This is a genomic window from Streptomyces sp. CNS606, assembly GCF_000426325.1.
On sequence record NZ_AUFD01000010.1, the window covers coordinates 1 to 56,976 of the forward strand.

Consider the following 56,976-nt stretch of genomic DNA (forward strand, 5'->3'; position numbering starts at 1 on the left):
TCACCTGGATCCTGGAGCGCTACGGCTCCCCACAGGCTCTGCGCAAAGCCGGCCGGAGCAAGCTCATCGAGCTCATCCGCCCCAAGGCCCCACGCATGGCCACCCGGCTCATCGACGACGTCTTCCACGCCCTGGACGAGCAGACCGTCGTCGTCCCCGGCACCGGCACCGGCACCGGCACCCTGGACGTGATCGTGCCGTCCCTGGCGAAGTCCCTCGCCGCAGTTCACGAACAACGCCGGGCGCTGGAGACGCAGATCGAGGCCCTCCTGGAGGCCCACCCTCTTCACCAGGTCCTGACCTCGATGCCCGGCGTCGGCGTCAGGACCGCCGCAGTCCTCCTGGTCACCGTCGGCGACGGCAGCAGCTTCCCCACCGCCGCCCACCTGGCCTCCTACGCCGGCCTCGCACCGGCGACCAGGTCCTCCGGGACCTCCATCCACGGCGAACACGCCCCCAGAACAGGAAACCGGCAGCTCAAACGCGCCATGTTCCTCTCCGCCTTCGCAGCCCTCCACGACCCGGCCTCCCGCACCTACTACGACCGCTGCCGAGCCCGAGGCAAAACCCACACCCAAGCCCTCCTCCGCCTCGCACGCCACCGCATCAGCGTCCTGTTCGCCATGCTCCGAGACGGCACCTTCCACCAACCCCGCACCCCCGCCAACACTTGACGAAAGACATAGAGACACCCCCCGGCGTGTTGGACCGCGGAACATGTCGACGTTCATCATCTGTTTATCGCCCTGTGTGATCGTGATTGTCGAACGCCAGGGAAGCGACCTTCCACGAAGCGATCACAGGAGATTGAATGAGAGTCCCGAGACGCGCAGTTGCGGCCACCGCCAAGATGGCCGCGACACTCAGTGCAGCCTTCGGCCTCGCAGTGAGCCTATCCAGCCCAGCTGCGGCGCACTACGTGTACTTTGAGGAGTACGTGTGGGCGAATGCCGACTCTTCGCGTTGCCTGATGAACTACTCTGAGACCTCACACGGTTCGACGGGTGGCGGCTACTTCAAGGGGGAAGCTCGATCGCAGTATGACCCCGACATCAGCCCGCTCGACTGCAACTTCGAGTAGGAGCGCAACACCGGACTGCTCGGCGAGGGCATGGTCGTCCACACCTGGGTCGTCGACGAATGGGTCGTCTGCTTCCGAACAGACAAGTGGTACTACAACAGCGAGCCCGCAGCCACCTTCCGGTTGACTGGGACGGCACCTGAAGGGGGGCTCTGCGGTCCGGGGTACTACGGCCTCACGAACTTCTCCGCCATGCGGGACAGCGGTGTATGGCATGGCTCCAACGCTCCCATCTGGTCAGGCTCCCACTACCTACCCGCGGAGTCCCTGACCACGCAGCCCCAGGGGGCTGCGCCTCCGATGCCTGACTGGGCAAAGCCTGGAGGTGAGAAGCCAGACACGGTCAAAGTCGCTGACCGGAACGGTGACCTGGTCCGCACGGAGGATGGCAAGCCCTTCGAGATTGACTTCGACATGCCTGCCCCCACAGGAGGGAACGGAGCGAAGACAGGTACGACACGCGCCACGACGACAGACGACGATGGCAGCGTGACGGAAACAGTGGTCGTCGAGTTCGTACGGCCCGTACCGTAGCTCCACCGTCTGTCGATCAGGAGGGGCAAAACGATGCGTGCAGTGCAATGGATCTGCGCTATAATTGCGGGCACTATTTTGGGCTACGTGGTGGCGATATCTCTCATAATCGACCCACAGGTCCTAGTGTCAGTGCTCAAGTCGCACGGATTGACGCCGTTCATGGTGGCAATCGTCGCTTTCGGGCTCGCCGCGTTGGTTGTCGGGATCCGGCGCCGGAAGCCGGACCGTCACTGAGTTCAAAACTAGCCACTGCGGCGATTAGTTGATCCATCATTGCAGCGCGTCGCCGAATCCCCCCTCCACCAGTCAGCCGCACCTCGATCTCTGGCGACAGGGATCTTAGGATGCACTTTCGGACTGGCCTTGGTCGACTCGTACCCGTACCTGAATCTGCTGTGGGGGCATCAACTCGGTGCCCCCACAGCAGCGTTTTTTGGGTGGAGCGGGACCTCAGCGTCACGGAGTCTTTGCCAACTTGTCCTGTGGGTCGGGTGGTTGGGCTGACAGATGGGTGAGGCCCCTGGTAGACGGGTTCACGACCAAGATTCCCTCGCCCACCAGAGGCTTCGTGTGCTCGTCTACCCGTGCGGGCTGGACGTGTCCAGCCGATCCCTGCGTTTCCTCGCCGCTCGCCTGCGTGAACACCGCCGCCGGATCGGCAACCGCTGGCGCCGGCTCTCGGCTTGTCGTCACGCCCTCCTGGCCTTTGGCGCACCTGCGGAACGGGACGACGTACGCCCAGCTCGCGGCAGGTTTCCAGATCGGAACGAGTACCGCCTGCCGCTACATCCGCGAAGCCGTCGATCTGCTGGCCAAGCTGGCACCGACTCTCACAGAGGCGACGAAAACCGCCTCCACCAAGGCGTTCGTGATCCTGGACGGCACGCTGCTGCCGATCGACAGGATCGCCGCCGACCGGCCCTTCTACTCCGGGAAACACAAGAAGCACGGCATGAACGTGCAGGTCATCATCGATCCCGCGGGGCGGCTGCTATGGGCCTCGCCCGCTGCCCGGAGCCGTGCACGACATCAAGGCCGCGCGAACCCATGGCATCATCGATGCCCTGGACGAAGCCGGCGTGGAGTTCTGGGCAGACAGGGCATACCGGGGCTCGGGCAGCACCATCCGGGTGCCCTACTGGGGGCGCCGGGAGGCGCTGTCCGCAGGTCAGAAGGCCATCAACCACTCGCACGCGAAGATCCGCGCCCTCGTCGAGCAGGCCATAGCCACCCTCAAGACCTGGCGCCTCCTGCGCAAGCTCCGATGCTCAACCACCCGCATCACCAGCCTCGTTCAGGCCGTCCTCACCCTGCACTTGACCCGCTCAACTGAGGTTGGCAAACGCTTAGTCTGCCCCCGGCACCCGCGGGGATGGCCTCATCACCGAGAAGATGCGCGACTCCTTAGAAGACTGCTCCCCGCACGCGTGGGGTTGGTCCCGGCGGAGGCGGCGCCAAGGCCGCGCAGACGATCTGCTCTGCGCTCCCGCGGGTATGGGACCATTCTGGTCCGGGCCCAGGTTGGCGGCGAAAGCGTGCGGCTTGCGGAGAGCAGGATGGGGATGCAACCCCACCGGAACAGGTGCGCTACGGGGTGTCCCAAGCGAAGCGACCTAAGACTAATCCCTGCACGTCAGCGGCGCCCTGTTTGCGCAACTGCGAGGCGACGTAGTTGAGCTGAAACCCGGTGGTGCACACGTCATCGACGAGGAGAATCCGCTGGTCTCTGACGTCGTGGCGGCGGCTGACGCCAATGGCCTGTGCATGCTCCCAGGCTGCCTGTTCCTTCCCCGCCGCGTTTTGATCCTTCGAAGCTGTGGTGGACGTCGTCTTCACCAGTCGAAGCTGACGTTCTGCCTGATCAATGGCCCGAACCGAGTCAGGGGACGTGCCTGGCGCACGCATCGGGGTTCGCTTGGACTCCTCGCGCTGTCTCCCCCGCGCTCACGGGCCGGTGGGGAGGCGGGGGGTGGGGGCGGTGGTGGTGATGGTGGTGAGGAACGTGTGGGCGCGGGGGGAGGCGCCGGGGGTGAGCCAGGCGGGGTCGATGTCGCAGGTGGTGACGCGAACGTCGGTGCCGGCGAGGGCGAGGGGGAGAGTGTGGACGACGGTGGAGGGGAAACTGAGGACGGTACGGCCGACGGGGCCGCGGCGGGCGACGAGTTCGAGGGGGAGGTCGGGGCGGACGATCTCCAGACCGGTCTCGGCGGTGACGCGGTGCAGCTTGTCGGCGCTCTCGCGGCGGTGGGCGAAGTAGCGGGTGGCGCCGTGGGCGCGGGCGAGGTAGCGGACGGCGGCGAGGTAGCGGTCGAGGTCGACGACGCCGGTCTCGACGAGTGAGGTGCCGATCAGGTCGGTGCCCCGGGTGAGGCGGGGCGGACCGAAGCGGGCGCGGGTCCAGGCGAAGTCGTGCGGCAGGACCGTGATGCCGAGGGTGGCCGCGGCGTCGGAGACGGGCATGGCGGTGAAGAGGTCCACGCGGCGGGCGGCGGACGGCACCAGGCGGGTGCGGGCGCGCCGGGAGACCGGGGCGAAGAGGGTGGCCGCGGGGCTACCGCGTCCGGTGCGGTGCCAGCGGGTGAGGCGGTCGCCGCGGGCGAGCTGGGCGACGAACTCCATGGTGGCGGTGCCGTCGTCGACCACGACGATGCGCGGCGCGGTGGTGAGCGCGAGCAGGAGCTGCACGTAGCGGGAGAAGGGGTCGCCGAGCACGACGCGGGAGGCGCGGCGCAGCGGGCGGGAGAGGGCGGCGACGGTCTTGAGCGGGCCGGTGCCGCCGCGGGCCTCGGTCCAGTCCACCCGGTGGCCCTCGTCGCGGGCGAGTTCGGCCATGCGGCGGAGCTGGCCGCGGGTCATGGGGTCGTGGGGCGGGAGGACGACGATGCGGAGCGGTTCGGGGCCTGCGGCAGCCGTACGGGAGGAGGCGTGGGGAGGGGAGGCGTGGGGGCCGTGCGTTCGGGAGGCGTGGGCGTGGGCCCATTCGAGGACGTTGAGGAGCTGGACCGGGCTCTCGACGAAGGCGAGGGTGCCGTCGGTCCGGGGGGCGGGCCCCCCGGCCGGCCCGACGGCGTGCGCCGGGTCCGGCTCGGGGGGTTCGGTGCGTTCTCTCACGGCGGGAGGGGCCGTTCAGACGGAGGCGGGCTCGCGGTCCGCGTTCTGCTCCTCGGTCTCGGCGACGACGCCCTTGACGCGGCGGAGCTTCTTCATCGGGGCGAGTTCGCTGTCGTAGACCTTCTTGACGCCGTCGCCGAGGGAGTCCTCGATGGTGCGGATGTCGCGCACCAGGCGCTGGAGGCCGCCGGGTTCGACGGAGGCGGCCTGGTCGCTGCCCCACATGGCGCGGTCGAGGGTGATGTGCCGTTCGACGAAGTCGGCGCCGAGGGCGACGGCGGCGAGGGTGGTCTGGAGGCCGGTCTCGTGGCCGCTGTAGCCGATGGGGACGTTGGGGAACTCGGCCTGCAGGGTGTGGATCATCCGCAGGTTGAGCTCGTCGGCCTTGGCCGGGTAGGTGGAGGTGGCGTGGCAGAGCACGATGTTGTCGCTGCCGAGCACCTCGACGGCGTGCCGGATCTGCTTCGGGGTGGACATGCCGGTGGAGAGGATGACGGTGCGGCCGGTGGCGCGCAGGGCGCGCAGCAACTCGTCGTCGGTGAGGGAGGCGGACGCCACCTTGTGGGCGGGGACGTCGAACTTCTCGAGGAAGGCGACGGCCTCGGTGTCCCACGGGGAGGCGAACCAGTGGATGCCGCGCTGGGTGCAGTACGCGTCGATGGCGCGGTAGCCGTCCTCGTCGAACTCGACGCGGTGCCGGTAGTCGATGTACGTCATCCGGCCCCACGGGGTGTCGCGCTCGATGTCCCACTGGTCGCGCGGGGTGCAGATCTCCGGGGTGCGCTTCTGGAACTTCACCGCGTCGCAGCCGGCTTCGACGGCGGCGTCGATGAGGGCGAAGGCGTTCTCGAGGTCGCCGTTGTGGTTGATCCCGATCTCGCCGGTGACGTAGACGGGGCGGCCCGGGCCGACGGTCTTGTCGCCGAGGGTCCGGAGGCGGTTCTGCGAAGTCATGGCAGAGGTCTTTCTGTTGAGGAGGGGATCAGGTGTTCAGGGAGGGGCCGAGGATCCACGAGGCGATCTCGCGGATCGCGCCCGCGCCTCCCGGCGCGGTGGTGACCGCCCGGGCGGCACCGCGTACGACGTCGTGGGCGCTGCCGACCGCGACGGGCCAGCCGACGAGGCCGAAGCAGCCCAGGTCGTTGACGTCGTTTCCGACGTAGAGCACGCGCTCCGGCGCGACGCCCTGTTCCTCGCACCACTGCTTGAGGGCGAGGTCCTTCCGGTCGATGCCGTGCAGCACGGGGACCCGCAGCTTGCGGGCGCGTGCGGCGACGACCGGGTTCTCCTCCGTGGACAGGATGAGGAGCTTCAGCGCGTCGCGGCGGAGCGCGGCGATGCCGAGGCCGTCGCCGCGGTGCACGGCGACGAACTCCCGTCCGTCGGAGTCGACGAGCACCCTGTCGTCGGTCTGGGTGCCGTCGAAGTCCAGTACGACCGCGTCGACGTCGTCGCGACGCGGTACGGCTTGCGCGGTGGGGGCCGACGTGCCCGTCGCGGCCGACGTCTCGCCGTCGAGGAGCGGGGCGAGGGCGCGGGCGCGGGCGAGGTCGTGCGGGTCGTCGATCTCCAGCACGCGGGCCGGGTCGGTGTGCACGAGTGCGGTGCGGCCGAAGAAACGGTGGCCGGCCTTGCGGAAGCCGGCCACGTCCATGGCGTAGGCGGCGCCGGTCTCCAGGTGGTCCTGGGGGCGGTCCTGGCGCCGGGGGCGGTGCGCCGTGTCGTGGTTGACGCCGTGGCCGCCGGCCGCCGCCGCGTCGTCGGCAGTGGTCTCGCGCCAGACGAAGCCGTGGAAGGCGGCGACGGTGAGGGCGCTGTCGGCGCCGTGCTCGGTGACGGCGGCGGCGACGCCGTGGACGTCGTCGGCGGTGACGAAGGGGCTGGTGCACTGGACGAGGAGCACGACGTCGACGGCGCGGCCGTGGCGGGCTTCGTGGGTGTCCAGGGCGTGCAGGACGGCGGCTTCGCTGGTGGCGAGGTCGCCGGCGAGGTCGGCGGGGCGCTCGACGATCTCGGCGCCGGCGGCGGACGCGGCGGCGGCGATGCCGGGGTCGTCGGTGGAGACGGCCACGTCGGTGACCAGCGGGGCGCCGAGGCAGGCGCGGACGGCGCGGGCGACGAGCGGCAGGCCGCCGACCTCGGCGAGGTTCTTCGCGGGCACGCCCTTGGAGCCGCCGCGGGCGGGGATGACGGCGAGCACGCGCGGTGCGGTGGCGGCGTCGCCGTGCGGCTGCGGTACGGCCATGGTGGTGGTTCCCTTCGCGGCCGGTGCGGCCTGGTCGTGCGGGGCGGTGGCGTGGGTGCCGGTCACAGGTCCCCCATGCGGCGGATGACGGGGGCGACGCGCTGCACGCCGTGCCGGTACGCGCCGCGGGCGGCCTCGCGGACGGCGGTGCGCAGCACGGCGCGGAGGCCGTTCGCGGCGCCGGAGGCGCCGAGGTCGGCGCCGGGGCGCGGGGAGCCGTCGGGTCGGAAGCCGTAGCGGGCGAGGATGCGCGGCAGGTAGCCGGGCGCGGTGACGGGCGTGTAGTACGGCGCGGGCAGCGGGAGTTCGGGCGCGGCGGCGAGTTCGGCCACGCGGGCGCGGGCGGCGTCGAACGCGGCGTCGTAGCCGCCGTCGGGGCGGACGCCCTGGCGGGCGGTCCACTCCGGGTCGGGCTCGGGCAGGTGGCCGGCGTCGAGTTCGTCCCAGGAGGCGAGGCAGCCGGAGCCGAGGAAGTGGTGGTTGCCGAGGGCTTCGCGGACGCCCAGGTCGGTGAGGACCGCGGTGGGGACGCGGCGGTGCAGGGACTCCAGCGCGGCCGTGGAGCTGACGGTGACGAGCAGGTCCGTACGGTCCAGCACCTCGCCCATGTGGCCGTAGACGAGGCGGCAGTTGGCGGGCAGGCCGCCGGGCACGCGGGCGGCGAGCTTCTGGTACGGCTGCTCCTCGATGTGCGTGGTGTGCTCGCCGGGCCTGCTGCGGAGCTTGATCAGGACCTCGCGTGCGGGGTGGGCGCGGGCGTGTTCGGCGGCCCGGCGCAGCAGATACGCGCGGTCGGCCCGGTTGTCGGGCACGGACGGCTGCACGGCGAAGGTGACGGTGAACGGTCGGCCTCCGGCGGGCGGGGCGGAGGCGCCCGCCGTGCCGGAGGTGGCGCCGTCGCCGCCGGGTGTGCCCGCGAGGAAGGGGAGGGCGCACTCGACGACGCCGCTCGCGTCGGCGCCGACGCCCCGGTAGACGTCGCGGAACCGTTCCGCGTCGTGGCGGGAGTTGGCCAGCACCAGGTCGGCGCCGTGGCGGAGCAGCAGGCCGTCGGCGAGCTTCTCGTAGACGATGCCGACGTATCCCGTGACCAGCACGGGCCGGCGCGCGGCCGGAGACCCGACCGGTTCGGCGGCGGCGCGCGCCAGCCCGTGCAGCATCGCCTGCACGGCTCCACCCACGCAGGCGAGGACCACCACGTCGTACGGCGCGTCCCCGCGCAGCGCGGCGCGCACGAACTGCGCGCCGGTCACCTCGCGGAGCGTGTCGGTCGCGACGCCGACCTCCGCGAGCTGGCGCGGGGTCGGGGTCGCGCGGCCGCGCAGCAGCAGTCCGTCGATCCGGGCGTCCGGGGCGAGGCGGCGCGCGGTCAGCGCGCCCCATTTCCAGCGGGTGTCCGAATCGGCGAGTACGGCGACGCGCTCGGCCGACAGCGGTCGGGAAGGAATTCGGGATGGCACGTGGACGACGCTAGGAAGCCGTTTCGATTCACGGCCCAACGCATGGCCAACACCCGGTGAACAGCGGGCCGCCGAATGGCCAACCGGCAAGCGCGGCGCCGTGGTTCACCATTCCGCCGCCCGGAGTTCACCTTCACGTACGGCGCAGGTCACGACGAATGCCGGGCGGCCGCATAGCGTCTCGAGGGTGGTTGAGCTTTCCGTCATCGTGCCGTTCTACAACGTGCAGTCGTACGCCCCGGACACTCTGAGAAGTCTGCGCGACAACGCGCGGCCGGATTACGAGTTCCTTCTGGTCGACGACTGTTCCACCGACGCTACTCCGGAGATTCTGGAACGCGCGGAAAGAGAAATTCCCGGCACGGTCCTGATCCGGCACGAGAAGAACGGCGGCCTGGCGACCGCGCGCAACACCGGCCTGGACGCGGCCACGGGCCGCTACGTCACGTTCCTGGACGGCGACGACTGGCTGGCGCCCGGCTACTACCGCGAGCTGGTCGACGCGATCAGCACGCTGGGCTGCGACTTCGTGCGGACCGACCACGTGCAGTGCACGGCGCGCGCCCGTACGCTCGCGCGCGTGCCGCACGGCCGTCGCGGCGTGGTGACCGACCCGCGCGCGGCGATACTGCCGGCCGAACGTTCCACGTCCGTCGACTACGCGTACGCCTGGGCGGGGATCTACCACCGCCGGCTGCTGGACGACGGGCTGCTGCACTTCACCGACGGGCTGCGCACGGCCGAGGACCGGCCGTGGATCTGGCGGCTGCACCGGGAGGCGGCCTCGTTCGCGGTGGTGGGGCTGCTGGGCGTCTTCTACCGGCGCGGTGTCGCCTCGTCGCTGACGCAGATCGGCGATGTGCGGCAGCTGGACTTCCTGCGCGCCTTCGACCAGGTCGTCGAGGAGACCGCGCGGGACCGGGACGCGGACGTGCTGCTGCCCAAGGCGGTGCGCACGTACTGCGCGATCATCTCCCACCACCTGACCAGCGGACGGTTCGAGCCGCACGTCGCCCGCACGCTGCGGCGGAAGAGCGCGGCCGCGCTGCGCCGGATGCCCGCCGACGTGCTGGACGCGGCGCTGGACTCGATGGACGTGCAGCGCGCGACGCGCCTGCGCAGGCTCCGGCGCAGGCCGGTCGACTCCCGGGAGGTGGCGGCCCGATGACCGCGCCGACGCGTACGCAGATCTTCTTCGTCTCGACGCTGTACGGCGCGGCGACGCTGGCCGCCGCGCTGGACGCGGGGTGCTTCGGGCCGGCGGACCGACGGCTGCTGCTGGTCAGCAACAACGCGCCGAATCCGGAGACGGCGCCGTCACCGGACCGGATGCCGGGCTTCGCGCGGTTGCGCGGCCGGTTCGACCGCGTGGTGTCGTGGAACGACGCGATCCGCCCGTTCCACCCCGGCGGCTGGACGCCCCGCCCGGACGACGCGCCGCTGTGGGAGCGGCACCTGCGCATGCTGTGGGGGCTGGGCGAGGACCAGCGGCAGGACGCCGTGGAACTCGTGCTGGAGTCGATCCAGGTGCATCCGGCGCTGGCCGTGGCGCAGCTCTTCCCGGACGCGCCGATCGACGTCTACGCCGACGGCCTGATGAGCTACGGCCCCACGCGCAACAAGCTCGACCCGCTGGTCGGTTCGCGGGTGCGGCGGCTGCTGCATCTGGATCTGGTGCCGGGGCTGCGGCCGCTGCTGCTCACGGAGTTCGGGGTGGAGCCGGAGGTCGTGCCGACGGACGCGTTCCGGTCGGTGCTGCGGGAGCTGCCGGACGACGACCCGGCCCCCGGGGAGCCGCGGGAGGGCGCCCCGGCGCTGCTGCTCGGCCAGTACCTGGCGGCGCTGGGCATCCTCACCGACGAGGAGGAGGAGCGCCTGCACGTGCGGATGCTGCGCGGCGCGGCGGGCCTCGGTCACCGCAGCGTGGTGTTCAAGCCGCACCCGGTCGCGCCGGCCCGCTACTCGCGCACGCTGGAGAAGGAGGCCGGGGAGCTGGGCGTGCAGCTGCGCGTACGGGACGAGCCGGTGCTCGCGGAGGTGCTGTACGAGCGGCTGCGTCCGGCGCTCGTCGTCGGCTGCTTCTCCACGGCGCTGCTGACGGCGGCCACCGTGTACGGACTGCCGGTGGCCCGGACGGGTACCGACGTGCTGCTCGACCGGCTGGCGCCGTACCAGAACAGCAACCGGGTGCCGGTGACGCTGGTGGACGCGCTGCTGCCGGACCTGGCCGACGCGGAGGCGGTGCGCGCCTGGCGTGCGCCGGGCCCCGGTGACGGCGAGGCGGTCGCGGCGCTGGTCCGGGCGGTGGGGTTCTGCATGCAGGCGCAGATCTACCCTGCGCTGCGGCCGGAGGCGGAGCGGTATCTGGCGACGCGGCTGGACGCGGGGACGTGGCGGTACTTCAAGCGGCGGCGGCTGACGTCGCTCGCCCTGCCGGGGGCGGTGCCGGCGCCGCTGGCGTTCCTCCCGCGGAACGCCGCGGTGCGGCGGATCGCCCGGCGCGTGCGGCGGCACCTCGGCTGACGCGCGTCGCCGGAGCGATGCACGGCGGGCGGGGCAGGGGTCCGGGGCAGGGCGGGCCCGTGCCGTGGGACGCGCCACGGCATGGGCGCGGGGCGGGAAGCGTGGCGCGGACGCCCGGCAGGATGGTGTGCCCTCGGACGGTCGCTCAGCCGGCCCCGGCCTCGGCGGCGCGCAGCGCCCGCACGGTCGCGGCGACGAGTTCCTCCGGCGTGGCCGTGACGTCGAGGCGGATGCCGTCCTCGGCCGGTTCCAGTGGTTCCAGGGCGGCGTACTGGGAGTCCAGCAGGGCGCCGGGCATGAAGTGGCCGCGACGGCCGGAGAGACGACCGGCGATCAGTGCGCGGTCGCCGTCGAGGTGGAGGAAGTAGAGGCCGTCGGCGGCGGCGCGCAGCCGGTCGCGGTAGGCGCGTTTGAGGGCCGAGCAGCTGACGACGCCCTGCAGGCCGGGGCCGTGATCGGTGCGGGTGCGCGCCCAGGCGCCGATGGCGTCGAGCCAGGGCGCGCGGTCGGCGTCGTCGAGGGGGGTTCCGGCCGACATCTTCTCGATGTTCGCCGGCGGGTGGAAGTCGTCGGCCTCGGCATACGGGACGCCGATCTCCTGGGCGAGCAGGGCGCCGACGGTGGACTTGCCGGTGCCGGACACGCCCATGACGACCACGACCCGGGGTGCGGACATCAGTACAACCTCGCTCTTCTCGGTACCGCGTACAGCCAAGCCCAAAAGTGCTACGTATTCAAGGGCATGCGGCTTAAAAGTCATACATATTTCGGAGGGGAGCACCGTAACCTGAGGGGCATGGAGAATCAGCGGCAGGGTCTGCATGCAAAGGTGTTGGCCAGCTTGGGGCCGGCCATCACCGGAGGTGACTACCCGCCCGGCAGCGTGCTGCGCACCGACGAGCTGGAGCAGCGGTTCGAGGTCTCCCGGACGGTGATGCGCGAGGCGATACGGGTCCTGGAGTCCATGCACCTGGTGCAGTCGCGCCGCAGGGTCGGCGTCACCGTACTCCCCACCGAGTCCTGGGACGTGTTCGACCCGCAGGTGATCACCTGGCGCCTCCAGGGCGCGGACCGGGGGCGGCAGCTGCGTTCGCTGACCATGCTGCGCTGTGCCGTGGAACCGGCCGCCGCGCGGCTCGCGGCGCAGTACGCGACGCCGGAGGAGTGCGCGGAGCTGACCGAGCAGGCGATGGGAATGGTCGCCACCTCCCGAGGCCAGCAGCTCGACGGGTACCTGGTGCACGACATCGCGTTCCACCGCGTGGTGCTGCGGGCGTCGCGGAACGAGATGTTCGCCCGGCTGGGCGACGTGGTGGCGGCGGTGCTGACCGGCCGGACCGAGCACGACGTGATGTTCACCGATCCGGACCCGGCGGCCGTCACGCTGCACGTGCAGGTCGCGGAGGCGGTGCGGACGCGGGATCCGGAGCGGGCGGAGCAGCTCACCACGGAGATCACCGTCGGCGCGATGGCCGAGCTGGACGTGCTGGCGCCGTAGGCGCCGCTGCGGGGTACTGCGGGGTCCCGCCGCCGAGACGGCGGGACCCGGGCCGTCCCGGGAGGGGTCGGGTCGGCCCGGGCGCCTGGCGGGCGGTGCCGTCAGAACACGGCCCACAGGCCGAGCGCGATGACGAACGCCGACAGACCGAGCGTCGTCTCCATGACCGTCCACGTCTTCAGGGTGGTCTTCTCGTCCATCCCGAAGAAGCGGCTGACCAGCCAGAAGCCGGAGTCGTTGACGTGCGAGAGCACGGTCGCGCCGGCGGCGATCGCGACGACGAGCAGGGCGATGTGGAAGTCGCCCAGGTTGGCTTCGTTCACCGCGCTCGCGATGAGGCCGCCGGTGGTGGTGAGGGCGACGGTGGCCGAGCCCTGCGCGACGCGCAGCAGCGTGGCGATGATGAACGCCTGGAGGATCAGGGAGATGCCCAGGTCCGACAGCGAGTTGCTGAGTGCGTCGCCGATGCCGCTGAGTTCCAGGACGCCGCCGAACATGCCGCCCGCGCCGGTGATCAGGATGATCGCGCAGATCGGGCCGAGCGCCTCGTCCACGATGCCGCGCACGCCGGCCATCGAGGTGCGGGGGCGCCCGAGCATGAGGATCGCGGCGAGCACGGTGATCAGCAGCGCGACCGTGGTGTTGCCGAGGAGGCCGAGGAACGCCGGGAAGCCGGTCTCCGCGTCCAGCACGTCCGCCGCGCCGAGCGTGTCGAGCACGGTGTCGAAGGAGATCAGCACGAGCGGGATGAGCAGCAGGAGCAGCACGGTGCCGAAGGCCGGCGGCCGGTGGCCGAGCGCCGGGGCGTCGGCGGTCTCGTCCTTCTCCCGGCCCTTGCCCGGGGTGGTGTCCTTGCCCTTGCCCGCGCTCTCGCCGGCTTCCGCGCGCTGTTCGGCTGTACGGCCGTGCTCGTCGCGGACCTGTCCGAAGACCACGTCGGAGACGGAGACGTAGACGCGCTTGCCGAGCCAGCGGGAGACCAGGTAGACGCCCACGTACCAGGCGACGACGGCGACCGGGATGCCGACGAGCAGGGTGACGCCGATGTCGCCGCGCAGCTGCTCGGTCGCGGCGACCGGGCCGGGGTGCGGCGGCACGATGGCGTGCATCGCGGCGAAGGCGCCGGCGGCGGGGAGCGCGTAGAACAGCAGCGAGCCGCCGAAGCGGCGCGCGACGGTGAGGATGATCGGCAGGAAGACGACCAGTCCGGCGTCGAAGAAGATCGGGAAGCCGAACAGCAGCGCGGCGACGCCCAGTGCGAGCGGCGCGCGCTTCTCCCCGAAGCGGTTGATGAGGGTGTCGGCGAGCACCTGGGCGCCGCCGGTGACCTCTAGCAGCCGTCCGAGCATCACGCCGAAGGCGACGAGGATGGCCACCGAGCCGATGGTGTCGGCGAAGCCGAACATCAGCACGTCGGGGATGTCGGCCATCGGGAAGCCGACGGCGAGGGCGGTGACGACGCTGACGCCGACGAGGGCGACGAAGGCGTGCAGCTTCACCTTCATGATGAGGAACAGCAGCAGGGCGACCGCGCCCGCCGCGATGAGCAGCAGCGTCGCCGTGCCGTAGACCGGCTCGATTGCTTCCATGACGAAACTCCGTACTTCGAACTCCCTGGCGAAGACCGGAACGGGAAGTTACGCGCTAGGTACTACTTATTCAAGGGGTCGCGAAGAAAAGTCATACGAAAGAGCTCCGGGGGCGCACCGGCCACGGCACGGGCCCGGTGTCAGTCCCACTCCCAGCGCAGCGAGTGGAAGCCGGGCGCCGCGTCCTGGACGACCATGTGCGCCCGGCCGCGGGGACTGATCCAGACCGGGCCGACGACCGGGAGCGAACCGGTGGCGGCGGTCCCTGCGCAGCGGTAGCAGCGGACCGGCACCCGGTCCGGGTGGAAGGTGACCTCCAGGGTGTAGAGGGCCGCGGGGGTGCGGAAGCCGCGCCCGCACTCGTCGGTGGCGCGCCCGCTGGTCGGGTACGCCGTGGTGTACTCGACGACCGCGGTCTCCCCCTTGGACAGCACGCGGTCGAGGAGCAGCTCGGTGACGGTGATCGGCACGTCCGGGTCGCTGCGCACCCGGCCGGGGCGGGCGTTGCGCACGTCCACCAGGTCGGGGAGCGGGCGGCCCGGCTCGTCTCCGCGGCTGATCACCACGCAGCGGTCCACGTCGTCCCGTTCCGCACGCAGCACCAGGCAGGCCGTCCAGCGGGACTCGGCGCCCCGAGCGTCGATCTCGAAGCGCTCGTGCACGGCGACGCGGGAGAGCCCGTCGTCGGTGTTGCCCACGTCGTCCAGCAGGCCGGACAGCGACTGGTACCCCTGCCACAGCCGGGTGGGGGCGAGGCTGGTGTCCGCGCGGCCCGTCCAGCGGCCCCGGGGGCGCTGCGGGCCGAGCAGGGCGACCAGGGAGTCGGTCGGGAGCGCGAGGAGTTCCTCCAGGAGCCGGACGGCCCGCCGGGACTGCGGACGCTCGGGGCGGCTGCGGCCGCGCCGCCAGTAGCTGAGGGCGGTGATGCTGACCTCGACGCCGCGGTCGGCGAGACGGCGCTGGATGCGTTCCATGCTCAGGCCGCTGGCGCGGATGGCGGTGTCCAGAGCGCTCTCGAAGGGCCCGTCACGCAGCGCGGCGTGCAGGGCGCCGTTCGGGCGGCCGGGCTGCCCCGGCCCACCCTGCTGTCCGGGGGGCTCCGTCCGGCCCGGTCGCCCCGGGTCGGGGGCACCGGGTGCCCCGGGTTGCGCGGTCTCGTCGGCGGGGAGCACTGCGTTGCCTCCATCGGACGTGAGGCGTGAGGGGGTGGCCCGCATGTTACCGCCGGGTGCGCCCGGGACCTGCGGCCCGCCTCGTCCCGTGAACAGTTTAGGGGCGGACCTCCTCGCCCACCGCGCCTCTCGCGGTGTCATGCGCCCTTCACACAGGTTCTTATTTAACAGAGTGTCCACGTCGTTGACCGAATGATCGCGCACACGTCAGGCTCCCCGGCATGGGACGCGAGCACAACCGCGCGACCGCCGGGGACGAACGGGACGGGCCGGTCGCGGATTGATGCCCGGCCGGTCAGGTGGTGAGCCGCGGCGCACGGCGGCCATCCCCACCATCACCTGACCGACCGTCACGACGGCGGCCCGAGCGGGATGTCCTGCGAGCTCCCGCTCGGGCCGCCACAGCGCCGGGGACGGCCGGAACGGATCAGGAGGGGACCGCTCCGGCCGCCCCCGCAACAGCCTCCCCCTCCCCCGCGAAGAGCCTCGCCCCTCCGGCGAGAGCATCCCGTGCTCAGAAGACGTCGCTGGGCACGTAGGCGCCCCACACCTCGCGCAGCAGGTTGCAGACCTCACCGACGGTGGCCCGCGCGCGCAACGCGTCCTTCATCGGGTACAGCACGTTGTCGCCGCCCTCGGCCGCCTTCCGCAGCCCGTCGAGCGCCGCGTCGACGGTGCCCTGGTCGCGTTCGGCGCGCAGCCTGGACAGCCGGTCCGCCTGCTGCCGCTCGATCGCCGGGTCCACGCGCAGCGGCTCGTACGGCTCCTCCTGAGCGCCGGCGAAGCGGTTGACGCCGACGACGACGCGCGCGCCGGACTCCTGCTCCTGCGCCACGGCGTACGCGCTGCGCTCGATCTGATCCTTCTGGAAGCCCTGCTCGATGGCCTCGACCGCACCGCCGCGCTGCTCGACCTGCTCCATCAGCTCCAGCGCCGCGGCCTCCACGTCGTCGGTCATCGACTCCACGACGTAGGAGCCCGCGAACGGGTCGACGGTGGCGGTCACGTCCGTCTCGTAGGCGAGCACCTGCTGGGTGCGCAGCGCCAGCCGGGCGGACTTGTCGGTGGGCAGCGCGATGGCCTCGTCGAAGGCATTGGTGTGCAGCGACTGGGTGCCGCCGAGCACCGCCGCCAGGCCCTGCACGGTGACCCGCGCGAGGTTCACCTCCGGCTGCTGCGCGGTGAGCTGCACGCCCGCGGTCTGGGTGTGGAAGCGGAGCATCAGCGACTTCGGGTTCTCCGCGCCGAACTCCTCCTTCATCACCCGCGCCCAGATCCGGCGCGCGGCGCGGAACTTGGCGACCTCCTCGAGAATCGTCGTCCGCGCGACGAAGAAGAACGACAGCCGCGGCGCGAAGTCGTCCACGTCCATCCCGGCGGCGACGGCGGTGCGCACGTACTGGACGCCGTCGGCGAGCGTGAACGCGATCTCCTGCGCGGGCGTCGCTCCGGCCTCCGCCATGTGGTAGCCGGAGATCGAGATGGTGTTCCACCGCGGGAGCTCGGCCCTGCAGTAGCGGAAGATGTCCGCGATCAGCCGGAGGCTCGGCTTCGGCGGGAAGATGTACGTGCCGCGGGCGATGTACTCCTTGAGCACGTCGTTCTGGATGGTGCCGGTCAGCCGGGCGGGATCGACGCCCTGCTCCTCCGCCACCAGCTGGTAGAGCAGCAGCAGGAGGGCGGCCGGGGCGTTGATGGTCATCGACGTGGACACCTCGCCCAGCGGGATGCCGTCGAAGAGGACGCGCATGTCGTCGACCGAGTCGATGGCCACGCCGACCTTGCCGACCTCGCCGTGGGCGATCGGCGCGTCGGAGTCGTGGCCCATCTGCGTCGGCAGGTCGAAGGCCACGGACAGACCCGTCGTGCCGTGCTCGATGAGCTGCTTGTAGCGCGCGTTCGACTCGGTCGCGGTGCCGAACCCGGCGTACTGCCGCATCGTCCACGGACGCCCCGTGTACATCGACGGGTAGACGCCTCGGGTGAAGGGGTACGCGCCGGGCTCCCCCAGCTTCTCGGCGGCGTCCCAGTCCCGCAGCGCATCCGGGCCGTACACCGTCTCGATGGGCCGGCCGGACTCTGAGTGGCGTGCCATGGACTGCCTCCGGAGGACGTCGCGCCAGAAAAGAGCGAGGACACGGACTGTAGTGGTGGCCGCGCTGACGGTGAGAAACCCAGGAGCCGGGATCTTCCTCACAGCATGCCCGCCGGACGCCGTTCGCGGCGAGCGGGCGGATGGGGGGCCGGGGCAAACAGCAGGGCGGTCGCCCGGGAGGAGATCCCGGGCGACCGCCCGAAGAGAGAGGGCGCGGGTGGGGCCGGGGGAACGTGCCCCACCCGCGCCGATGCGCGATCCCGGAGGTACGGGGGGAACCTCGGGGTGACGCGCCGCCGATGACCAGTCGGCTCACTCCATACTGCGCCGCGCCCCGGAAAAGTGTCACACCCCCTCGCCGGGGGCGCGAAAGCGCACGTCGATGCATGTCCGAGGAGTCCCGCACCGGCGCACGAGCGGGCGCGTGGACGGCGCGCACGCGGGGGTGTCGGGGGGCCGACCGCGACGGTCGTGGAGTCGTGAGGCCGAGGGGCGAGTGGCCGCTACGAAGCCGCCGAGGGCGTGGGGACGGCCGGAGGCGTGGGGTCGAGCGAAGGGCCGGGCGTGGGCGAGCCGGCGCCACCGGTGACCTCACCACCGCCGTCGCCGCCGCCGTCACCGCCGTCGCCGCCGCCGTCACCGCCGTCGCCGCCGCCGTCACCGCCGTCGCCGCCTTCGCCGCCGTCACCGCCTTCGCCGCCGGTGCCCCCGATGTCTCCGGGGCCTCCCGTGCCGGGCGTGCCACCGCTGCCGGGCTCACCCTCGCCGCCATCGGTGCCGTCGCCCCCCTCGCCGCCGTCGGTGCCGCCGTCGCCGACACCTCCCACGACCCCGTCGCCGCCTTCGCCGACGACGCCGTCGTCCGTCGCTCCCCCGCCGAGGCTGTCGCACAGGGCGCGCACCTGGTGGGCGCCGCCCGCCGCCTCCTCCAGCGTCCGCCGGTCGTCGGCGTCGAGGGCTCCCCGCTCGTAGAGGTCGCACAGGGCCAGCGCGATCGTCTTCCTCTCCGCGCCGGTGAGTTCACCGTCCCCGAACATCCCGTCCAGGTCGGTGGGGCCTCCGGTGGCGGACGGGCCGCCGTCGCCGCCCCGGCCGCCGGTTCCGGCCGGACTACTCGGCGAGGCGTCGCCGGACGGCCCGGGGCCGGGGCTCCGCGAACCGTGGCCGCCGGTGGCACCGCCGTGGCCCTCTCCGGCGGTCCCGCTGGGCGAGGTGCTCACCGAAGGTGACGGCGAGCCGCCGCCCCCCGCGCCGAACGGCGTGGGCAGGACGCCCGTACCCGCCGCGACGGCAACTCCGCCGAGCGCGCAGGCGGCGAGCGCGGCGGCGAGTCCGGCACTGACCGGGCGCCCGGTCAAAGCGGACAGGAAGGTACGCACCCTGCCGCCGCGTCCAGCGGCGCTTCCGCCGACCGAGCCGCTGCGCAGCACACCGGTCTGGGCGGCGCGGAACGCCGCCACGGCGGCGTCCTCGCCGCTCAGCGACTCACCGAGCGCCGTGCGGGCGGCTGCTCCGGCCGACTCTGCACGCAGTGCCCGGAGGGCGTCGGCGAGTTCGGCCGCGGTGGTCTCACCGGTCTCAGCGCGCGCTTCGCCCGCCGCCGAACCGGGCGTGCCGTCGCGCCCGTCGGCCGGCAGACCGCGCAGCAGTCGCTCCGCAGCCTCCTCGTCCAGCCACTGGTACCGGTCGTCGGGCATCACGTTTCCCTCAGCGTTCGCGCGGCCTCGGGCGTCACACCGCGTGCCGTCTCGCGCTCCGGCGGACGGCGGGGAGCAGGTGGTACGCCTCGCCCGTTCGGCTCATCCCCGGCACCGCCCGGGCCGCCCTCGTCTCCGGGCCCGCCGCCGGGCGACGCGCCGTTCATACCGTCGGCCTCCAGGAGTTCGGCGAGCCGGCGCAGCCCGCGGTGGGCGGCGGTGCGCACGGCTCCCGGACGCTTGCCGAGCACCTCCGCGGCGCTCTTGGCGTCCAGACCCATCACCACGCGTAGAACCACCGCCTCGGCCTGGTCACGCGGCAGGCGGGAGATGATCCGCATGGTGTGTCCGGTGCCCAGCGACTCCATCGCCTCGTCGGCGGTGTCGGCGCCCCCGGCCATCGCGACGAGTTCGCTCTCGTCGCCGCCGACGGCCGGGCGCCGGCCGCGCATCCGGATGTGGTCGAGTGCCCGGTTGCGGGCGATCCGTGCCGTCCAGCCCCGGAATCGGTCGGCATCGCCGGAGAAGTTACCGATGTCACGGGCGATTTGCAGCCACGCCTCCGAAGCGATGTCCTCGGCGTCGGCGTCCGGAACCAGCGTGCGCACGTACCCGAGCAGGCGTGGCTGGACTGCCCGGTACACCGTGCGGAAGGCGCATTCGTCGCCCTCCTGCGCCGCGCGCACCGCAGCCGTCAGCTCTGCGTCGTCCCCCTGCACGCCCTAAGTCCTCGTCCACTCCGCGACGTCGCGATGCATCTGCTCGACACCCCTGGCCGGGCGCCGTCGTACCGGTTCTCACGCACTCCGCACCGACCTGGGCCGACGCGATGGATGCACGCTACGGCCAAGTCAGTGCCCGCGTCCATGCCGGACCCGGGAGTAGTCCGCAGGAGTGAGCGGACGAGTCGGGCGTAACACATTCCGGCGGGGCGGCGCTGAGTGGAGTGCGGGCCGCTGCTGGTAGGTGCGTCCGTGAACACGACGACGGCCGGGGTCTCTCCTGTGGGGGGTGGCGACCCCGGCCGTCTTCACGTTTCTCACCCACTGAACAGGCGTCATGGCAGGCGGCGGTCGTCTGCGTGACCCACCACATGACCGATGGGCTGCGCGGGCCGTCGGTGACCTTGCTGTGCCGACCGGCGCCACCACCCTGCACCACGTCAGGGGCGCTGCCGCAAGCGGTCGACGAACGCCCACTCCACCGTGTGCGACAGCTGGATGTACCTCCTGCCGGCGGCCGTGGACCCTTCATCGCGGAAGCCCAGGAATTCATAGGTCTCCGCATCGAAGATGAGGTAGCTGCCCTTCTGAGCCCCCTCCCCGGTGTAGGCGATCCCCACTCCGGCGCGCCCGGCAGAGTCCTTCACGTCCGGAATCGCCTTGACCCCGGGCACCAGTGCCAGTGCCTCATACGCGGCGGGACGCATCCCGGGGGGCAGCACCGGACTCTTCAGGAGCGCGCCGAGCATGAAGTAGGCACGGAACCAGTCGAAGCCGGAGAGGTCGTCCATGGACCGAGAGTGCGTGAGGACGGGAATGAGCTTCTCCGGATCGGTCGGGAGCTTCTTGAGCTTGCTCCACTCCTGGGGAGGCCACACGGACTCGCCCTTCCGCAGGGGCTCCTCCCAGATCACGTTGCCGCGCTCCATGGTCAGGGAGCGCTTGGAGCCGTCCACGGAGGACCAGTTCACGTCCACGAAGGTCGTGACCTTACCGGTCCTCCGGTCCGTCTCCTTGATGATCCGCTTCGAGTAGATGAACTGGTCGTCGCGCGGCGCCACGGGCGTCTCCTGATCGCCCGCGTACGCCGCCGCCTCGTTCAGTACCGTCACGGCGGCTGCGTTCCGCATCTTCGGAGCGCTCGTGCCCGCGCGGCCCGGGCCTTCGCTTTCGGTCATCATCAGCACCGCCGCCCCGGTGATCGTCATGGCGACCACCCCGGCCGTCGCGACGCGCAGCGCGCGGCGGCGGCTGGGACCGGTGTCGGTGTCGGGGTGCCGCTCCGCGCGCGCGATCGTGTTGAGCAGTCGGTGCCGGGCCCGGGCCCGGGCCGGTTCGGTGAGCGGGGGCGCGTCGGCGTCCCACTCCCGCAGGAGTTCGAGTTCGTCAGTCATGGCCGGATTCCTCTCGCAGTGTCGTCGGATCGGATCCGCCCAACGCTTCGCGTAGCTTGCTGCGAGCCCGGTGCAGCCGTGATCTGACCGTGCCGATGGGGACGCCGAGGGCCTGGGCCACCTCCTCGTAACCGAGACCGCCCCACGCCACCAGCAAGAGCACGTCCCGGTGCCGCGCGGGCAGTCCGGACAGTGCCGCCGCCAGCTCGCGGCGTACGGCATGTGCGCCCGCCCGGGCCGCAGCCCGGTCGGCCAGCGGCTCCTCGTGGTCGGCAGGAGCCGGAATGCGGGCCAGGGCCTTGAACCGGCGGGCCTCGGCCCGCCGGTGCCGTGCGACCAGATTGGTCGCGATGCCGAACAGCCACGGCCGGGCGCCGTCGCCCTGGGCCCGCGCGGGGTCGTACCGGTGTCGCTGCTGGAAAGCAGTGGTGAAGGTCTCCGCCATGAGGTCGTCGGCCGGCTCACCGCCGAGCCTACGGGCCAGATAACGGTGCACCGCATCCGCATGCCGGTCGAAGAGCACGGCGAACGCCTCGGACTCGTCCCGGGACCGCGCAATCACCGAGGCATCGCTCTCCGCCCCCGTGCGGACGCCTGGCTCGACGGTCATCGGGGCTCCTCTCGTTCTGGGGAACGCTTCGAAGGGCTTGGGCTTTCCTCTGTCCTTCGCCCGTCGCGCCCGGCGAGTTCCCTCGGGCCCCGGCCTGAGGCACCTCGTGCCGCGACCCCGGCCGTCCTCACGTCTGCGGGTCGGGTTCCGTCAGGGGGAAGAAACGGCCGGCTCCCGTCCGCCCCGGTGAGTGCGGAGGGGCATGGGATGCTGCCGGGATGAGTGAGGCGTTGCACGAGGAGGGACGGGCGGGCGTCCGCGCCGGTGGCGGTGCCGGGTACGAGATCTCGACCGACCCGGACCGGCTGGACCTGGACAGGATGCACCGCTGGCTGTCCACCGACGCGTACTGGGCCCTGGGCCGACCGCGCGACACGCTCGAACGCGCCGTCGCGGGGTCCGTCAACTTCGGCGCCTACGCCACCGGTTCCGCTTCCGGCGACGCCCCGGGGCAGATCGGCTACGCCCGCCTGATCACCGACGGCGCGACGTTCGCCTGGCTCTGCGACGTCTACGTGGACCGCGCCGCGCGCGGGCGGGGCGTCGGTTCGGCGCTGGTGGCCGCCGTCCGGGCGCACCTGGAACCGTACGGGCTGCGCCGCATCGCGCTGGTGACGGCCGACGCCCACGAGGTGTACGCCCGGCACGGGTTCCGGCAGCTGGCCGACCCGGGCATGTGGATGGCGTGGGAGGCTCCGGCCTGAGCGCGGGGCGGCGACCCGCGATCGCCCCCGCCGCGCACGGAGTCGCGTCCGGCCGGAGCGCCCCACCCCCGTGAGGGCGCTCCCGCCGGTCCCCGTACCGCACGACGGCGGGCAGCGGCCACGCGGTGGCCGCGACGGAGGGAGACCGCGCCGTTCGTCGGCACGTCGGCTCCTCCTCCGACACCGCTCAGTGAACAGCACGGCACTGACATCGGCTCACCTCGGCCGGTTCGGAGGCGGGCGCGCCGCGCCCGGACGGGCGTCAGCGGATCCGGCGGCGGAAGAGGGCCGCGGAGGCGGCCATGCCGAGGACGGTGAGCACAGCGCACCAGGCGAGGGCGCGCCACGGGCTGTCGCCGGCCGACTGGTCGAGGAGCAGCGCGCGCAGCGACTCGATGACCGGGGTGAGCGGCTGGTGTTCGGCGAAACCGTGCAGCCAGCCGGGCATGCTGTCGATGCGCACGAAGGCGCTGGAGGGGTAGGGCAGGAAGGCCACGAAAAAGGTGAACGCCCCTGCCGCCTCGGGCGTCCTGGCGAGCAGGCCCACGGTCGCCGCCAGCCAGGTCATGGCCACCACGAAGGCGAGGAGCACGCCGACGGCGGCGAGCAGCCGCGCGGGGCCGGCCTGCGGGCGGAAGCCGATGGCCGCGGCGACCGCGAAGACCAGTGCGGACGCGGCGGTGTTCCGGACCACGGAGGCGGCGACGTGCCCACCGAGCACCGCCGTGCCACCCACGTCCAGGGAGCGGAAGCGGTCGATGATGCCGCCGGCCATGTCGTCGCACACGCTGATCGCCGTGTTGCCGACGCCGAAGCCGGCGCAGAGCACCAGCACACCGGGGACGACGTACTGCACGTAGGCGCCTCCGGTGTCGATGGCGCCGCCGAAGAAGTAGACGAAGACCAGCATGAGCATCACCGGCAGTGCGAGCGCGGTGATCAGGGCGTCGGTGTTGCGTGTGGTCAGGCGGACCGAGCGGCCGACCATCGTCAGGGCGTCAGACACGGCTGCTCTCCTCGGAGGTCGCGGCGGTCACAGGGGAGCCAGGGGCGGGGGTGGCGGGGGTGGCGGGGGTGCCGCCGGTGAGGGTGAGGAAGACGTCGTCGAGGGTGGCGGTGTGCAGCGCGAAGCGCTGCACGAGGCGGTGTTCGGGGTCGACGGCGTCCAGCAGGCGCCGCACGTCGGCCGCGCGGCCGTCCGTGGTGACGCCGAGCAGCAGGCGCTCGGGGTCGCGCCGTACGACCAGGGTGTCGAGGAGGTTCGTGGCGTACCGGTAGGCGGCCGGGTCGGTCAGCGTGAGGTCGAGGCGCGTGCCGGCGACGCGCCGCTTCAGTTCGGCGGCGGTGCCCTCGGCGGCGATCCGTCCGCCGTCGATGACGGCGATGCGGTCGGCGAGCCGGTCGGCCTCCTCCAGGTACTGGGTGGTGAGGAAGACGGTCACGCCGCCGCGCGCCAGTTCCCCCACGACCTCCCACACGGCGAGCCGGCTGCGCGGGTCGAGTCCGGTCGTGGGCTCGTCGAGGAAGAGCACGGACGGCTCGCCCACCAGCGAGGCGGCGAGGTCGAGGCGGCGGCGCATGCCGCCGGAGTAGGTGGCGACGCGGCGGCGGGCGGCGCCGGCGAGGTCGAAGCGTTCGAGGAGTTCCGTCGCGCGCCGTGCCGCCGCCGGGCGGGACCGCCCGGAGAGGCGGGCCATCATCCGCAGGTTCTCGGCGCCGGTCTGCTGTGCGTCGAGGGCGGCGTACTGGCCGGTGAGGCTGATGGCGCGCCGCACCCGCGCCCGTTCGGCGGTCACGTCGTGCCCGGCCACCCGGGCGGTGCCGTCGTCCGCGGCCAGCAGGGTGGCGAGGATGCGCACGGTGGTGGTCTTCCCGGCGCCGTTCGGGCCGAGCAGGGCGAAGACGTCGCCGCTGCGGACGCGGAGGTCGACGCCGTCCAGGACGCGCACCGCCCCGTACGCCTTGCGGAGCCCGCGCGCCTCGACGGCGAGTCCGGTGCCGGGCGCGGCTGATGGTTCCGGCCCGTGGTGCGGGTGCGTCGGCTGTCGTGTCATGGTGGGCGTCCCCGTTCTTCTGTGTACGGCATACACGTTTCTGTGTAGACCGTACACGGTATTGCGTATGCCGTAAACTCACTCGGCATGGAGCAGCAGGCGCACGAGGAGCGGGACGGAGCCGGGGACGGCGCGTTCCCGGCGGCGATCGAGGCGGCGTGGGGCCTGCGCCCGCGCCCGCACAAGGGGCCCAAGCGGGGCCTGACGCTGGAGGGGATCGTCGAGGCGGCGGTACACGTCGCCGACGGCCACGGCATCGACGCCGTGTCGATGAGCCGCGTGGCGAAGGAACTCGGGGTCTCCACGATGGCGCTCTACCGCTACGTGGACACCAAGGACGAGCTGGTCACGCTGGCCGTCGACGCCGCACTCGGCCCACCGCCGCCGCTGGCGGAGGGCCTCGGCTGGCGGCGAGGGCTGGAGCAGTGGGCGGCGCACGTGCGGGACGCGCTGCTGGCGCACCCCTGGACGCTGCGGGTGGTGACCGCCTTCGGGCCACCCGCCACTCCGCACCAACTCGCCTGGCTCGACCAGTCGTTGGCCGTTCTCGACGGGACCGGGCTCACGGAGGGCGAGAAGGTCGGCACCTCACTGATGATCAGCGGCCTGGTACGCAGCCAGGCGACCGTGGAGGTATCCCTCCGCGACGACCCCGCCAGCGGACGACGGTGGGCCGCGTACGAGTCCTTCCTGCGCCGCGTCACCGGCGACGGCCGCCTCCCCGCCCTCCGGGCGGCCATCGAGGCCGGGGTGTTCTCCGCCTCCGCCGACTTCGAACCGGCCGCCGAGGAGGACGACTTCGCCTACGGCCTCCAGCGCGCCCTGGACGGCATCGAGGCCCGGCTCGGCCGCCCGGGCTGACGTCCGCCGCGGCTCGCGGCACGCCTCAGCGCACGCCTCAGCGCGCGGCAGCCGCCGCGATCTCGGCGAGGCCGTCGAGCAGCCGGTCCACGTCGTCGGCGTTCGTGTACGGCGCCAGCCCGGCACGGACGGCGCCCTCGTCCCCGAGGCCGAGGTGGCGGGACGCCTCCAGGGCGTAGAAGTGGCTCGCGGGAGCGTTCACCCCTCGGCGGGCGAGCTGTTCGTGCACCGCGCGCCCCGGCACCCCGCCGACGGTGAAGTACGCCGTCGGAGTGCGCCGCTCGGGGGCTCCGTGCAGGCGCAGGCCCTCGATGCGGGCGAGGCCGTCCAGCAGCCGGGCGAAGAGTGCGGCCTCGTGCCGCTCCAGCGCCCGCATCGACTCCAGGACCCGCGTGCGGCGGTCCGGCGCGGTGGAGGCCAGGGACGCCAGGTAGTCCACGGCGGCCGTGGTGCCGGCCAGCAACTCGTACGGCAGCGTGCCCAGTTCGAACCGCTCGGGCACCTCGTCGGCGGACGGCAGCAGCTTGTCCGGGCGCAGCGGTTCCAGCAGCGCGGGCGAGGCGGCGAGCACGCCGTGGTGCGGACCGAGGAACTTGTACGGCGAGCACATGAAGAAGTCGGCGCCCAGCGCGGCGAGATCGACGGGCGTGTGCGGGGTGAGGTGCACGCCGTCCACGTACAGCAGTGCGCCGGCCTCGTGCACGGCTTCGGCGAGCGCGGGCAGGTCGGGGCGGGTGAGGACGTTCGAGGCGCCGGTCACGGCGACCAGCCGGGTACGGGCCCCCAGCACGGCGCGGACGTGGTCGACGGTCAGCTCGCCGCGCTCCGGGTCGAAGCCGGCCCACCGCACGGCGGCCCCTGCGGCCTCCGCGGCCTGGACCCACGGGCGGATGTTGGAGTCGTGGTCGAGCCGCGTCACGACCACCTCGTCCCCCGGCGCCCACTCCTTGGCCAGCGCACGCGACACGTCGTAGGTGGCCTGGGTCGCGGACCGGGCGAAGACCACACCGCGCGGGTCGCAGCCCAGCAGGTCCGCCACGGCCTGCCGCCCCTCCCGCACCGCCGCCTCCGCGCGGTGCTCGGCGGCGGTGACGGCGCCCCGGTTGGAGATGCCGGAGCACATCGCGTCGGCGACGGCCCCGGCGACCTGCCGCGGCGTCTGCGTACCGCCCGGCCCGTCGAAGAACGCCGTCCCGTCCGCCAGCGCGGGAAAGTCCTCCCGGACCGCTGCCACGTCGATGCCCATCGCACTCCCTCACTCGGCAACCCCTCACCCGCACGCCGAGGGCAGGGACCTCCGCGACCGGATCACGACGAGGCGCCGGTTGTCCACCCCGGGCGGGCCTCCTCCTTGGGCTGGACCGGAGCGAAGAACGAAGCCTGAAGGCGGCGGTCGTGGACCACGAACGGATGCGCGCCTACGCCGCTCCCGACGGCCGGCCCGGCCCGGTGGCGGGGCCGGCTGCAGGGCCGTCGGGAGCGGGGCCGTCGGCGGCGGGCGGACGGATCGCGCACGCGGGGGTGCCGCCGGGGAGCCGGTGGCGGTTGGCGGCGACGAGGCGGTAGAGGCCGCCGAGGGGCCGGCGCAGCGGCGGGAGCATCAGCACGCCGCCGACCACGGGCCACGCGCCGCGCGCGTTGAGCAGGATCTTGCCCACGGCCTCCGCGCCACCCCACACCGTGCCGACGGGGGTCACCCACAGCACCTCGTGCTGGACGCGTTCCTCCGTGACGCCGAGCGCGTCGAGGTCGGCGAACTGCCAGGGGACGGCCGTGCAGCGGGGCCGCAACCGCCGCTGCACGAAGCCGACCGCCGTGGTGCAGAAGCCGCAGTCGCCGTCGTACACGAGCAGCGCGCCCTCGGGGCGCTCCCACGCGATCGCGCCCGTCATGTCCGGGGCTCCCACTTGAAGACGCGGTGCGCGGCGACGAGCATCAGCGCGTTACGGTACACCCGGTTAGCCCTGCTTCGCGGCGAACTCCACGAAAGAAGCCCAGGATCCCGGGCCGAACCCTAGCTCCGGTCCGCCTGTGATCTTCGAGTCCCGCACGTGGACAGCGCCTGGTGCACCGGCAACCTCCACGCAGCTGTCACCCGAGCCGCCGCTGTAACTGCTCTTGAACCAGTGCAGTTCGTCGCTGGTCATGCTGTAGCTCCTCGCATCTGCCGCAACAGACTCACGGAGTCGTCCATCGTCAGAGCCTGTGACCGCATCCTCGCATAGCGCATATGGAGCGTGCTGACCACTTTTCGGTCGGTGACGAACTGGCCGCTCTCCTGCCCCTCACAGTAGGCGAGCCAACGGTGGTCCTGCGTTTCCAGCGCCTGAATCGGCCCGTCCAACCCGGCATGCGCCTCCCGCACCAGGGGCATGATCTGGAGCTCGACGTTCCGTCGGTCGGCCACCTCCAGGACGTGGTCGATGAGGGCGCGCGTGATCTCCACTCCCCCGGTCCGCCGCAGGAACAGATGCTCCTCCAGGATGAAGCTGTACGCCGTGTTGGGCCGTTCGTACAGCAGCCGTTGCCGGTCCAGGCGGGCGGCGAGCTGGGCCTCGATCTGCTCGTCGCCGAGCGGCGGCAGCTGGTTGGTGAACAGCGTCCGCGCGTACGCCTCGGTCTGGAGCAGCCCGGGAATCAAGCGGCACTCGTACGTGTAGAGCGTCACGGCCTCCGCCTCCAGGCGGGCCCACTGCCGGAACCAACTCGCCAGCCCCGGCTGCCGCGACAGGTGCCGCGCCGCGCCCCGCAGCGCGCCGAAGGCGTCCAGCGTCTCCTCAGCCCCGGTCGACGAGGTCGGCCGGCGGGAAGCGGCGCCCCTGTTCGACGGAGGCGACCGTCGGCACCGAGTAGTGCACGTGCGGGGCGAACTCCTCCCGGCTCAGCCCCGCCCGCTTGCGGAACGCCTTCAACACCTCGCCGAACGCCCGCAGGCTGTCCGACCCCGCAGGCTCCGCCGCTTCCCACGGGCTCAGCGGCGCCGCCTCCCGTCCCACCCGTCATCCCCGGTCACCTTTCGCAGGTCCACGTACGCTTTCTCCGCGTATCGTCCCGTCTGCTCACCCGGATGCGCCACCGACAGCACGCGTACGCTGACGGTGCGTACGCGTTCCGCCGCACCCCAAGACATCGCCGCCTTCCCCGTGTTCGGATGGGGGCGGGCCGGGCTGAAAACAACGGGTTTACGTCCGGCAAGGCTGGGCAGAAGCGTCCTTCTGATCCCAGGACCCCCACACGGCAGGAGAGGCCATGACGCGCAGCAGAGTGCTCTGGTTCTTCCTTGTCCTCCCCCTCGTCACCCCGCTGCTCCTCGCCGCGTTCGCCGAAGGCGACGGTCTCACCCGTCAGGTCTGGGCCGACAGCATCACCGTCGCCGCCGCCATCGCCGTCGGCAACGCGCTCGTCTGGGGCAAGCGCGAGTCCGAGCAGTGACCGTCCGCCGCCCCGGCCGCCCGGAGCGCGGCCGCGGAGTCACCGCTTCAAAGGCTGGGTGAAGCGCAGCAGGTTGCCGGCCGGGTCCCGGAACCCGCAGTCGCGGACGCCGTACGGCTGGTCCATCGGCTCCTGGAGTACGTCCGCGCCCGCGGCGCTGACGCGCTCGAAGGTGGCGTCCACATCGTCGGTCGAGAAGATGACGCCGTGCAGCAGACCCTTGGCCATCAGCTCCGCCATGGCCAGCTTGTCGGTCTCGGACGCGTTCGGGTGGGCGACGGGTGGCTCCAGGACGATGTTCACGTCCGGCTGCGAGGGCGAGCCGACGGTCACCCAGCGCATCCCCTCGAAGCCCACGTCGTTGCGCACTTCGAGTCCCAGCACGTCGCGGTAGAAGGCGATCGCCGCGTCGTGGTCGTCGACGGCGATGAAGCACTGCGAAAGCTTGATGTCCATGCCGTTCACGCTACGGCTGGGCGGGGCGGCGCGCTTCTCCGTTCCTGACCGGTCGCGTGTGGATCTTCGCCATGCACGCCGGGATCACGGAGCCGTCGTCGTGGCTCCGGGCCCGGTAGGCGCTCGGGCTCTCCCCCACCAGCTCGGTGAAGCGCGTGCTGAACGATCCCAGCGACGTACAGCCGACCTCGAAGCAGACCTCCGTCACCGAGAGGTCGCCGCGCCGCAGGAGCGCCTTGGCACGCTCGATGCGGCGGGTCATCAGGTAGCTGTACGGCGTCTCGCCGAAGGCCGCGCGGAAACAGCGCGAGAAGTGGCCGGGAGACATCAGGGCGTCCCGCGCCAGCGACGGGACGTCGAGCGGCTCCGCGTAGTCGCGGTCCATCCGGTCGCGGACCCGGCGCAACCGGACGAGGTCGTCGAGTCCCAGCCGTTTCACCTGCTCAGTGTCCCACAGCGCCCGTGTCCCGCGCCGGGGCCGCGGGAGCCGCCCCGAGGCGGCCGGCGGAACCGCTTGCGGCCCGGCGAAGACCGGTCAGGAATCGAGAAGCGGCGGCGGAACGGCCGCCCCTAGCCTGACCGGGCACGGCGAAAGCCCTCTGCATGCCGGGCTGCCGCAGGCGGCTCGACCCGGACATACTGCTCGAAGCAGGCTGGATCGAGGGAGACACGATGAGCAAGGCCACCACGCAACGGTCGCAGTCGTCCGAGCCGCACGTCGCCGACAGCCACGGCATGATCCGCGTGCACGGAGCGCGCGGGAACAACCTCAAGGACGTCAGCATCGAGATCCCGAAGCGGCGCCTCACGGTGTTCACCGGCGTCTCCGGCTCGGGCAAGAGCTCCCTGGTCTTCGACACCATCGCCGCCGAGTCGCAGCGGTTGATCAACGAGACCTACAGCGCGTTCGTGCAGGGCTTCATGCCGACGCTGGCGCGGCCCGAGGTCGACGTGCTCGACGGGCTGACCACCGCGATCACCGTCGACCAGCAGCGGATGGGCTCCGACCCCCGCTCCACGGTCGGCACCGCCACCGACGCGAACGCCATGCTGCGCATCCTCTTCAGCCGGCTCGGCACGCCCCACATCGGCTCGCCGCAGGCGTTCTCCTTCAACGTCGCCTCGATCAGCGGCGCGGGCGCCGTCACCTTCGAGCGCGGCGGGAAGAAGGTGAAGGAGCGGCGCGACTTCAGCATCACCGGCGGCATGTGCCCGCGCTGCGAGGGCCGGGGCTCGGTCTCCGACATCGATCTCGACCAGCTCTACGACGACTCCAAGTCGATCGCGGAGGGCGCGTTCACCATCCCCGGCTGGAAGTCGGACAGCTGGTGGACGGTCCGGATCTACGCCGAATCCGGCTTCCTCGACCCGAACAAGCCCATCCGCCGCTTCACCAAGAAGGAGATGCAGGACTTCCTCCACCACGAGCCGACCAAGGTCAAGGTCGAAGGCGTCAACCTCACCTACGAGGGCCTGATCCCCAAGATCCAGAAGTCGTTCCTGTCCAAGGACCGCGAGTCGATGCAGCCGCACATCCGGGCGTTCGTGGACCGGGCGGTGACCTTCACCGACTGCCCCGAGTGCGGCGGCACCCGGCTCAGCGAGGCGGCCCGGTCGTCGAAGATCGGCAAGGTGAGCATCGCCGACGCCTGCGCGATGCAGATCAACGACCTCGCCGCATGGGTGCGCGGGCTGAAAGAACCCTCCGTGGCGCCGCTGCTCACCGCGCTGCAGCACACCCTCGACTCGTTCGTGGAGATCGGGCTGGGCTACCTCTCGCTGGAACGCCCCTCCGGCACGCTCTCCGGCGGCGAGGCGCAGCGCGTCAAAATGATCCGGCACCTCGGCTCCTCGCTCACCGACGTCACCTACGTGTTCGACGAACCCACCATCGGCCTCCACCCGCACGACATCCAGCGGATGAACGACCTGCTGCTGCGACTGCGGGACAAGGGCAACACCGTCCTCGTCGTCGAGCACAAGCCCAGCACCATCGCGATCGCCGACCACGTCGTCGACCTCGGCCCGGGCGCCGGTACGGCAGGCGGCACGGTCTGCTTCGAGGGCACGGTCGACGGGCTGCGCGCCGGGGACACCGTCACCGGCCGCCACCTCGCCGACCGCACCTCGCTCAAGGAGACGGTGCGGGAGCCCTCCGGTGTGCTGGAGATCCGCGGCGCCGACGCGCACAACCTGCGCAAGGTCGACGTGGACGTCCCGCTCGGCGTGCTCACCGTCGTCACCGGCGTCGCCGGCTCCGGCAAGAGCTCCCTCGTCCACGGCTCGATCCCCGCGGGCGAAGGCGTCGTCTCCGTCGACCAGAGCCCCATCAAGGGCTCCCGCCGCAGCAACCCGGCGACGTACACCGGGCTCCTCGACCCGATCCGCAAGGCGTTCGCCAAGGCCAACGGGGTCAAGCCGGGCCTGTTCAGCGCCAACTCCGAAGGCGCCTGCCCGAACTGCAACGGCGCGGGCGTCATCTTCACCGACCTGGCGATGATGGCCGGCGTCGCCACCACCTGCGAGGAGTGCGACGGCCGGCGGTTCGCCTCGTCGGTGCTGGACCACCACCTGGGCGGCCGCGACATCAGCGAGGTGCTGGAGATGTCGGTGGCCCAGGCCGAGGAGTTCTTCGGCGACGGCGAGGCCCGTACTCCCGCCGCGCACCGCGTCCTGACCCGGCTCTCCGACGTCGGGCTCGGCTACCTCACGCTCGGTCAGCCGCTCACCACCCTCTCCGGCGGCGAACGGCAGCGCCTGAAGCTGGCGACCCACATGGGCGACAAGGGCGGCGTGTACGTCCTCGACGAGCCGACGGCCGGCCTGCACCTCGCGGACGTCGAACAGCTCCTCGGGCTCCTGGACCGGCTGGTCGACTCCGGCAAGTCGGTGATCGTGGTCGAGCACCACCAGGCGGTCATGGCGCACGCCGACTGGATCATCGACCTCGGGCCCGGCGCCGGGCACGACGGCGGCCGGGTCGTCTTCGAGGGCACCCCCGCCGACCTCGTCGCCGCCCGCTCCACCCTCACCGGCGAACACCTGGCCGACTACGTCGGAGCCTGAGGTCGCGGGCCCTGCGGGGTCAGCCCACCAGGCGGGTGGCCTGACGGGTGGTCACCCGCCGGACGAGGAGCAGGAGGAGGACGGCGGCGGCCGCGGCGAAGGGGGCGCTGAGCAGGGAGTTGCCGGGGAACACGTTCACCGAGTGCGACTCGAAGGTGTTGCCGCCGAACTCCTTGACCGTGTGGGTGAGACGGAAGCCGGTGAACCAGGAGAGCAGCCAGCAGGTCCACCAGGCGACGATCAGCGCCGGCGTACGCCCGCGCCCCTCACGGCGCGGCTCGGCCGTGCCCCACCACACGTCCAGGACGACCTGGAGCGGCAGCCACAGGAAGCCGACGGGGACGAACCACGACCCGATCGCCCACCCCTTCGCCAGCCGCCGGGGGCCGGCCCACCGGTACGGGTCAAGGTGCTCGACGTTGGCGCGTACCCGGTGCAGCCACACGATGACCAGCACGGCGCAGGGCACCTGCCACATCGACGTGAGACCGAGCACGACGGCCGCGGCCCCTCCGGCGTCCAGCAGCATCAGCAGACCGCCGACCACGTGCAGGCCGGCGGCTCCGGCCAGCAGCCCGGCGGTCCAGTTTCCCAGCCCCGTGACCGGCTGGAGCGGCGCCGGCGGAGCGGCGGGCGGAACCGCCCACGGCCCGTGCTGTGCCGTCGGCCCGCCCGGATACCCGGGGAGCCGCTGTGCCGGATACGGCTGCGACTGCCCCGGCTGCACCTGCCCGCCGTCCCCCTGTACCGCCATCGCCCGCTCCTCCCGCGCCCGGCCCCACGCGACCACCTGGGCGCTTCACGTTTTCTTCACGTCGGCGCCGCATGATGATCACCACTCACCCCGCGAAGTCAAGCGACCCGACCCCGCCCCCGCCCGCCGTTGCGGGATCGCAACCGGGCGACACCCCGCCAGAAGCGGTCCCGGGCCAGGAGGGACCTGCGGCGAGCGCGACCTGACGTCGTGTCACGACGGCGGGCGCGTCGAGGCCGGGCGGGCGGCCCGGCGGTCCCAGCAGGTCAGGAGCGGGTGTCGACGCGGTCGACGAGGGAGGTGAACTGCTGCCAGGTGAGGTCGGGGCGGGTGGGGTTCCAGAGCTTCTGGGCGGTGGCGGCGAGGGGGAGGCGGATGCCGTCCGCGACCTGGGCGGTGGTCTGGGCGTCGGCGATGTCGCCCCAGACCGCGAAGCGGCCGCCGAGGATGCGGTCCGGCCCGGAGAGGGCGTCCGGCAGCGGCTCCGTGCCGCGCACCACGGCCGGCGTCCACTCCTCGTAGATGCGCTCCCCGGTCGGGTAGGTGAACTCGTTGGGCTCGCCGAGCACGTAGTAGAGGTACTCGTCGTTCATGTTGACGACCTCCCAGTCCTCGCGGAGGTAGTCCGCCGGCGGACGGGCGCCGATCTCCTTACCCGTCCAGTACGTGACCTCGCGCGGGCGGGACGGCTGGACTGCGCCGCCCTCGTGCATGCCGTCGTTCCACACCTGCGGCGTCTTGTCGTGGGCGCGGACGGTCTTGGCGCGCGCGTTGAGCCAGGCGGTGGCCAGGTCCTCCACGTCGGCGCCGGAGCCGAAGCGGGAGCGGGCCGCGGCGGCGAGTTCGGGGAAGGCCGCTTCCGGGTTCTCCTCGAAGAGCGCCGCGTACTCGTCGCCGCCCAGGTGGAACCAGGGCCCGGGGAAGAGGTCGGCGTACTCGTCGAGGAGGTCGTCGACGTACCGGCCGGCGGCACGGTCGGAGATGTCGATCGCGCCCGGGACGGGCTCACCGGCGGCGTCACGGAGCTGGAACCTCGGCTCCGCCTTCAGCACCGCGCCCAGGTGGCCGGGCGAGTCGATCTCCGGGATGACGGTGATGTGGCGGGACGCGGCCAGGTCGATGATCTCGCGCACCTGGGCCTTGGTCAGATGCGGGTCGGAGACGATCTCCGGGTGCCGGTCGGACTCGATGCGGAACGCCTGGTCGTCGGAGAGGTGCAGCTGGAGCTGGTTGAGCTTGAGATCGCCCATCTCCCGGACGCGGTCCTTGATCCATTCGGCGCTGTAGTGCTTGCGGGCGATGTCGAGCATGAAGCCCCGCTGGGCGCGGGCGGGCTCGTCGCGGATCGTGCCGTCGGCCATGCGGCCCTCGCCGCGGACCGTCTGGAGCAGGGTGCGGGTGCCGTAGAAGACACCGGCGTCCGTGGAGCCCGTGATGCGCACGAGGCCGTCGCGGCTGCGCAACTCGTAGCCCTCGCGGGGGATGCCGCCGTCCGGGTCGAGGGCGAGGAGGACGTCGGAGGGGCCGGCGGTGCCGGAGGCGTAGGACAGGTCCAGTTCGCGGGCGAGCAGCCGGGCCTCGTCGGTCAGCGGGGAGCCCTCGGGGGCGACGACGCGGCTGTCGTCGGTCGGCTGCCATCCGGGGCCGCGCACGGGGTCCCACTCCCGGACGGAGGGGACGGAGACGGGCGCGGGCCCCAGCCGGTCCGGCGGCGCGGTGGTCGGCTGCCGCGTGGCGGGGCGGGTCTCCTCGGAGCCGTCACCCCCGTCGTCGACGTCGTCGCCGGTCACGGCCAGGATGATGAGGGCTGCGACGGCGCACGCGCCGAGCGCCACGGCGCAGATCAGCAGAATTTTCGGCCACGTACGTCCCATACGCCTACGGTATTGACCCTTTCCCGTCGAATCGCGTCAGCTGTACGAACGCGACCTCTCCCGTACGGGTGAAATTCGCGCACGCGTCGGAGGACAGTGCTCACCCACCGTTACGGTGAGAACGTCCTGCACCGGGCTGCACCCGGTGCCCGGTCTGCACCGCACGACTGCGCGCCACCGCACCGTCCCCGCTGTCGCACGTCTGCCGTCCCTGCCCTTGTCCCCCGTCCACCGAGGAGTCATGCGCCTCCCCTTCCCCCGCAGCGGCGCCGACCACGGCCGCCCCGCCACGCCACACGCCGGCCCGGCGCGCGGCGCCTCGTCACCGCTGCACCGCTTCAACGCGACCGCCCCGGCGGCCGCGCGGAGCATGCTGCTCGCCTGCTGCGGCAGCCGCCGGTGGGCGCACCGGCTGGCCGTCCACCGGCCGTACCCGGACACCGAGGCGCTGCTGGCCGCCGCCGACGAGGCGGGCTATGACATGACTCACGCCGACCTGACCGAAGCACTGGCGGCCGAGTCCGCCTACCACCCGCCGACCGACGGCCCCGGCGCGCTGGCGGCGACCACCGCCCTGCGCGCCGGGCACGCCGCCTACGCGGACCGTTTCGGCCACGCGTTCATCGTCCACCTCGACGACTTCCGGCCGGAAGAGCGTCTTGACCAGGCACTCACCGGCATCCGGGCCCGTCTGGCGAACGACGCCGACGAGGAGCGGGCGGTCGCCGCGGAGGAGCTGCGGCGGCTCGCGCGGGCCCGGCTGGCCCGCCTCCTGACCGCCCCACGGGCCGGCGCCGCCCGCCCCTGACCGGCCCGCCCGGGCGCGTTGCGGCAGGTGAGCCACGTCTCACCGAGTGTCGGATACCGCACACCCGGCAGCCCCCGTACCGGTGTAGAAACCAACCGTCGCTACGATGGCCGATGGCCGGTGGACCGTATCCGGCCGGGCCCGACCGACACACAAGGCCGGCAGGCCCCGATCCCGCTCCCGGAGGGTAAATTTCCGTGCCGGCTGGAACGCTGTACCGCGGCCGGGAAGGAATGTGGTCGTGGGTGGCTCACCGAGTCACCGGTGTCCTCATCTTCTTCTTCCTGTTCGTGCACGTCCTGGACACCGCGCTCGTGCGCGTCTCCCCCGAGGCGTACGACTCGACGATCGAGCTGTACAAGAACCCGATCGTCAACGTGATGGAGTACGGCCTCGTCGCCGCCGTCCTCTTCCACGCGCTGAACGGCCTGCGGGTCATCGCCGTGGACTTCTGGTCCAAGGGCGCGAAGTACCAGAAGCAGATGCTGTGGACCGTGATGGTGGTCTGGGCCGTGGTGATGGCCGGGGCCTTCTACCCGGTACTGGAGCACACGCTGCGCGAGCTGTTCGGGAGCTGATCGTCCATGGCCACTGACATCGAGATGACCGGCAGCAGCGCCGCCGGCTCCGGCGAGCCCTACGGCCCGGACAACCCCGCACCCGTGATCGAGGCGCCGCGCGCCCGCACCGCGCGCACCCCGAAGTCGACCCGCACGAACTTCGAGCTGTACGGCTGGATCTTCATGCGACTGTCCGGCATCCTCCTCACCGTCCTGGTACTCGGCCACCTGGTCATCCAGCTGGTGGTGGACGGCGGCGTGTCGCGCATCAGCTTCGCCTTCGTCGCCGGCCGCTGGGCCTCCCCGTTCTGGCAGGCATGGGACCTGATCATGCTGTGGCTGGCGATGCTGCACGGCGGCAACGGCCTGCGCACGGTGATCAACGACTACGCCGAGCGGGAGAACACCCGGTTCTGGCTGAAGATGCTGCTGTACACCGCGACGGTGTTCACCGTCCTGCTGGGCACGCTGGTGATCTTCACCTTCGACCCGAACATCCGCTGAAGACCGGGCTGAGGCTGAGGTAACAGGTATCGCCATGAAGATCCACAAGTACGACACCGTCATCGTCGGCGCCGGCGGCGCGGGCATGCGCGCCGCCATCGAGTCGACGAAGCGCAGCCGCACCGCGGTGCTCACCAAGCTGTACCCGACCCGCTCCCACACCGGCGCCGCCCAGGGCGGCATGGCCGCCGCCCTCGCGAACGTCGAGGAGGACAACTGGGAGTGGCACACCTTCGACACGATCAAGGGCGGCGACTACCTGGTCGACCAGGACGCCGCCGAGATCCTGGCGAAGGAGGCCATCGACTCCGTCCTCGACCTGGAGAAGATGGGCCTGCCGTTCAACCGCACCCCGAACGGCACCATCGACCAGCGCCGCTTCGGCGGCCACAGCCGCAACCACGGCGAGGCGCCGGTCCGCCGGTCCTGCTACGCCGCGGACCGCACGGGTCACATGATCCTCCAGACGCTGTACCAGAACTGCGTCAAGGAGGGCGTGGAGTTCTTCAACGAGTTCTACGTCCTGGACCTGCTGCTGCGCGAGACCGACGGCGTGAAGCGGACCGCCGGCGTCGTGGCGTACGAGCTGGCCACCGGCGAGATCCACGTCTTCCAGGCGAAGGCCGTCGTCTTCGCCTCCGGCGGCAACGGCAAGTTCTTCAAGGTCTCCTCCAACGCCCACACGCTCACCGGCGACGGCCAGGCGGCCGCGTACCGGCGCGGGCTGCCGCTGGAGGACATGGAGTTCTTCCAGTTCCACCCGACCGGCATCTGGAAGATGGGCATCCTGCTGACGGAGGGCGCCCGCGGTGAGGGCGGCATCCTCCGCAACTCCGGCGGCGAGCGCTTCATGGAGAAGTACGCGCCCGTCATGAAGGACCTCGCCTCCCGCGACGTCGTCTCCCGCGCGATCTACACCGAGATCCGCGAGGGCCGCGGCTGCGGCGCGGACAAGGACCACGTCTTCCTGGACCTCACCCACCTGCCGCCGGAGCAGCTGGACGCCAAGCTGCCGGACATCACCGAGTTCGCGCGGACCTACCTGGGCATCGAGCCGTACACCGACCCGATCCCGATCCAGCCGACCGCGCACTACGCGATGGGCGGCATCCCGACGAACGTCCGCGGCCAGGTGCTCGCCGACAACGACACCCCGGTCCCGGGCCTGTACGCGGCCGGCGAGGTCGCCTGCGTGTCCGTGCACGGTGCGAACCGGCTGGGCACCAACTCGCTGCTGGACATCAACGTGTTCGGCCGCCGGGCCGGCATCGCCGCTGCGGAGTACGCGTCCACCGCCGACTTCGTCGAGCTGCCGGAGGCGCCGGAGGCCAAGGTCGTCGGCATGGTCGAGGAGCTGCGCGACTCGACCGGCACCGAGCGGGTCACCGAGATCCGCAAGGCGCTCCAGGACACCATGGACCGGAACGTCATGGTGTTCCGCACCGAGCAGACGCTCAAGGAGGCCGTCGAGACGATCGGCGCGCTGCGCGAGCGCTACCGGCACGTCAGCGTCCAGGACAAGGGCAAGCGGTTCAACACCGACCTGCTGGAGGCCGTCGAGCTGGGCAACCTGCTCGACCTGGCCGAGGTCACGGCGGTCTCCGCGCTGGCCCGCAAGGAGTCCCGCGGCGGCCACTACCGCGAGGACTACCCGAACCGCGACGACGTCAACTTCATGCGCCACACGATGGCGTACCGCGAGGTGGGCGACGACGGCACCGAGTCGATCCGGCTGGACTACAAGCCGGTCGTCCAGACCCGCTACCAGCCGATGGAGCGTAAGTACTGATGAGCACTCCCGTGATGGAGAAGACGGAGGGCGAGGAGGCGACCGCCTCACACCTGATCACGGCGACCTTCCGCATCCGACGGTTCAACCCCGAGGTGTCGGCCGAGGCGGTGTGGGAGGACTTCACCGTCGAGATCGACCCCAAGGAGCGCGTCCTGGACGCCCTCCACAAGATCAAGTGGGAGATGGACGGGACCCTGACGTTCCGCCGTTCCTGCGCGCACGGCATCTGCGGCTCGGACGCGATGCGGATCAACGGCCGCAACCGGCTGGCGTGCAAGACCCTGATCAAGGACCTCAACCCGGCCAAGCCGATCACCGTCGAGGCGATAAAGGGCCTCACCGTCCTCAAGGACCTGGTGGTCGACATGGAGCCGTTCTTCCAGGCCTACCGTGACGTCATGCCGTTCCTGGTGACCGAGGGGAACGAGCCGACGCGCGAGCGCCTGCAGACGGCGGAGGACCGCGAGCGGTTCGACGACACCACCAAGTGCATCCTGTGCGCCGCGTGCACGTCCTCGTGCCCGGTGTTCTGGAACGACGGCCAGTACTTCGGCCCGGCGGCGATCGTCAACGCGCACCGGTTCATCTTCGACAGCCGTGACGACGCGGGCGAGCAGCGCCTGGAGATCCTCAACGACAAGGACGGCGTGTGGCGTTGCCGCACCACGTTCAACTGCACGGACGCCTGTCCGCGTGGCATCCAGGTCACCAAGGCGATCCAGGAGGTGAAGCGGGCGCTCATCACGCGCCGCTTCTGAGCCTCGTCCCGGCTCCGCCGAGCCGACCGTGCTGCGCCCGCTGCCCGCCCCTCGTGAGGGGCGGGCAGCGGGCGTTTTCCGGCCAACTTCGGTTTAGGTCGTTGTCGCGCTCATGACGTTTGTCATGATCAGTGGCACGCTACTTCTCACTACGTGGACGTCCAGCCGCACCACTCGTCTGCCCGGAGGCCCGACCGCCTCCGAAGTCCCCCCATCGCAGAAGGAGTACGCGTGAGACGCACCCGAACCAGCCTGCGCGGCACGGCCGGAGCCCTGCTCGCCGCGGCCGCCCTCCTCACCACCGCCTTCACCGCCACGGCCGCGCCCGCGGACGGGCCGTCGGCCACCGTGCACGACGCCCGGCACACCGCCGAGGGTTTCTGGACCGCCGAAAGGATGCGGAACGCACAACCGCTCGACCTGCTCGACGTCGCTCCCGGCGACGCGTCCGGCCAGGCCGTGCCGCGCGGCGAGAAGCGCACCGTCGCCCCGACGGCCGCCCCGGACGGCGGGCCGATCGGCACCCGGGCGTTCCCCGAGGGCGGCGGCCCGTGGACCGGCGGCGGCGACGTCGTCACCACCGCCGGCCGGGTGTTCTTCACCTACGGCGGCCGCACCGCCTCCTGCTCCGGCAACGCCGTCACCAGCGACAACAAGTCCACCGTGATGACGGCCGGCCACTGCGTGAAGCTCGAAGGCTCCTGGCACACCGACTGGGTGTTCGTCCCGGCCTACCACGACGGGCAGTCGCCGTACGGCCGCTGGTCCGCGTCCGAGCTGCTGGCCACACCCCAGTGGGTGGCGAGCGAGGACATCAACTACGACATCGGCGCGGCGGTCGTGGAACCGCTGGGCGGGCAACTCCTCACCGACGTCACCGGCGGCCAGGGCCTGGCGTTCAACACCGGCTACGACCTCGACATGTACGCCTTCGGCTTCCCGGCCGCCGACCCGTACGACGGCGAGAGGTTCATCCACTGCAGCGGGACGACGATCCGGGACTTCCTGCTCTCCAGCGACCACGGCATGAACTGCGACATGACCGGCGGCTCCAGCGGCGGCCCCTGGTTCACACAGTTCGACGAGGCGACGGGGACCGGCCTGCAGTCGTCCGTGAACAGCTTCACGTACACCTTCCTGCCGAACTACATGTTCGGCCCGTACTTCGGAGCCGACGCGGAGAACCTCTACGAGACCGCCCAGGCGGGCTGACCCCCCCCCCGGCAGCGGTGGTCCGGCCTCCGCGGGAGGCCGGACCGTCACCCGACTTCCCTCATCCGCACCGGCTGCCCAGTCGTCCGCGCGATCACCTCGACGTCGCGGTCGTGGTGCAGCGGCACCAGCCCCACCTCCGCGGCGGTCGCGGGGCGGGCCCGCCGGTGGACGCTCGTCCGGGATCGGACACACCAGCCCGTGATCTCGCGGAGCGTCGTGTCCCCCGGCACACTGAGTCCATGGTCGGCTCCATGGAGATCGGTACGGCGAGCGCCGAGGAGACCGCGGTGTTCCGGGAGTGGGCGCACGCGGAGGGCTGGAACCCGGGGCACTCGGACGCCCTGGCCTTCCGCGCGGCCGACCCGCGCGGCTTCCTGGTGGGGCGGCTCGACGGGCGGCCGGTGTCACTCGTCTCCGCCGTCCGGTACGGCACCGGCCACGGCTTCCTCGGCTTCTACCTCACCCGCCCCGACCAGCGCGGCCGGGGCCACGGCAGCCGGCTGTGGCAGGCCGCGATGCACCGCCTCGCCGGGCGGAACGTGGGGCTGGACGGCGTCGTCGCGCAGCAGCAGAACTACCGGCGCTCCGGCTTCCACCGGGCCTGGACCCACCTGCGGTACGAGGGCGCGCCGCCCGCGGACGCCCCACCGGGCGTCACCCTCGTGGACGGCCGCACCGTCCCGTTCGGACGCCTCGCCGACCTGGACCGTCGCTTCTTCCCCGCGCCCCGCGACGCGTTCCTCGCGCTGTGGACGATCCTGCCGGGGCACAGCCCGCTCGCCGCCGTCCGCGACGGCCGCCTCGACGGTTTCGCCGTCGCCCGGCCCGCCGAACACGGCACCCGCGTCGGCCCGCTCTACGCGGACTCCCCCGAGACGGCACTCGCCCTGCTGGTCGGCGTCACCGCAGGCTCGCCTCCGGACGATCCGGTCGTCCTCGACGTCCCGGACGTGAACCCGCGCGCCGTCCGCCTCGCCGAAGACCTCGGCCTGCGGCCCACGTTCGCCTGCGCCCGCATGTACACCGGGCCGGTCCCGGAGCTGGACACCGACTGCCTCTACGCCACCACCACCCTCGAACTGGGCTGACGGCGAGCGAGCGGCGCTCTGCTTCGCCGGTGACAGGTCGGCAGGCCGGACGCCAGGACGTTGCCCGCATGCGGCGATGACGCAGGGAATCCCGGCGGGCACGCTGTGCGCATGAGATCTGGCAGCAGACGAGGAGGGACGGCCGTCGCCGGCGCGGTCACGGTGCTGGCGCTGGTCGGCGGGTGCGTGAGCGAGCCCGCGCTCCCGGAGCACACCTCGATCGAGGTGGACCGGCCCCGCGCGCTGTACGACGAGGCGATACGGACGAGGATCACCGGCCTGCCGCCGGGGGCGACGGTCACCGTCACGGCGACGACGAAGGGTCGGCAGGCCGGATGGCGCAGCGAGGCGACGTTCCGGGCCGACGGCGGCGGAGTCGTCGACCTGACGGAGGACCAGCCGCTGGACGGGTCGTACGAGAAGGCCGACGGGATGGGCCTCTTCTGGTCGATGAAGCCGGGAAAGAAGGGGGTGCGGTGGTTCGCGCCGCCCGGCAGTTCCGACCGGCCGGCCTACGACGTGCGGCTCGTGGTGAGCGCCGAGGGGAAGCCGTCGGCCCGGCGCACGGTGACGCGTGTCGGCATGGAGAAGGGTGTACGGCACCGCAGTCTCCGGGTGGAGAAGGACGGCCTGCACGGCGAGCTCTACCTGCCGCCTCCCGGCGCGCAGGCGGCCGCGCCCGTGCTGCTGTTCGGAGGCTCGGAGGGCGGTGACACCCAGTGGGGCAGGGCGGCGCTGCTCGCCTCGCGCGGGCACCCGGCGCTCTCCCTGTGCTACTTCCGGTGCCCCGGCCGGCCGGAGAACCTGGAGGGGATCGAGCTGGAGTACTTCGCGCGCGCCGCCGAGTTCCTGCTCGGGCAGGAAGGCGTGGAGGACCGGAAACTGGTGGTGGCCGGCTCGTCGCGCGGCAGCGAGGCCGCGCAGCTGCTCGCTCAGCACCGCCCCGGGCTGGTGGAGGACGCCGTCGCCTTCGCTTCGTCCAACCACGTGGCACCGGCGCTCCCCGACGCCGGCGCGGACGCGTGGACACGGAACGGCGAACCCGTGCCTCAGGACTGGATTCCGCTCGACGACGTCCGGGGGACGGTGCTGGGCGTCGCGGGCGGGGACGACCGGTTGTGGGACGCCACCTACCTCTCCGAACCTCTCGCGAAGAGGCACCGGCTGCTGACGTACGAGAAGGCGGGGCACTTCGTGTCGGGGCCGCCGTACCTGCCGGAGGCGAAGCCCGGATGGCGGTACGGCGGCACGCGTGCCGCGAACGCGGCGGCGAAGGCGGATGCCTGGCCCGAGGTGCTGAAGCTGGTACGGGAGTGACGACAGTACGGGCGGAGCGGCTGCGGGGTTCAGGCGTCGGGTGAGGAGAGGGTGACGACGGTGATGTCGGACTCGGCGCCGACCCGGACGGGCGGGCCCCAGGTGCCCGCGCCGCGGGTGACGTACAGCTGCGTGTCGCCGTAGCGCTCCAGCCCGGCGACCGTGGGGTTGGCGAGCTCGGCCAGATACGGGCCGGGCCAGAGCTGGCCGCCGTGGGTGTGGCCGGAGAGCTGGAGGCCGACGTCCCACTCGACGGCGTCGTGGATCTGCACCGGCTGGTGCGCCAGCAGCACGGAGGCGCGGGCCGGGTCCCGGTCGCCGAGGGCGGCCCGGAAGTCGGGCCCTTCGCCGACCCGCTCCCCCTCGACGTCGTTGACCCCGGCGAGGTCGAAGCCGGGCAGCTCGCGCCGCTGGTTCTCCAGCGGATGGATGCCGAGGTCGCGCAGGTGGTCGATCCAGGACCGGGCGTCGCCGAAGTACTCGTGGTTGCCGGTGACGAAGAAGGAGCCGTGCCGGGAGCGGAGCTGCGTCAGCGGTTCCGCGGCCGGGCCGAGGTCCGCCACGGTGCCGTCGACCAGGTCGCCGACGATGGCGACCAGGTCCGGCTGGGTGGCGTTGATCGCCTCCACGATGCGCCGGGTGTGGGCGCGTCCCAGGATCGGGCCGAGATGCACGTCGCTGACGACGGCGACGCGGTAGCCGTGGGCGCGGCGCGGCAGCTTGGGCAGGGTGACGGTGACGCGCTTGGTGGTCGGTCCGTTGAGGACGCCGACGGTGCCGGCGGTGACGGTGCCGGCGGCGAGGGTGGCCGCGCCGATCGCGACGGAGCGGGCGACGAACAGGCGGCGGGAGGCGTCCTGGGGCCGGTCCGTCTCGGCTGCTTCGGGGGCGGCGGCCCCCGACGCCTCCGGTGCGCCGTCGGTGGCTTCACCCCCGGGCCCGCGGACCGGGCTTCGCTCGGCGTCCTGGAGCGCCGGAGCGGCTTCGGAGGGAGCAGGCCGGCGGGGCAGGGTGCGGAGGAGCAGCGGGCGGACGAGTTCGCCGAGAAGCAGGGCGAGGGTGAGGTAGAGGAGGAGGGCGAGCCACAGGTAGCCGGGCCACGCGAGGACGCGTTCGACCGCGAACGGCGCCCCGGAACGGCCGACGATCATCGTGGCGACGGTGGTGGCGGGGAGCAGCCACACCAGCACGGTGCCGGTGCGGCGCCACGGGCCGCCCTTGCGGGAGACGTCCTTGACCAGCCGTCTCCACAGGTACCAGTGGACGGCGACCAGGACGGTGAGGACGGAGACGCCGATCAGCAGAGCGAGGGCCATGTCAGCGCTCCGCTCCGGTGCCGGTGCCCGCGTCCGGCTCCCGCCGCCCGCTCGGCCCTCGCAGGCCGAGCAGCCCCCGCAGGCCGAGCACGCCGATCGCCGTGCCCAGCAGGAAGGAGACGACGGCGAGCGTCAGGTGCACCCAGAAGTACGCCGTCGGGTCGCCGTCCTCGAATGCCAGGCCGCTCGCGTCCTGCACGAGATTGCGGACGAAGGTGATCCAGATGAACCAGGACCAGACGCCGAAGGCGAGCAGGAACCAGGAGACGCGGCGGGTCATGACGCGGGGCTGGTGCATGGTTCAAGTATGGCTATCGGCCTAATGCCGTCGCCGTTCGGGGCGACAGTGCCGGGTTACGGGCCCCGCAAGGTCCCCAGGGGATGAATGTGCCTGTACGTTCATGTGTGTGCCGACGACCTCAACTGCTTCGCGCCCGCGCGGTCTCCGCCGCGCGCGCCTCCTCGCGCTCGCCGCTGCCACGCTCCTGACGGCCAGTTTGCCCGTCCCGACAGCATATGCGGCCCCCACCGAGGAGGAAAAGGACAAAAAGAAGCCTCCGGCTCAGATGTCGACCATCGGCGGGGCACGCCTCGGCGAGCCGGGAACCCAGGTCGATCCCCGACCGGGAGCCGACGCCCCCAAGGTGCCGAAGAAGCTGACGGCCCGCTCCTGGATCGTGGCCGACGCCGAGACCGGGCACGTGCTCGGCGCACACAACGCGCACTGGAAACTCGCACCGGCCAGCACCCTGAAGATGCTCTTCGCCGACACGCTGCTGCCGAAGTTCCCCAAGGAGATGGAGTACGAGGTCACCCCCGCCGACCTCGCGCACGTCGGCGAGGGCAGCAGCCGGGTCGGGGTCAAGGAGGACCACCCCTACACGGTGGAGGACCTGTGGCTCGGCGTGTTCCTGCGCTCGGGCAACGACGCGGTGCACGTGCTCTCGGCCATGAACGGCGGGATCGGCCGGACCGTGAAGGAGATGAACGCGCACGCGAAGGAGCTGCGCGCGCTGGACACCCACGCGGTCAGCCCGGACGGCTACGACATGCCCGGGCAGGTCTCCTCCGCCTACGACCTCACCCTCATCGCGCGGTCGGGCATGCAGAAGGCCGATTTCCGCGAGTACGTCTCGACGGTCCGCGCCCAGTTCCCCGGCGAGTGGAAGAAGAAGAAAGGCAAGGACGGGGAGAAGAAGCGGAAGCACTTCGAGATCCAGAACACCAACCGGCTGCTGACCGGCAACGGCATCGAGGCCTACCCCGGCATCGCCGGCGTGAAGAACGGCTACACCTCGAACGCCGGCAACACCCTGACCGCCGTCGCGGAGCAGGACGGCCGCGTGCTGCTGGTCACGGTGATGCACCCGGAGGACGGCCACCTGAAGGTCTACGAGGAGACCACCAAGCTGTTCGACTGGGGCTTCGCCGCCGCGGACGCGGTGCGGCCGGTCGGAGAACTGGCGCCGCCGGCGATCCCCGAGACGGACGCCAAGCCCGGTGCGGACGGCGAGGCCGGCGGCAACGAGGGCAACCCGGGGGGCAGCCAGGACCCGGACGAGGCGTCCCTGGTCGAAGCCGGCGACGAGCAGGCGGGCTCCGGCGGGGGCATGAAGATCGCCCTGGGCCTCACGGGCGGGAGCCTGGTGCTTCTGGCGCTGGTCGCGTACGTGGTGCACCGCCGCTGGCCGATGGCGCTTCCCGACGTGTCCCGGCTGCGGCGCGGTCCGGGGAACTCGGAGCGGGAGGGCTGATCCTCCCGCCGGGCCTGCCGTGCTTCTTCGAGGCGTCCGCCCCGCCCGGGGCGGACGCCTCGTCGTCGTCGGCGCCCGGCCCGTCGGCGCCCGGCCCGTCCGCGTCCGCCGGCGCGGTGTCCGCGCCCTCCTTGCCGCGGATCGGGCGGGACGCGGTGGCCGTCCAGCCGGCGCAGAGGAACAGCAGCTTCGCCATCAGGCTGATCCACAGCAGCAGGGCGATGGGCACGCCGAAGGCGCCGTACATGCTCTTCGCCGCGACACCCTGGAGGTAGCCGCCGAGCAGTGCCTTGAGCAGCTCGAAGCCCGCCGCGCCCATCAGGCAGGCGGCGATCAGGGAGCCGCGCGGCGGCTCGACGCGCGGCAGCCACTTCAGCACGTACCAGAGCAGCAGGAAGTCCGTGGCGATCGCCGCCCCGTAGCCGCACGCCCGGAGCAGCGCGGTGCCGACTCCGCCCTCGACGAGACCGGCGCGTTCGGCGACCCAGCCCACCGCGGCCACCGCGAACGCCGAGCCGGCGACCGACAGCAGTCCGACCAGACCCAGGCCGGCCAGCACCCCGAGGTCCTTGACCTTGAGGAGCACCGGATTGCCCGGGTCCTCCTCCAGGTCCCACACCGCCCGCAGCGTCTCCCGCAGGGTGCTCGCCCAGCCGACACCGGTGACCAGCAGCAGCGCGCCGCCGACCACGCCGACGGTGCCCGCGTTGTCGACCAGGGTGCGGAGGTCGAGCTGATCGGCGATGCCGGGGATCTGCGCGGCCATCCAGTCCTGGAGACCGCTCATCCGGTCCGGTGAGAGGAACGTGGCGCCGACGGCGGCGGCCACCGCCAGCATCGGGAACAGCGCCAGGAAGCTGGTGAAGGTGACGGCGGCGGCCAGCCGCGTCCAGTGCCGGGCGTCCAGGTGCTCGTAGGTGTGCCAGAGGCGGGTGCGGAACAGCCAGGCGGCCGCCGGTCCGACCACGGGGAGTCGGGTCAGCCAGTCCATGGTCACCGCCTGTTCGCTACGGAACGCTCCTCGGGGTGCGCGACGCGTGCGCCTCCTCCCGCCCCTGTCGCGTCTGCCCCGGGCGGGCGGGCGTCACACACCGTAGGTGCGGTCAGCCGCGACGCAGCGCACCGGCGGCCGGCGGCGCGCCGGGGCCGAGCGGGGGCGCGGCCAGCGGCGGGCCCGGCACCTCGACGGCCGGGGAGCCGGTCAGCCCGGCGACCGGCGGCGTGTCGAGCGCCGAGACGGTCGGCGGCAGCGGCGCGGGCGCGGCCGGGGCGTGCTCGTGACCCTGCTGCGGCAGCGGCGTGCGGGGGCGCTGGTCGGCGAAGAGGAAGTGGCGCTGGAGCCGCCAGACGCCGTCCTCGCCCTGCTCGTAGAGGGCGAAGCCGGTGACCGTCCAGGACGCCTCGAAGTCCGCGAGCTCCTCGTACGCCCGGTCCATCGCCTCCTCGTCGATGCCGTGCGCGACGGTGACGTGCGGGTGGTACGGGAAGGTCAGCTCGCGGGCGCCGAGCGGGCCGTCCGCGTCCCGCACCCGCTCCTGGAGCCAGCCGCAGGCGGAGCCGCCCTCGACGACCTGCACGAACACCACCGGCGACAGCGGCCGGAAGGTGTCGGTGCCGGACAGCCGCATCGGGAAGGCCCGGCCGGACGTCGCCACCGAGGCCAGGTGCTCCTCGATGGCGGGGCGGGCGTCCGCGTCGACCTGCGTCGGCGGGAGCAGGGTCACGTGCGTGGGGATGCCGTGTGCGGCGGTGTCGCCGAAGCCCGTACGACAGTCCTGCAGCAGGCTGCCGTACGGCTCCGGGACGGCGATCGATACGCCGAGCGTGACGGTCCCCACGTCGCTCTCCCTTCTCGCTCCTGCGGTGCTGCGGTCGGTCTCCCGGGCCGCTTCGGCCGGTGTCAGTGCTTGGCGGGCACGAAGCCCACCTTGTCGTACGCCTCCGCCAGGGTCTCCGCGGCGACGGTACGCGCCTTGTCCGCTCCTTCGGCGAGGAGGGAGTCCAGCGTCTCCGGATCCTCCATGTACTCCCGGGTGCGGGCGCGGAACGGCTCTGCCCAGCCCGCGACGACCTCGGCGAGGTCCGTCTTGAGCGCACCGTAGCCCTTTCCGGCGTACCGGTTCTCCAGTTCCGGCACGGAGGCACCGGTAAGAGTGGAGAGGATGGTGAGCAGGTTGCTCACGCCCGGCTTGTCGACCACGTCGAAACGGATCTCCGTCTCGGTGTCGGTGACCGCGCTCTTGATCTTCTTCGCGGAGACCTTCGGCTCGTCGAGCAGGTTGATGATGCCCTTCGGCGACGAGGCCGACTTGCTCATCTTGATCGACGGTTCCTGGAGGTCGTAGATCTTCGCCGTCTCCTTGAGGATGTACGGCTGCGGGATGGTGAAAGTCCGGCCGTAGCGGCTGTTGAAGCGCTCGGCGACGTCCCGGGTGATCTCGACGTGCTGCCGCTGGTCCTCGCCGACCGGGACGCGGTCGGCCTGGTACAGCAGGATGTCGGCGATCTGGAGGATCGGGTAGGTGAACAGGCCGACCGTGGTGCCCTCGGCGCCCTGCTTGGCGGACTTGTCCTTGAACTGGGTCATGCGCGACGCCTCACCGAAGCCGGTCAGGCAGTTCATGACCCACGCGAGCTGCGCGTGCTCGGGGACGTGGCTCTGCACGAAGAGCGTGCAGCGCTGCGGGTCCAGGCCGGCGGCGAGCAGCTGGGCGGCCGCGAGGCGGGTGCTCTTGCGCAGTTCGGCCGGGTCCTGCGGGACGGTGATGGCGTGCAGATCGACGACCATGTAGAACGCGTCGTGGCCCTCCTGGAGGTCCACCCACTGACGCACGGCACCGAGGTAGTTACCGAGGTGGAACGAGCCCGAGGTGGGCTGGATGCCGGACAGCACGCGAGGACGACGATCATTGGCCATACCGGCATTCTCTCAGAGCGGGCGGCCCCGGCGGGCCCACGGGGCGCGACTCGGACGGGAATCACACCCCCGGTACGCCGTCCGGCGGTGCGCGCGCGGGAGTCGGTCCGGTGGCGGTGCGGTTTCGCAGGGTGACGACCTGCCAAGGATCACCTCCCCGGGTTCACGGAGCGGCTCCGGGGACCGACGATAGAGAGGGCCGGTGCCACACCCGGCGCAGCCGGCCGCCTGCCCTACCAGGTACGAAGACGAAGATCGAGAGGACCCACCCATGGTCGCTTCTTCCGAGCTGATCGCCGCCTCGGACGCGTACAGCGCGCACAACTACCACCCGCTCCCCGTCGTCGTCGCCTCCGCCGACGGCGCGTGGATGACGGATGTCGAGGGGCGGCGCTACCTGGACATGCTCGCCGGGTACTCCGCGCTGAACTTCGGTCACGGCCACCGCCGCCTGATCGACGCCGCCAAGGCCCAGCTCGACCGCGTCACGCTGACCTCCCGCGCCTTCCACCACGACCGGTTCGCCGAGTTCTGCCAGGAGCTGGCCCGGCTGTGCGGCAAGGACGCGGTGCTGCCGATGAACACCGGCGCCGAGGCGGTCGAGACCGCGGTGAAGACCGCCCGCAAGTGGGGCTACCAGGTCAAGGGCGTCCCGCAGGGCAAGGCGAAGATCGTCGTCGCGGAGAACAACTTCCACGGCCGTACGACGACCATCGTGTCCTTCTCCACCGACGAGGAGGCGCGGGCCGACTACGGGCCCTACACGCCGGGCTTCGAGATGGTGCCGTACGGCGACCTCGCGGCGCTGGAGGCCGCGGTCGACGAGAACACCGTCGCCGTGATGCTGGAGCCGATCCAGGGCGAGGCGGGTGTGCTGGTGCCGCCGGCGGGCTACCTGCCGGGGGTGCGCGAGCTGACCCGTGCACGGAACGTGCTGTTCATCGCGGACGAGATCCAGTCCGGCCTGGGCCGGACGGGCGCCACCTTCGCGTGCGAGCACGAGGGCGTGGTGCCGGACGCGTACCTGCTGGGCAAGGCGCTCGGCGGCGGCGTGGTGCCGGTCTCCGCGGTGGTCGCGAACCACGACGTGCTGGGCGTGTTCAAGCCCGGCGAGCACGGCTCGACGTTCGGCGGCAACCCGCTGGCCTGCGCGGTGGGCCTGGAGGTCGTACGGATGCTGGAGACGGGCGAGTACCAGCAGCGGGCGAAGGAGCTGGGCGAGCACCTGCACCACGAACTGGGCGTGCTGGCCGGCGACGGCGCGGTGCGCGAGGTGCGCGGACGCGGCCTGTGGGCCGGTGTGGACATCGACCCGGCGCACGGCACCGGACGGCAGATCTCCGAACAGCTGATGGCTCAGGGCGTGCTGGTGAAGGACACCCACGGCTCGACCATCCGGATCGCGCCGCCGCTGGTCATCACCAAGGAGGACCTGGACTGGGGCCTGGACCAGCTCCGCTCGGTCCTCGCGGGCTGAACCCCGCCCGCCCCACCGCCCCGGCGACCCGCGGATCGCCGGGGCGGCGCACGGCGACCGCGCCGGGCGCGTGCGCCGCGCCGGCGCGCGCGTGTCAGGCACGCACGGCGCGCACCATGGAGTACCGGTCCTCCGCCTCGGTCATCGGCGCCTGCTGCACATCGACCTCGAAGCCCGCATCCCTCAGGATCCCGCAGATGGCGTCCAGGCGGCCGTCCATGTCGACGACTTCGGCGACGACCCGCTTCACCCGCGGCCACTGACTCTCGTCGACGCCGCGCAGGACGTCCGCCTCGGCACCCTCCACGTCGATCTTGAGGAGATCGACGGTGCGGCCTGCGGGGATGAACGCGGCGAGACGTTCGACGTCCGCGGTGACCTCCTCGGCGTGGTAATAGTGCTCGACCGTTTCGCGGTCCACCTTCTCCGCCATCTGGTCCTTGGGCAGTTCCTTGATCTCCGGGTGCCGGGTCGAATTCGCCGGGAGAAGCGGATAGAAGGAGAAGGTCACGCCCCGCTCGGTCGTGCTCCCGAGCGCGCACGGATGCAGTGTCACGCCGTCGATGCCGTGCAGTGCCATGTTCTTCTCGAAGAGTTCCCGCGATGCCGACATCGGCTCGAAGGAAACGACTTCGGCGTCCGGATGGTGCGACTTGAGGTAGAGGACGAAAATGCCGACGTTTCCGCCGGCGTCGAGCACGAAGGGGCGCTCCGGCAGGTCCAGACCGCCGTAGCATTCCTGCCGGAATATCTCGTTGTAGATGTACTCCATTTCCACAGCGCTCTGCGTGTAGACCTTCAGAGCTCCGTCCCCCAGCTCCACCAGCTCAGCCATCGTCACATCCTCGCGTCAAGCGGCCGAGTCCCGGATGACGCACAGAGAATTCCGGCCGAAAAGGGCAATGTCAGGAGATCGACGCAGCCTACTCGCCGGCGCTCACCGAAAGGGCCGATCGGCCGACCACTCATACATGCCCTACGCACGGCACCTCCCGGCCGTGCCGCTCGCCGGCGTGCGACGCGTCCCGGGACGGCGCTGCGCCCCGCCGACCGGGTCCGGTCGGCGGGGCGCAGCGGCACGGTGACGGCCCTTCAGGGCCGCGCGCGGTGCGTCACTTCTTGGGGATCCACTGCTCCCAGGTGGACTTGTTGCTCTTGATCCACTTGGCTGCCGCGTCCTCCTGGTCCATGCCGTCACCGGCGATCATCTGGGCGACCTTGTTCTGGTCCTCGGTCTCCCACGAGAAGTTCTCGAGGAACTGCGCGGCCTCGCCGCCGTCCTTCTCGAAGTCGGCGTTGAAGTACTTCTGCAGCATGAGGGTGTCGTAGCCGCACTTGATCGGCTTCGCCTCGAGGCAGCCGTCCTCGTAGGGCGGAAGCTCGACCTCGACCATGTCGATCTCGGCGTTCATCCACTGCGGCTGCCACCAGTAGCCGACGAACGGCTTCTTGGCGTCGTAGAGCCGCTTGATCTCCTTGAGTTCGGCGGCCTCGCTGCCCGTCGGAACGATCTTGAAGTTGAGGTCGAGGCTGTTGATCAGTTCCTTGTCGTGCGTGGTGTACGACGGGGCGGCGCCCAGGAACTGGCCCTTGCCGCCGCTCTCGGAGGTCTTGAAGTCCTGCCAGAGCTTCTTCAGGCCCTTCCAGTTCTTCACCTCGGGGTGCTTGTCGGCGTAGTACTTGGGCACGAACCAGCCGATGTGCCCCTCGACGCCGAGGTCGCCGCCGTTGACGACGGTCTTCTTCTCCTCGACGTACAGCTTCTCCTTCTTCGGAACGCCGCCCCAGTCCTCCAGGAGGGCGTCGGCGTTGCCGCTGTGCAGCGCGTCGAACGCGGCCGGCTCGTCGAGCTGCTTGACCTCGACGTCGTAGCCCATCTCCTGCTCGAGCAGCTTGGCCGCGACGGCGACGTTGGCCTGCGCGCCGACCCAGGAGGGCTGTGCGAGCGTGACGCTCTCACCGCCGCCTCCGCTCGTGTCGGTCTTCGCCGCGCAGGCGCTCATGCCGAGCATGCCGACCACGGCGGTGCCGGCCAGGACGGTGGTGCGTATCCGCTTGCTGTGCTTCATGGAGTTCCTTCTTCTGTGTTGTGTACGGGAAACGATCCGGGGGCCAGGCCCTAGCGCCGCCCGCGGGCGCGCTCGACGGGCTGGGTGACGCGGTCCAGCAGGACGCCCAGGCAGACGATGGCGATGCCGGCCGACATGCCGAGCGCCAGGTTGCTCTTCGCGAGGCCGGTGACGACGTCGATGCCCAGCGCACCGCCGCCGACCATGCCGCCGATGACGACCATCGACAGCACCAGCACCACGCCCTGGTTGGTGGCGACGAGCAACGCCCGGCGCGCCAGCGGGAGCTGGACGCCGAAGAGCTGCTGCCGTCCGGTCGCGCCCAGCGAACGGGCGGCCTCCAGGGCGGCGGGGTCGACCTTCGCGACGCCCTGCGCGGTGATGCGGACGACGGCGGGGAGCGCGTAGACCACGGCCGCGGCGATGCCGGCCGTGCGGCCGAGACCGAAGAGGGCGAGGACCGGAATGAGGTAGACGAACTGCGGCATGGTCTGCATGGTGTCGAGGACGGGTCGCAGCATGCGTTCCACCCGGCCCACACGTGCGGCGAGGACCCCGAGCAGGAAGCCGAACAGCAGCGTGATCGCCAGACCGGCGAGCACCTGCGACAGCGTGTCCAGGGAGCGGTTCCACAGCCCCATCACCCCGATGAGACCGAGCGCGAGGACGCCGCTCAGCGCAGCGCGCCAGGAGGCCACCGCCCAGCCGAGGGCGGCCGCGAGCAGCAGCACGGCCCACCACGGGGTCGCCAGCAGCCCGTCGCGCAGCGGGTTGAGCACGACGTTGGTGAAGGCGTCGGACCAGGTGAGGGTGCCGCCGATGAGGGGGACGCCGGAACCGGCGTGCGCGGTGAACCACTCGGTCGCCGCCTGCAGCGGATCGGCGATGTCGACCGTCCACGCCTCCGGCCACTCGCGGTCCCAGAGCCGGGCGCCGACCGTGGCCAGCACGGCGGTGAGGACGGCGAGCCCGGCCCACAGCGGGCCGCCGCGCAGCCGGGCCGCCCAGCCGGAGCCGGGGGCGGCGTCCTCGTCGATCCGCTCACCGGCCGCCGCGGTGGTGCGGTCCAGCAGGACGGCCAGCAGGACGACGGCGATGCCGGCGACGAGCGCGTCGCCCATGGCCAGGCTCGCCAGCGCCTGGTAGATCTCGTTGCCGAGCCCGCCGGACCCGATGAGCGAGGCCAGCACGACCATCGACAGGCACATCATGATCGCCTGGTTCAGCCCCAGCATCATCTCCTTGCGCGCGAGCGGCAGCCGCGCGGTGCGCAGCCGCTGCCAGGGGCTCGCACCGAGCGAGGCGGAGGCCTCCATCGCCGCGGGGTCGGCGCCGCGCAGGCCGAGGGACGTCAGCCGGGCCATCGGCGGGGCCGCGTAGATCACGGTGGCGACGGCGGCGGACGGCACGCCGATGCCGAAGATCAGCAGGAACGGGATCAGGTAGGCGAACGCCGGCATCACCTGCATGGTGTCGAACACCGGGCGCAGCATCCGCTCGCAGCGGTCGGAGAGGCCCGCCGCGAGGCCGAGGAACATGCCGAGGACGGCGGCGGCGAAGACGCAGACCGTCATCAGGGCCAGCGTCTCCATGGTGGGTTCCCACATGTCCAGCACGCCGCAGACCGCGAAGACGCCGAGGGCGGTGCCCGCGGTCTTCAGGGCCCGGCGGCCGAGGTCCGCCCCGCCGGCGGCCCAGGCGACCAGGGTGCCGACACCGGTGACCCCGATCCAGCCGAGGGAGAGCAGCAGCGACTCGATCGCATCGACCGCGGCGGTGGCGTTGTTGCTGATGTGCAGCAGGAAGTAGACGAAGAGCCAGTGCGAGTCGCGGTTGTCGACGAGCCAGCTGTCGACGTCCCGCAGCGGCGCTTCGACGTCGAACGTCCACGCCTTCGGCCAGGTGCCCTCGCCGAGAACGAGCGCGCCGAGGACGGCGACCAGCAGGGCGGCGGCGACGGCGGTGAGCCGGGGGTTGCCGAGGAGTCTCGCGGCGCCGCCCGGCGGGCTGCCGTTCTCGTCGCGGCCGGTCGGCGGCTTCGGAGTGGGAGCGGTCTTCGGGGGGTCCGACCGCTCCAGGGCGGGGGCGCTCATGCCGGGGCCACCTCCCGGGCGTCGTCCCGGCCCTCCCCGGCGTCGTCCAGCCGGGCGACGACGGAGAGCAGTTCCTCGTGGCCGACGACGCCGAGCAGCTTCGTGCCGTCCATCACCCGGACCGGTTCACCGGTGCGGGCGACGGCCTCGATGGCGTCGGAGACCAGGGTGTCGGGGCCGACGGCCGCGCCGGACCCGGCGGAGTCCGCGCCGTCCGCGGGACGCATCGCGCTGCGCACGGTGACGACCTGCTCGCGCGGCACGTCGCGGACGAAGTCGCGCACGTAGGCGTCGGCGGGCCGGGTGACGATCTCCTCCGGGGTGCCGAGCTGCACGATCTCGCCGTCCCGCATCAGGGCGATGCGGTCACCCAGGCGCAGCGCCTCGGAGAGGTCGTGGGTGATGAAGACCATCGTGCGGCCCTCCTCGCGGTGCAGCCGGACGACCTCCTCCTGCATGTCGCGGCGGATCAGCGGGTCCAGCGCGCTGAACGGCTCGTCGAACAGCAGCACCTCGGGGTCGACGGCCAGGGCGCGGGCCAGGCCGACGCGCTGCTGCTGGCCGCCGGAGAGCTGGCCGGGGCGGCGCTCGCCGAGGCCGTCCAGGCCGACCTTGGACACCATCTCGGCCGCCTTGGCGCGGCGTTCGGCCTTGCCCATGCCCTGGATCTCCAGGCCGTAGGCGACGTTGTCGATCACGCTACGGTGCGGGAGCAGGCCGAAGTGCTGGAAGACCATGGAGGCGCGGTGCCGGCGCAGTTCGCGCAACCGGGTGCGGTCCATGGCGCGGACGTCCTCGCCGTCCATGACGAGTTCACCGGCGGTCGGCTCGATCAGCCGGGTCAGGCAGCGCACCAGGGTGGACTTGCCGGAGCCGGACAGTCCCATGACGACGAAGACCTCGCCCTGCTGGACGTCGAAGGAGACGTCGCGGACGGCGGCGGTGCAGCCGGTGCGGGCGCGCAGTTCGCCGGCGCTCAGGCCGGCCAGGTCCGTGTTGCCGGGGACCTTGTCGGCCCGTGGACCGAAGACCTTCCACAGGTTGCGTACGGAGAAGACCGGGCCGGTCTTGGTCGTGGCCTCAGCGGTTTCGGACATCACGCAACACCTCCCGGTGCGTTGTCGGTCGCGGTTTCGTGCGCGGCGGTTCCGTGCGCGGCAGATGCGTCGGTCGCCGCCCCTCCGTGGGCGGCGGCCCGGATCAGGTCGGCGGCCTTTTCGCCGACCATGAGGACGCCGATCATCGGGTTGACCGCCGGCATGGTCGGGAAGACCGAGGCGTCGGCGATGCGGACGCCGTGCAGCCCCCGGACGCGCAGTTCGGGGTCGACGACGGCCAGGGAGTCGCCGGCCGCGCCCATGCGGCAGGTGCCGGCCGGGTGGTAGACGGTGTGCGCGACGCTGCGGGCGTACGCGCTGATCTCCTCGTCCGAGACGACCTCGGGGCCGGGGCACACCTCACGCGTGAGCCAGTTCGCCAGCGGCGCGGTCCTCGCCACCTCGCGGGCCAGCTTGACGCCATCGACGAGGGTGCGGGCGTCGTAGTCGTCCTCGTCGGTGAAGTAGCGGAAGTCCAGGGCCGGTTTGACCTCGGGGTCGGCGGAGGTCAGGTAGAGCCGGCCGCGACTGCGCGGCTTGGGGATGTTCGGGGTCATCGACACCCCGTGCTCCGGCTTGGCGTAGCCGATGCGCTCGGGATTGTCGGTGAACGGGATCTGGTAGAAGTGAAACATCAGGTCCGGGCCGGTGGACTCCGGGTCACGTCTGACGAACAGGCCCGCGTCCGAGTCCATCGCGGAGTTCTCCGGGATGGGTCCGTCGGTCTCCCAGACGACCACCGACTCCGGGTGGTCGAGCAGGTTCTCCCCGACGCCCGGCAGGTCGTGCCGGGCCGTGATGCCCAGCGCCTCGAGGTCCTTCGCGGGCCCGATGCCCGAGTGCAGCAGCAGTCGTGGCGTGTCCACGGCGCCGGCGCACACCAGCACCTCGCGGGAAGCGCTCACGAGCTGCTCCCCACCGTCCCCGCCGCGGACGTGGACGCCGGTGACGCGGTCGCCGTCGAGCTGCAGCCGGTACGCCCAGGTCTCCAGGAGGATGTCCAGGTTGGGGCGGTCGCCGGACCGGATGTGCGGGTGGAGGTAGGCCACGGAGGCGGAGGAGCGCTTGTTGTCCTCCGGGTGGTAGGCCAGGTCGAAGAAACCGGCGCCCTCGTGGAAGGGGCCCTTGTTGAAGCCCTCGACGCGCGGCACGTCCAGCGCCGCGGTGGCCGACTCGACGAAGTCCCGGGCGATGGCGTTCCGGTCCCGCTCGTCGACGGCGACGACGTTGTTCTTCAGCTTCCCGAAGTACGGGTCCATCGCGGCGGCGTTCCAGC

Annotated in this window: 48 protein-coding genes and 4 pseudogenes (1 of these 52 only partly in view); 19 read left to right on the plus strand and 33 right to left on the minus strand. The window is 72.0% G+C overall.

From position 1 onward, the window contains the following. Both K304_RS0107550 and K304_RS32015 read left to right on the plus strand, forming a co-directional pair. Positions 1-674, plus strand: a 674-nt coding sequence (locus K304_RS0107550) for an IS110 family transposase (protein ID WP_027763247.1), incomplete at its 5' end; no start/stop codon positions are given. A 1,514-nt stretch (positions 675-2,188) separates the two neighbouring features. After that, positions 2,189-2,946: pseudogene (locus K304_RS32015) on the plus strand (IS5 family transposase); the annotation flags it as partial. Positions 2,947-3,205: 259 nt separating this feature from the next. Here the strand turns inward: K304_RS32015 and K304_RS27875 are convergent. The 5 genes from K304_RS27875 to K304_RS0107590 all read right to left on the minus strand — a co-directional run bounded on the left by K304_RS27875 (position 3,206) and on the right by K304_RS0107590 (position 8,422). Continuing rightward, positions 3,206-3,454: a phosphoribosyltransferase gene (locus tag K304_RS27875; protein ID WP_037789548.1), complete on the minus strand. Its 249-nt coding sequence runs from the start codon at positions 3,452-3,454 to the stop codon at positions 3,206-3,208. 108 nt (positions 3,455-3,562) lie between these two features. Beyond that, entirely contained in the window at positions 3,563-4,729 is a 1,167-nt protein-coding gene (locus tag K304_RS27880; RefSeq protein ID WP_051308076.1) for a hypothetical protein, read from the minus strand. 15 nt (positions 4,730-4,744) lie between these two features. Then, positions 4,745-5,683: an N-acetylneuraminate synthase family protein gene (locus K304_RS0107580; RefSeq protein ID WP_027763250.1), complete on the minus strand. Its 939-nt coding sequence runs from the start codon at positions 5,681-5,683 to the stop codon at positions 4,745-4,747. 28 nt (positions 5,684-5,711) lie between these two features. Continuing rightward, positions 5,712-6,974, minus strand: coding sequence for an acylneuraminate cytidylyltransferase (locus K304_RS0107585; RefSeq protein ID WP_027763251.1), 1,263 nt, complete (start codon positions 6,972-6,974; stop codon positions 5,712-5,714). A gap of 62 nt (positions 6,975-7,036) precedes the next feature. Beyond that, positions 7,037-8,422 (minus strand): DUF6716 putative glycosyltransferase, encoded by a 1,386-nt coding sequence (locus K304_RS0107590; protein ID WP_051308136.1) that lies wholly within the window; start codon positions 8,420-8,422, stop codon positions 7,037-7,039. Positions 8,423-8,621: 199 nt separating this feature from the next. Between K304_RS0107590 and K304_RS0107595 the strand changes: the two genes are divergently transcribed. Together K304_RS0107595 and K304_RS0107600 are read left to right on the plus strand one after the other, a co-directional pair. Continuing rightward, positions 8,622-9,602, plus strand: coding sequence for a glycosyltransferase family 2 protein (locus K304_RS0107595; RefSeq protein ID WP_027763253.1), 981 nt, complete (start codon positions 8,622-8,624; stop codon positions 9,600-9,602). After that, positions 9,599-10,957 (plus strand): polysialyltransferase family glycosyltransferase, encoded by a 1,359-nt coding sequence (locus K304_RS0107600; RefSeq protein ID WP_027763254.1) that lies wholly within the window; start codon positions 9,599-9,601, stop codon positions 10,955-10,957. Before K304_RS0107595 ends, K304_RS0107600 begins: the two co-directional genes overlap by 4 nt. A 145-nt stretch (positions 10,958-11,102) precedes the next feature. Here the strand turns inward: K304_RS0107600 and K304_RS0107605 are convergent, their stop codons facing one another. Then, entirely contained in the window at positions 11,103-11,633 is a 531-nt protein-coding gene (locus K304_RS0107605; RefSeq protein WP_027763255.1) for a gluconokinase, read from the minus strand. A 120-nt stretch (positions 11,634-11,753) separates the two neighbouring features. Between K304_RS0107605 and K304_RS0107610 the strand changes: the two genes are divergently transcribed. Further along, positions 11,754-12,455, plus strand: coding sequence for an FCD domain-containing protein (locus K304_RS0107610; RefSeq protein ID WP_027763256.1), 702 nt, complete (start codon positions 11,754-11,756; stop codon positions 12,453-12,455). Between the two features lie 101 nt (positions 12,456-12,556). On the opposite strand, the gene K304_RS0107615 is transcribed toward K304_RS0107610, so the two are convergent. From K304_RS0107615 to K304_RS0107645, 7 genes are all read right to left on the minus strand, one after another. Next, the gene (locus K304_RS0107615) at positions 12,557-14,044 is read right to left on the minus strand and encodes a GntP family permease (RefSeq protein ID WP_027763257.1); all 1,488 of its coding nucleotides are present in this window, start codon (positions 14,042-14,044) and stop codon (positions 12,557-12,559) included. 140 nt (positions 14,045-14,184) lie between these two features. Next, on the minus strand, positions 14,185-15,216 hold the full coding sequence (locus K304_RS27885) for a hypothetical protein (RefSeq protein ID WP_051308078.1): 1,032 nt from the start codon (positions 15,214-15,216) through the stop codon (positions 14,185-14,187). A 514-nt stretch (positions 15,217-15,730) separates the two neighbouring features. Next, on the minus strand, positions 15,731-17,311 hold the full coding sequence (locus tag K304_RS0107625; protein ID WP_027763258.1) for a methylmalonyl-CoA mutase family protein: 1,581 nt from the start codon (positions 17,309-17,311) through the stop codon (positions 15,731-15,733). Positions 17,312-17,814: 503 nt separating this feature from the next. After that, a complete protein-coding gene (locus tag K304_RS27890; RefSeq protein WP_051308080.1) occupies positions 17,815-19,008 on the minus strand; it encodes a hypothetical protein in 1,194 nt (397 codons plus the stop codon). After that, positions 19,008-19,727, minus strand: a complete 720-nt coding sequence (locus K304_RS0107635) for an RNA polymerase sigma factor (RefSeq protein WP_027763259.1) — start codon at positions 19,725-19,727, stop codon at positions 19,008-19,010. The genes K304_RS27890 and K304_RS0107635 overlap by 1 nt, the downstream gene beginning before the upstream one ends. 443 nt (positions 19,728-20,170) lie before the next feature. Beyond that, positions 20,171-21,124, minus strand: coding sequence for a CU044_5270 family protein (locus tag K304_RS0107640; RefSeq protein ID WP_027763260.1), 954 nt, complete (start codon positions 21,122-21,124; stop codon positions 20,171-20,173). Then, the gene (locus K304_RS0107645) at positions 21,117-21,734 is read right to left on the minus strand and encodes an RNA polymerase sigma factor (protein WP_027763261.1); all 618 of its coding nucleotides are present in this window, start codon (positions 21,732-21,734) and stop codon (positions 21,117-21,119) included. Before K304_RS0107645 ends, K304_RS0107640 begins: the two co-directional genes overlap by 8 nt. 218 nt (positions 21,735-21,952) lie before the next feature. Here K304_RS0107645 and K304_RS0107650 point away from each other — a divergent pair, with 218 nt between their 5' ends. Further along, a complete protein-coding gene (locus K304_RS0107650) occupies positions 21,953-22,438 on the plus strand; it encodes a GNAT family N-acetyltransferase (protein ID WP_027763262.1) in 486 nt (161 codons plus the stop codon). 262 nt (positions 22,439-22,700) lie between these two features. Here K304_RS0107650 and K304_RS0107655 read toward each other — a convergent pair whose 3' ends face one another. Both K304_RS0107655 and K304_RS27895 read right to left on the minus strand, forming a co-directional pair. Continuing rightward, positions 22,701-23,444 carry an ABC transporter permease gene (locus tag K304_RS0107655; protein WP_027763263.1) on the minus strand — a complete coding sequence of 248 codons (744 nt, stop codon included), beginning with the start codon at positions 23,442-23,444 and terminating at the stop codon, positions 22,701-22,703. After that, positions 23,437-24,492, minus strand: coding sequence for an ATP-binding cassette domain-containing protein (locus K304_RS27895; RefSeq protein ID WP_051308082.1), 1,056 nt, complete (start codon positions 24,490-24,492; stop codon positions 23,437-23,439). The genes K304_RS0107655 and K304_RS27895 overlap by 8 nt, the downstream gene beginning before the upstream one ends. 87 nt (positions 24,493-24,579) lie before the next feature. On the opposite strand from K304_RS27895, the gene K304_RS0107665 reads away from it, so the two are divergent. Then, the gene (locus K304_RS0107665) at positions 24,580-25,353 is read left to right on the plus strand and encodes a TetR/AcrR family transcriptional regulator C-terminal domain-containing protein (RefSeq protein ID WP_027763264.1); all 774 of its coding nucleotides are present in this window, start codon (positions 24,580-24,582) and stop codon (positions 25,351-25,353) included. A 37-nt stretch (positions 25,354-25,390) separates the two neighbouring features. Here the strand turns inward: K304_RS0107665 and K304_RS0107670 are convergent, their stop codons facing one another. The 4 genes and pseudogenes from K304_RS0107670 to K304_RS27905 form a co-directional block, all read right to left on the minus strand. Further along, positions 25,391-26,599 (minus strand): cysteine desulfurase-like protein, encoded by a 1,209-nt coding sequence (locus K304_RS0107670; RefSeq protein ID WP_027763265.1) that lies wholly within the window; start codon positions 26,597-26,599, stop codon positions 25,391-25,393. 172 nt (positions 26,600-26,771) lie between these two features. Then, positions 26,772-27,245, minus strand: a complete 474-nt coding sequence (locus K304_RS27900) for a thiol-disulfide oxidoreductase DCC family protein (protein WP_051308084.1) — start codon at positions 27,243-27,245, stop codon at positions 26,772-26,774. A 66-nt stretch (positions 27,246-27,311) separates the two neighbouring features. Further along, positions 27,312-27,500: a DUF397 domain-containing protein gene (locus tag K304_RS0107680; protein WP_027763266.1), complete on the minus strand. Its 189-nt coding sequence runs from the start codon at positions 27,498-27,500 to the stop codon at positions 27,312-27,314. Continuing rightward, positions 27,497-28,328 (minus strand): annotated as a pseudogene (locus tag K304_RS27905) (helix-turn-helix domain-containing protein). The gene K304_RS0107680 and the pseudogene K304_RS27905 overlap by 4 nt, the downstream one beginning before the upstream one ends. Positions 28,329-28,602: 274 nt before the next feature. On the opposite strand from K304_RS27905, the gene K304_RS0107690 reads away from it, so the two are divergent. Then, positions 28,603-28,785: a hypothetical protein gene (locus K304_RS0107690; RefSeq protein WP_027763267.1), complete on the plus strand. Its 183-nt coding sequence runs from the start codon at positions 28,603-28,605 to the stop codon at positions 28,783-28,785. A 39-nt stretch (positions 28,786-28,824) separates the two neighbouring features. On the opposite strand, the gene K304_RS0107695 is transcribed toward K304_RS0107690, so the two are convergent. Together K304_RS0107695 and K304_RS0107700 are read right to left on the minus strand one after the other, a co-directional pair. After that, a complete protein-coding gene (locus K304_RS0107695) occupies positions 28,825-29,241 on the minus strand; it encodes a VOC family protein (RefSeq protein WP_027763268.1) in 417 nt (138 codons plus the stop codon). 10 nt (positions 29,242-29,251) lie between these two features. Continuing rightward, the gene (locus tag K304_RS0107700; RefSeq protein WP_027763269.1) at positions 29,252-29,671 is read right to left on the minus strand and encodes a helix-turn-helix transcriptional regulator; all 420 of its coding nucleotides are present in this window, start codon (positions 29,669-29,671) and stop codon (positions 29,252-29,254) included. A 242-nt stretch (positions 29,672-29,913) separates the two neighbouring features. Here K304_RS0107700 and K304_RS0107705 point away from each other — a divergent pair, with 242 nt between their 5' ends. Then, entirely contained in the window at positions 29,914-32,307 is a 2,394-nt protein-coding gene (locus tag K304_RS0107705) for an excinuclease ABC subunit UvrA (RefSeq protein ID WP_027763270.1), read from the plus strand. 19 nt (positions 32,308-32,326) lie between these two features. Here the strand turns inward: K304_RS0107705 and K304_RS31635 are convergent, their stop codons facing one another. Beyond that, entirely contained in the window at positions 32,327-33,061 is a 735-nt protein-coding gene (locus K304_RS31635; protein WP_051308087.1) for a DUF4328 domain-containing protein, read from the minus strand. 266 nt (positions 33,062-33,327) lie between these two features. Then, positions 33,328-34,935, minus strand: a complete 1,608-nt coding sequence (locus K304_RS0107715; protein WP_027763271.1) for a beta-N-acetylhexosaminidase — start codon at positions 34,933-34,935, stop codon at positions 33,328-33,330. Positions 34,936-35,176: 241 nt separating this feature from the next. On the opposite strand from K304_RS0107715, the gene K304_RS0107720 reads away from it, so the two are divergent. The 8 genes from K304_RS0107720 (at position 35,177) to K304_RS0107760 (ending at position 42,977) form a co-directional block, all read left to right on the plus strand. Continuing rightward, positions 35,177-35,743 carry a 2-oxo-4-hydroxy-4-carboxy-5-ureidoimidazoline decarboxylase gene (locus K304_RS0107720; protein WP_027763272.1) on the plus strand — a complete coding sequence of 189 codons (567 nt, stop codon included), beginning with the start codon at positions 35,177-35,179 and terminating at the stop codon, positions 35,741-35,743. Positions 35,744-35,940: 197 nt separating this feature from the next. Further along, on the plus strand, positions 35,941-36,321 hold the full coding sequence (gene sdhC, locus K304_RS0107725; protein WP_078528775.1) for a succinate dehydrogenase, cytochrome b556 subunit: 381 nt from the start codon (positions 35,941-35,943) through the stop codon (positions 36,319-36,321). Positions 36,322-36,327: 6 nt separating this feature from the next. Beyond that, a complete protein-coding gene (locus K304_RS0107730) occupies positions 36,328-36,807 on the plus strand; it encodes a succinate dehydrogenase hydrophobic membrane anchor subunit (RefSeq protein ID WP_027763274.1) in 480 nt (159 codons plus the stop codon). Positions 36,808-36,841: 34 nt separating this feature from the next. Then, on the plus strand, positions 36,842-38,596 hold the full coding sequence (gene sdhA, locus K304_RS0107735) for a succinate dehydrogenase flavoprotein subunit (protein ID WP_027763275.1): 1,755 nt from the start codon (positions 36,842-36,844) through the stop codon (positions 38,594-38,596). Further along, positions 38,596-39,357: a succinate dehydrogenase iron-sulfur subunit gene (locus tag K304_RS0107740; RefSeq protein WP_027763276.1), complete on the plus strand. Its 762-nt coding sequence runs from the start codon at positions 38,596-38,598 to the stop codon at positions 39,355-39,357. Before sdhA ends, K304_RS0107740 begins: the two co-directional genes overlap by 1 nt. A gap of 231 nt (positions 39,358-39,588) precedes the next feature. Continuing rightward, positions 39,589-40,569 (plus strand): trypsin-like serine peptidase, encoded by a 981-nt coding sequence (locus K304_RS0107745; protein ID WP_486591601.1) that lies wholly within the window; start codon positions 39,589-39,591, stop codon positions 40,567-40,569. Positions 40,570-40,811: 242 nt separating this feature from the next. After that, on the plus strand, positions 40,812-41,660 hold the full coding sequence (locus K304_RS0107755) for a GNAT family N-acetyltransferase (RefSeq protein ID WP_027763279.1): 849 nt from the start codon (positions 40,812-40,814) through the stop codon (positions 41,658-41,660). Between the two features lie 111 nt (positions 41,661-41,771). Further along, complete coding sequence (locus K304_RS0107760; protein ID WP_027763280.1) at positions 41,772-42,977, plus strand: acyl-CoA thioesterase/bile acid-CoA:amino acid N-acyltransferase family protein; 1,206 nt, start codon at positions 41,772-41,774, stop codon at positions 42,975-42,977. A gap of 29 nt (positions 42,978-43,006) precedes the next feature. Here the strand turns inward: K304_RS0107760 and K304_RS0107765 are convergent, their stop codons facing one another. Continuing rightward, complete coding sequence (locus K304_RS0107765; RefSeq protein ID WP_027763281.1) at positions 43,007-44,293, minus strand: metallophosphoesterase; 1,287 nt, start codon at positions 44,291-44,293, stop codon at positions 43,007-43,009. 1 nt (position 44,294) lies between these two features. Next, positions 44,295-44,573 (minus strand): SCO4848 family membrane protein, encoded by a 279-nt coding sequence (locus K304_RS0107770; protein WP_037789619.1) that lies wholly within the window; start codon positions 44,571-44,573, stop codon positions 44,295-44,297. 121 nt (positions 44,574-44,694) lie between these two features. Here K304_RS0107770 and K304_RS27915 point away from each other — a divergent pair, with 121 nt between their 5' ends. Then, complete coding sequence (locus tag K304_RS27915) at positions 44,695-46,047, plus strand: D-alanyl-D-alanine carboxypeptidase (RefSeq protein ID WP_078528777.1); 1,353 nt, start codon at positions 44,695-44,697, stop codon at positions 46,045-46,047. Between the two features lie 160 nt (positions 46,048-46,207). Here the strand turns inward: K304_RS27915 and K304_RS33940 are convergent. The 3 genes and pseudogenes from K304_RS33940 to trpS all read right to left on the minus strand — a co-directional run. After that, a pseudogene (locus K304_RS33940) lies at positions 46,208-47,038 on the minus strand (YihY/virulence factor BrkB family protein); the annotation flags it as partial. A 327-nt stretch (positions 47,039-47,365) separates the two neighbouring features. Then, a pseudogene (locus K304_RS27920) lies at positions 47,366-47,885 on the minus strand (2'-5' RNA ligase family protein); the annotation flags it as partial. A 62-nt stretch (positions 47,886-47,947) separates the two neighbouring features. Beyond that, positions 47,948-48,964, minus strand: coding sequence for a tryptophan--tRNA ligase (gene trpS, locus K304_RS0107790; protein ID WP_027763284.1), 1,017 nt, complete (start codon positions 48,962-48,964; stop codon positions 47,948-47,950). Positions 48,965-49,235: 271 nt separating this feature from the next. Between trpS and rocD the strand changes: the two genes are divergently transcribed. Next, entirely contained in the window at positions 49,236-50,441 is a 1,206-nt protein-coding gene (rocD, locus tag K304_RS0107795) for an ornithine--oxo-acid transaminase (RefSeq protein ID WP_027763285.1), read from the plus strand. A gap of 94 nt (positions 50,442-50,535) precedes the next feature. Here rocD and K304_RS27925 read toward each other — a convergent pair whose 3' ends face one another. The 5 genes from K304_RS27925 to K304_RS27940 form a co-directional block, all read right to left on the minus strand. Beyond that, on the minus strand, positions 50,536-51,276 hold the full coding sequence (locus K304_RS27925; protein WP_051308091.1) for an FkbM family methyltransferase: 741 nt from the start codon (positions 51,274-51,276) through the stop codon (positions 50,536-50,538). 277 nt (positions 51,277-51,553) lie between these two features. Further along, the gene (locus K304_RS0107810) at positions 51,554-52,510 is read right to left on the minus strand and encodes an ABC transporter substrate-binding protein (protein WP_027763286.1); all 957 of its coding nucleotides are present in this window, start codon (positions 52,508-52,510) and stop codon (positions 51,554-51,556) included. A 50-nt stretch (positions 52,511-52,560) separates the two neighbouring features. Then, a complete protein-coding gene (locus K304_RS0107815) occupies positions 52,561-54,603 on the minus strand; it encodes an ABC transporter permease subunit (RefSeq protein WP_027763287.1) in 2,043 nt (680 codons plus the stop codon). Then, complete coding sequence (locus K304_RS27935) at positions 54,600-55,700, minus strand: glycine betaine/L-proline ABC transporter ATP-binding protein (RefSeq protein WP_051308093.1); 1,101 nt, start codon at positions 55,698-55,700, stop codon at positions 54,600-54,602. Before K304_RS27935 ends, K304_RS0107815 begins: the two co-directional genes overlap by 4 nt. Beyond that, positions 55,700-56,976 carry the 3' portion of a GMC oxidoreductase gene (locus K304_RS27940; protein WP_078528779.1) on the minus strand. 334 nt of this gene lie beyond the right edge of the window, so 1,277 of the gene's 1,611 nt are visible here — the last part of the coding sequence; the start codon falls outside the window, past its right edge; its stop codon occupies positions 55,700-55,702. The genes K304_RS27935 and K304_RS27940 overlap by 1 nt, the downstream gene beginning before the upstream one ends.

Bases quoted from the DNA above. Each gene is read 5' to 3' on its own strand.
- K304_RS0107580 (WP_027763250.1), bottom strand. From the start codon at position 5,683: ATGACTTCGCAGAACCGCCTCCGGACCCTCGGCGACAAGACCGTCGGC.
- K304_RS0107585 (WP_027763251.1), bottom strand. From the start codon at position 6,974: ATGGCCGTACCGCAGCCGCACGGCGACGCCGCCACCGCACCGCGCGTG.
- K304_RS0107600 (WP_027763254.1), top strand. From the start codon at position 9,599: ATGACCGCGCCGACGCGTACGCAGATCTTCTTCGTCTCGACGCTGTAC.
- K304_RS0107605 (WP_027763255.1), bottom strand. From the start codon at position 11,633: ATGTCCGCACCCCGGGTCGTGGTCGTCATGGGCGTGTCCGGCACCGGC.
- K304_RS0107610 (WP_027763256.1), top strand. From the start codon at position 11,754: ATGGAGAATCAGCGGCAGGGTCTGCATGCAAAGGTGTTGGCCAGCTTG.
- K304_RS0107615 (WP_027763257.1), bottom strand. From the start codon at position 14,044: ATGGAAGCAATCGAGCCGGTCTACGGCACGGCGACGCTGCTGCTCATC.
- K304_RS0107625 (WP_027763258.1), bottom strand. From the start codon at position 17,311: ATGGCACGCCACTCAGAGTCCGGCCGGCCCATCGAGACGGTGTACGGC.
- K304_RS27890 (WP_051308080.1), bottom strand. From the start codon at position 19,008: ATGCCCGACGACCGGTACCAGTGGCTGGACGAGGAGGCTGCGGAGCGA.
- K304_RS0107640 (WP_027763260.1), bottom strand. From the start codon at position 21,124: ATGACTGACGAACTCGAACTCCTGCGGGAGTGGGACGCCGACGCGCCC.
- K304_RS0107645 (WP_027763261.1), bottom strand. From the start codon at position 21,734: ATGACCGTCGAGCCAGGCGTCCGCACGGGGGCGGAGAGCGATGCCTCG.
- K304_RS0107650 (WP_027763262.1), top strand. From the start codon at position 21,953: ATGAGTGAGGCGTTGCACGAGGAGGGACGGGCGGGCGTCCGCGCCGGT.
- K304_RS27895 (WP_051308082.1), bottom strand. From the start codon at position 24,492: ATGACACGACAGCCGACGCACCCGCACCACGGGCCGGAACCATCAGCC.
- K304_RS0107665 (WP_027763264.1), top strand. From the start codon at position 24,580: ATGGAGCAGCAGGCGCACGAGGAGCGGGACGGAGCCGGGGACGGCGCG.
- K304_RS0107670 (WP_027763265.1), bottom strand. From the start codon at position 26,599: ATGGGCATCGACGTGGCAGCGGTCCGGGAGGACTTTCCCGCGCTGGCG.
- K304_RS27900 (WP_051308084.1), bottom strand. From the start codon at position 27,245: ATGACGGGCGCGATCGCGTGGGAGCGCCCCGAGGGCGCGCTGCTCGTG.
- K304_RS0107680 (WP_027763266.1), bottom strand. From the start codon at position 27,500: ATGACCAGCGACGAACTGCACTGGTTCAAGAGCAGTTACAGCGGCGGC.
- K304_RS0107690 (WP_027763267.1), top strand. From the start codon at position 28,603: ATGACGCGCAGCAGAGTGCTCTGGTTCTTCCTTGTCCTCCCCCTCGTC.
- K304_RS0107695 (WP_027763268.1), bottom strand. From the start codon at position 29,241: ATGGACATCAAGCTTTCGCAGTGCTTCATCGCCGTCGACGACCACGAC.
- K304_RS0107705 (WP_027763270.1), top strand. From the start codon at position 29,914: ATGAGCAAGGCCACCACGCAACGGTCGCAGTCGTCCGAGCCGCACGTC.
- K304_RS31635 (WP_051308087.1), bottom strand. From the start codon at position 33,061: ATGGCGGTACAGGGGGACGGCGGGCAGGTGCAGCCGGGGCAGTCGCAG.
- K304_RS0107715 (WP_027763271.1), bottom strand. From the start codon at position 34,935: ATGGGACGTACGTGGCCGAAAATTCTGCTGATCTGCGCCGTGGCGCTC.
- K304_RS0107720 (WP_027763272.1), top strand. From the start codon at position 35,177: ATGCGCCTCCCCTTCCCCCGCAGCGGCGCCGACCACGGCCGCCCCGCC.
- K304_RS0107730 (WP_027763274.1), top strand. From the start codon at position 36,328: ATGGCCACTGACATCGAGATGACCGGCAGCAGCGCCGCCGGCTCCGGC.
- sdhA (WP_027763275.1), top strand. From the start codon at position 36,842: ATGAAGATCCACAAGTACGACACCGTCATCGTCGGCGCCGGCGGCGCG.
- K304_RS0107740 (WP_027763276.1), top strand. From the start codon at position 38,596: ATGAGCACTCCCGTGATGGAGAAGACGGAGGGCGAGGAGGCGACCGCC.
- K304_RS0107755 (WP_027763279.1), top strand. From the start codon at position 40,812: ATGGTCGGCTCCATGGAGATCGGTACGGCGAGCGCCGAGGAGACCGCG.
- K304_RS0107760 (WP_027763280.1), top strand. From the start codon at position 41,772: ATGAGATCTGGCAGCAGACGAGGAGGGACGGCCGTCGCCGGCGCGGTC.
- K304_RS0107765 (WP_027763281.1), bottom strand. From the start codon at position 44,293: ATGGCCCTCGCTCTGCTGATCGGCGTCTCCGTCCTCACCGTCCTGGTC.
- K304_RS0107770 (WP_037789619.1), bottom strand. From the start codon at position 44,573: ATGACCCGCCGCGTCTCCTGGTTCCTGCTCGCCTTCGGCGTCTGGTCC.
- K304_RS27915 (WP_078528777.1), top strand. From the start codon at position 44,695: ATGTGTGTGCCGACGACCTCAACTGCTTCGCGCCCGCGCGGTCTCCGC.
- trpS (WP_027763284.1), bottom strand. From the start codon at position 48,964: ATGGCCAATGATCGTCGTCCTCGCGTGCTGTCCGGCATCCAGCCCACC.
- rocD (WP_027763285.1), top strand. From the start codon at position 49,236: ATGGTCGCTTCTTCCGAGCTGATCGCCGCCTCGGACGCGTACAGCGCG.
- K304_RS27925 (WP_051308091.1), bottom strand. From the start codon at position 51,276: ATGGCTGAGCTGGTGGAGCTGGGGGACGGAGCTCTGAAGGTCTACACG.
- K304_RS0107810 (WP_027763286.1), bottom strand. From the start codon at position 52,510: ATGAAGCACAGCAAGCGGATACGCACCACCGTCCTGGCCGGCACCGCC.
- K304_RS0107815 (WP_027763287.1), bottom strand. From the start codon at position 54,603: ATGAGCGCCCCCGCCCTGGAGCGGTCGGACCCCCCGAAGACCGCTCCC.
- K304_RS27935 (WP_051308093.1), bottom strand. From the start codon at position 55,700: ATGTCCGAAACCGCTGAGGCCACGACCAAGACCGGCCCGGTCTTCTCC.